Source organism: Bradyrhizobium sp. CCBAU 51745 (assembly GCF_028128715.1).
Lineage (GTDB): Bacteria > Pseudomonadota > Alphaproteobacteria > Rhizobiales > Xanthobacteraceae > Bradyrhizobium > Bradyrhizobium manausense.
On the sequence record NZ_LBJP01000069.1, the window covers coordinates 1 to 56,424 of the forward strand.

At 60.1% G+C, this 56,424-nt stretch carries 54 protein-coding genes and 6 pseudogenes (1 of these 60 only partly in view); 16 read left to right on the plus strand and 44 right to left on the minus strand.

Features of this window, described 5'->3' with window-relative positions; all coding sequences use genetic code 11:
• Positions 1-62: 62 nt before the first annotated feature.
• The 6 genes from tnpA to XH98_RS16720 form a co-directional block, all read right to left on the minus strand.
• Positions 63-464, minus strand: coding sequence for an IS66-like element accessory protein TnpA (tnpA, locus tag XH98_RS16695; protein WP_271599302.1), 402 nt, complete (start codon positions 462-464; stop codon positions 63-65).
• 164 nt (positions 465-628) lie between these two features.
• The gene (locus XH98_RS16700) at positions 629-1,876 is read right to left on the minus strand and encodes a type II toxin-antitoxin system HipA family toxin (protein ID WP_271619296.1); all 1,248 of its coding nucleotides are present in this window, start codon (positions 1,874-1,876) and stop codon (positions 629-631) included.
• The gene (locus XH98_RS16705) at positions 1,869-2,204 is read right to left on the minus strand and encodes a helix-turn-helix domain-containing protein (RefSeq protein ID WP_271597967.1); all 336 of its coding nucleotides are present in this window, start codon (positions 2,202-2,204) and stop codon (positions 1,869-1,871) included. Before XH98_RS16705 ends, XH98_RS16700 begins: the two co-directional genes overlap by 8 nt.
• 722 nt (positions 2,205-2,926) lie before the next feature.
• Positions 2,927-4,126, minus strand: coding sequence for a hypothetical protein (locus XH98_RS16710; protein ID WP_271619297.1), 1,200 nt, complete (start codon positions 4,124-4,126; stop codon positions 2,927-2,929).
• Between the two features lie 166 nt (positions 4,127-4,292).
• Positions 4,293-4,952: an HAD family hydrolase gene (locus XH98_RS16715; RefSeq protein WP_271597969.1), complete on the minus strand. Its 660-nt coding sequence runs from the start codon at positions 4,950-4,952 to the stop codon at positions 4,293-4,295.
• An 11-nt stretch (positions 4,953-4,963) separates the two neighbouring features.
• On the minus strand, positions 4,964-6,007 hold the full coding sequence (locus XH98_RS16720) for a hypothetical protein (protein ID WP_271619298.1): 1,044 nt from the start codon (positions 6,005-6,007) through the stop codon (positions 4,964-4,966).
• A gap of 456 nt (positions 6,008-6,463) precedes the next feature.
• Between XH98_RS16720 and XH98_RS16725 the strand changes: the two genes are divergently transcribed.
• Positions 6,464-6,844 (plus strand): hypothetical protein, encoded by a 381-nt coding sequence (locus XH98_RS16725; RefSeq protein ID WP_271619299.1) that lies wholly within the window; start codon positions 6,464-6,466, stop codon positions 6,842-6,844.
• A gap of 690 nt (positions 6,845-7,534) precedes the next feature.
• Here the strand turns inward: XH98_RS16725 and XH98_RS16730 are convergent.
• The 8 genes and pseudogenes from XH98_RS16730 to XH98_RS16765 all read right to left on the minus strand — a co-directional run bounded on the left by XH98_RS16730 (position 7,535) and on the right by XH98_RS16765 (position 13,120).
• Positions 7,535-8,080: a hypothetical protein gene (locus XH98_RS16730; protein WP_271619300.1), complete on the minus strand. Its 546-nt coding sequence runs from the start codon at positions 8,078-8,080 to the stop codon at positions 7,535-7,537.
• Between the two features lie 357 nt (positions 8,081-8,437).
• Positions 8,438-8,641: a hypothetical protein gene (locus tag XH98_RS16735; RefSeq protein ID WP_271619301.1), complete on the minus strand. Its 204-nt coding sequence runs from the start codon at positions 8,639-8,641 to the stop codon at positions 8,438-8,440.
• Between the two features lie 315 nt (positions 8,642-8,956).
• Positions 8,957-9,394 (minus strand): annotated as a pseudogene (locus tag XH98_RS16740) (type II 3-dehydroquinate dehydratase); the annotation flags it as partial.
• Positions 9,395-9,417: 23 nt separating this feature from the next.
• Complete coding sequence (locus XH98_RS16745) at positions 9,418-10,173, minus strand: amino acid ABC transporter ATP-binding protein (RefSeq protein WP_271619303.1); 756 nt, start codon at positions 10,171-10,173, stop codon at positions 9,418-9,420.
• A gap of 12 nt (positions 10,174-10,185) precedes the next feature.
• Positions 10,186-11,025, minus strand: coding sequence for a transporter substrate-binding domain-containing protein (locus tag XH98_RS16750; RefSeq protein ID WP_271597976.1), 840 nt, complete (start codon positions 11,023-11,025; stop codon positions 10,186-10,188).
• A 23-nt stretch (positions 11,026-11,048) separates the two neighbouring features.
• Complete coding sequence (locus XH98_RS16755; RefSeq protein WP_442868595.1) at positions 11,049-11,705, minus strand: amino acid ABC transporter permease; 657 nt, start codon at positions 11,703-11,705, stop codon at positions 11,049-11,051.
• A gap of 23 nt (positions 11,706-11,728) precedes the next feature.
• Positions 11,729-12,397, minus strand: a complete 669-nt coding sequence (locus tag XH98_RS16760; RefSeq protein WP_271619304.1) for an amino acid ABC transporter permease — start codon at positions 12,395-12,397, stop codon at positions 11,729-11,731.
• A 249-nt stretch (positions 12,398-12,646) separates the two neighbouring features.
• A complete protein-coding gene (locus XH98_RS16765) occupies positions 12,647-13,120 on the minus strand; it encodes a hypothetical protein (RefSeq protein ID WP_271619305.1) in 474 nt (157 codons plus the stop codon).
• A 119-nt stretch (positions 13,121-13,239) separates the two neighbouring features.
• Here XH98_RS16765 and XH98_RS16770 point away from each other — a divergent pair, with 119 nt between their 5' ends.
• Entirely contained in the window at positions 13,240-13,458 is a 219-nt protein-coding gene (locus XH98_RS16770; protein ID WP_271597979.1) for a helix-turn-helix domain-containing protein, read from the plus strand.
• A gap of 235 nt (positions 13,459-13,693) precedes the next feature.
• Here XH98_RS16770 and XH98_RS16775 read toward each other — a convergent pair whose 3' ends face one another.
• The 7 genes and pseudogenes from XH98_RS16775 to XH98_RS16805 all read right to left on the minus strand — a co-directional run bounded on the left by XH98_RS16775 (position 13,694) and on the right by XH98_RS16805 (position 19,746).
• Positions 13,694-13,858 (minus strand): hypothetical protein, encoded by a 165-nt coding sequence (locus XH98_RS16775; protein ID WP_271597980.1) that lies wholly within the window; start codon positions 13,856-13,858, stop codon positions 13,694-13,696.
• A 40-nt stretch (positions 13,859-13,898) separates the two neighbouring features.
• Positions 13,899-14,530: pseudogene (locus tag XH98_RS16780) on the minus strand (SDR family NAD(P)-dependent oxidoreductase).
• Positions 14,527-15,357: a sugar phosphate isomerase/epimerase family protein gene (locus XH98_RS16785; protein ID WP_271619306.1), complete on the minus strand. Its 831-nt coding sequence runs from the start codon at positions 15,355-15,357 to the stop codon at positions 14,527-14,529. The pseudogene XH98_RS16780 and the gene XH98_RS16785 overlap by 4 nt, the downstream one beginning before the upstream one ends.
• Before the next feature lie 10 nt (positions 15,358-15,367).
• Entirely contained in the window at positions 15,368-15,982 is a 615-nt protein-coding gene (locus XH98_RS16790; protein ID WP_271597982.1) for an NIPSNAP family protein, read from the minus strand.
• Between the two features lie 16 nt (positions 15,983-15,998).
• The gene (locus XH98_RS16795) at positions 15,999-17,726 is read right to left on the minus strand and encodes an FAD-dependent oxidoreductase (protein ID WP_271619307.1); all 1,728 of its coding nucleotides are present in this window, start codon (positions 17,724-17,726) and stop codon (positions 15,999-16,001) included.
• A 14-nt stretch (positions 17,727-17,740) separates the two neighbouring features.
• Positions 17,741-19,465: an FAD-dependent oxidoreductase gene (locus tag XH98_RS16800; RefSeq protein WP_271619308.1), complete on the minus strand. Its 1,725-nt coding sequence runs from the start codon at positions 19,463-19,465 to the stop codon at positions 17,741-17,743.
• A 5-nt stretch (positions 19,466-19,470) separates the two neighbouring features.
• Positions 19,471-19,746 (minus strand): hypothetical protein, encoded by a 276-nt coding sequence (locus XH98_RS16805; protein ID WP_271619309.1) that lies wholly within the window; start codon positions 19,744-19,746, stop codon positions 19,471-19,473.
• Between the two features lie 364 nt (positions 19,747-20,110).
• On the opposite strand from XH98_RS16805, the gene XH98_RS16810 reads away from it, so the two are divergent.
• Positions 20,111-20,962, plus strand: a complete 852-nt coding sequence (locus tag XH98_RS16810) for an IclR family transcriptional regulator (protein WP_271619310.1) — start codon at positions 20,111-20,113, stop codon at positions 20,960-20,962.
• Here XH98_RS16810 and XH98_RS16815 read toward each other — a convergent pair.
• Both XH98_RS16815 and XH98_RS16820 read right to left on the minus strand, forming a co-directional pair.
• Positions 20,911-21,624: an HAD family hydrolase gene (locus XH98_RS16815; protein ID WP_271619311.1), complete on the minus strand. Its 714-nt coding sequence runs from the start codon at positions 21,622-21,624 to the stop codon at positions 20,911-20,913. The two genes, XH98_RS16810 and XH98_RS16815, sit on opposite strands and share 52 nt — an antisense overlap.
• A gap of 36 nt (positions 21,625-21,660) precedes the next feature.
• Positions 21,661-22,566: a helix-turn-helix transcriptional regulator gene (locus XH98_RS16820; RefSeq protein WP_271619312.1), complete on the minus strand. Its 906-nt coding sequence runs from the start codon at positions 22,564-22,566 to the stop codon at positions 21,661-21,663.
• Positions 22,567-22,990: 424 nt separating this feature from the next.
• Here XH98_RS16820 and XH98_RS16825 point away from each other — a divergent pair, with 424 nt between their 5' ends.
• The 3 genes and pseudogenes from XH98_RS16825 to XH98_RS16835 all read left to right on the plus strand — a co-directional run.
• Complete coding sequence (locus XH98_RS16825; protein WP_271619313.1) at positions 22,991-23,992, plus strand: 4-hydroxyproline epimerase; 1,002 nt, start codon at positions 22,991-22,993, stop codon at positions 23,990-23,992.
• Between the two features lie 496 nt (positions 23,993-24,488).
• Complete coding sequence (locus XH98_RS16830; protein WP_271619314.1) at positions 24,489-25,376, plus strand: phosphotransferase enzyme family protein; 888 nt, start codon at positions 24,489-24,491, stop codon at positions 25,374-25,376.
• Between the two features lie 107 nt (positions 25,377-25,483).
• A pseudogene (locus tag XH98_RS16835) lies at positions 25,484-25,810 on the plus strand (helix-turn-helix domain-containing protein); the annotation flags it as partial.
• Between the two features lie 121 nt (positions 25,811-25,931).
• Here the strand turns inward: XH98_RS16835 and XH98_RS16840 are convergent.
• A complete protein-coding gene (locus XH98_RS16840) occupies positions 25,932-26,270 on the minus strand; it encodes a type II toxin-antitoxin system PemK/MazF family toxin (RefSeq protein WP_271598000.1) in 339 nt (112 codons plus the stop codon).
• The gene (locus tag XH98_RS16845) at positions 26,257-26,472 is read right to left on the minus strand and encodes an AbrB/MazE/SpoVT family DNA-binding domain-containing protein (RefSeq protein ID WP_271619316.1); all 216 of its coding nucleotides are present in this window, start codon (positions 26,470-26,472) and stop codon (positions 26,257-26,259) included. Before XH98_RS16845 ends, XH98_RS16840 begins: the two co-directional genes overlap by 14 nt.
• A 208-nt stretch (positions 26,473-26,680) precedes the next feature.
• Here XH98_RS16845 and XH98_RS16850 point away from each other — a divergent pair.
• The 3 genes and pseudogenes from XH98_RS16850 to XH98_RS16860 form a co-directional block, all read left to right on the plus strand.
• Positions 26,681-27,322: pseudogene (locus tag XH98_RS16850) on the plus strand (SOS response-associated peptidase); the annotation flags it as partial.
• A gap of 129 nt (positions 27,323-27,451) precedes the next feature.
• Positions 27,452-27,607, plus strand: a complete 156-nt coding sequence (locus tag XH98_RS16855) for a hypothetical protein (protein WP_271598030.1) — start codon at positions 27,452-27,454, stop codon at positions 27,605-27,607.
• A gap of 165 nt (positions 27,608-27,772) precedes the next feature.
• A complete protein-coding gene (locus XH98_RS16860; protein ID WP_271619317.1) occupies positions 27,773-29,152 on the plus strand; it encodes a nucleotidyltransferase family protein in 1,380 nt (459 codons plus the stop codon).
• Here the strand turns inward: XH98_RS16860 and XH98_RS41135 are convergent.
• Together XH98_RS41135 and XH98_RS16875 are read right to left on the minus strand one after the other, a co-directional pair.
• Positions 29,130-29,950: pseudogene (locus XH98_RS41135) on the minus strand (DUF3363 domain-containing protein). The gene XH98_RS16860 and the pseudogene XH98_RS41135 sit on opposite strands and share 23 nt — an antisense overlap.
• A 3-nt stretch (positions 29,951-29,953) precedes the next feature.
• A pseudogene (locus XH98_RS16875) lies at positions 29,954-30,148 on the minus strand (acyl-homoserine-lactone synthase); the annotation flags it as partial.
• Between the two features lie 345 nt (positions 30,149-30,493).
• Here XH98_RS16875 and XH98_RS16880 point away from each other — a divergent pair.
• A complete protein-coding gene (locus XH98_RS16880; protein ID WP_271598003.1) occupies positions 30,494-31,276 on the plus strand; it encodes an IclR family transcriptional regulator in 783 nt (260 codons plus the stop codon).
• Between the two features lie 612 nt (positions 31,277-31,888).
• Entirely contained in the window at positions 31,889-32,356 is a 468-nt protein-coding gene (locus tag XH98_RS16890; protein WP_271598004.1) for an FkbM family methyltransferase, read from the plus strand.
• A 207-nt stretch (positions 32,357-32,563) separates the two neighbouring features.
• Here XH98_RS16890 and XH98_RS16895 read toward each other — a convergent pair whose 3' ends face one another.
• The 6 genes from XH98_RS16895 to XH98_RS16920 all read right to left on the minus strand — a co-directional run bounded on the left by XH98_RS16895 (position 32,564) and on the right by XH98_RS16920 (position 37,712).
• Positions 32,564-32,824 (minus strand): hypothetical protein, encoded by a 261-nt coding sequence (locus XH98_RS16895; RefSeq protein WP_271619318.1) that lies wholly within the window; start codon positions 32,822-32,824, stop codon positions 32,564-32,566.
• Between the two features lie 279 nt (positions 32,825-33,103).
• Positions 33,104-33,265, minus strand: coding sequence for a hypothetical protein (locus XH98_RS16900; RefSeq protein ID WP_271619319.1), 162 nt, complete (start codon positions 33,263-33,265; stop codon positions 33,104-33,106).
• 496 nt (positions 33,266-33,761) lie between these two features.
• A complete protein-coding gene (locus tag XH98_RS16905; RefSeq protein WP_271598008.1) occupies positions 33,762-34,766 on the minus strand; it encodes a substrate-binding domain-containing protein in 1,005 nt (334 codons plus the stop codon).
• A 54-nt stretch (positions 34,767-34,820) separates the two neighbouring features.
• Positions 34,821-35,924, minus strand: a complete 1,104-nt coding sequence (locus XH98_RS16910) for an ABC transporter permease (protein ID WP_271619320.1) — start codon at positions 35,922-35,924, stop codon at positions 34,821-34,823.
• Entirely contained in the window at positions 35,914-36,693 is a 780-nt protein-coding gene (locus XH98_RS16915) for an ATP-binding cassette domain-containing protein (RefSeq protein ID WP_442868597.1), read from the minus strand. Before XH98_RS16915 ends, XH98_RS16910 begins: the two co-directional genes overlap by 11 nt.
• A 209-nt stretch (positions 36,694-36,902) precedes the next feature.
• Positions 36,903-37,712: an SDR family oxidoreductase gene (locus XH98_RS16920; protein ID WP_271598029.1), complete on the minus strand. Its 810-nt coding sequence runs from the start codon at positions 37,710-37,712 to the stop codon at positions 36,903-36,905.
• Positions 37,713-38,207: 495 nt separating this feature from the next.
• Between XH98_RS16920 and XH98_RS16925 the strand changes: the two genes are divergently transcribed.
• The gene (locus tag XH98_RS16925; RefSeq protein WP_271619321.1) at positions 38,208-39,074 is read left to right on the plus strand and encodes a MurR/RpiR family transcriptional regulator; all 867 of its coding nucleotides are present in this window, start codon (positions 38,208-38,210) and stop codon (positions 39,072-39,074) included.
• Positions 39,075-39,148: 74 nt separating this feature from the next.
• Here XH98_RS16925 and XH98_RS16930 read toward each other — a convergent pair whose 3' ends face one another.
• The 4 genes from XH98_RS16930 to iolD form a co-directional block, all read right to left on the minus strand.
• Positions 39,149-40,219, minus strand: a complete 1,071-nt coding sequence (locus XH98_RS16930) for a Gfo/Idh/MocA family protein (RefSeq protein ID WP_271619322.1) — start codon at positions 40,217-40,219, stop codon at positions 39,149-39,151.
• 44 nt (positions 40,220-40,263) lie between these two features.
• Positions 40,264-41,238: a Gfo/Idh/MocA family protein gene (locus XH98_RS16935; RefSeq protein ID WP_271598012.1), complete on the minus strand. Its 975-nt coding sequence runs from the start codon at positions 41,236-41,238 to the stop codon at positions 40,264-40,266.
• 97 nt (positions 41,239-41,335) lie between these two features.
• Entirely contained in the window at positions 41,336-42,235 is a 900-nt protein-coding gene (iolE, locus tag XH98_RS16940) for a myo-inosose-2 dehydratase (protein ID WP_271619323.1), read from the minus strand.
• A 6-nt stretch (positions 42,236-42,241) separates the two neighbouring features.
• Positions 42,242-44,113 carry a 3D-(3,5/4)-trihydroxycyclohexane-1,2-dione acylhydrolase (decyclizing) gene (gene iolD, locus XH98_RS16945; RefSeq protein ID WP_271619324.1) on the minus strand — a complete coding sequence of 624 codons (1,872 nt, stop codon included), beginning with the start codon at positions 44,111-44,113 and terminating at the stop codon, positions 42,242-42,244.
• A gap of 173 nt (positions 44,114-44,286) precedes the next feature.
• Between iolD and XH98_RS16950 the strand changes: the two genes are divergently transcribed.
• The 3 genes from XH98_RS16950 (at position 44,287) to XH98_RS16960 (ending at position 47,443) form a co-directional block, all read left to right on the plus strand.
• Positions 44,287-45,417 (plus strand): Gfo/Idh/MocA family protein, encoded by a 1,131-nt coding sequence (locus XH98_RS16950; protein ID WP_271619325.1) that lies wholly within the window; start codon positions 44,287-44,289, stop codon positions 45,415-45,417.
• Positions 45,418-46,020: 603 nt separating this feature from the next.
• Positions 46,021-46,329, plus strand: coding sequence for an ATP-dependent DNA ligase (locus tag XH98_RS16955; protein ID WP_333932163.1), 309 nt, complete (start codon positions 46,021-46,023; stop codon positions 46,327-46,329).
• Between the two features lie 79 nt (positions 46,330-46,408).
• Positions 46,409-47,443, plus strand: a complete 1,035-nt coding sequence (locus tag XH98_RS16960; protein WP_271598016.1) for an IS110 family transposase — start codon at positions 46,409-46,411, stop codon at positions 47,441-47,443.
• 15 nt (positions 47,444-47,458) lie between these two features.
• On the opposite strand, the gene XH98_RS16965 is transcribed toward XH98_RS16960, so the two are convergent.
• From XH98_RS16965 to XH98_RS16990, 6 genes are all read right to left on the minus strand, one after another.
• On the minus strand, positions 47,459-48,037 hold the full coding sequence (locus tag XH98_RS16965; RefSeq protein ID WP_271619326.1) for an SDR family NAD(P)-dependent oxidoreductase: 579 nt from the start codon (positions 48,035-48,037) through the stop codon (positions 47,459-47,461).
• Between the two features lie 206 nt (positions 48,038-48,243).
• The gene (locus tag XH98_RS16970; RefSeq protein WP_271619327.1) at positions 48,244-49,653 is read right to left on the minus strand and encodes an alpha/beta fold hydrolase; all 1,410 of its coding nucleotides are present in this window, start codon (positions 49,651-49,653) and stop codon (positions 48,244-48,246) included.
• 364 nt (positions 49,654-50,017) lie between these two features.
• The gene (locus XH98_RS16975; RefSeq protein ID WP_271619328.1) at positions 50,018-51,142 is read right to left on the minus strand and encodes an ABC transporter substrate-binding protein; all 1,125 of its coding nucleotides are present in this window, start codon (positions 51,140-51,142) and stop codon (positions 50,018-50,020) included.
• 843 nt (positions 51,143-51,985) lie between these two features.
• Positions 51,986-52,219: a DUF1127 domain-containing protein gene (locus XH98_RS16980; RefSeq protein ID WP_220004746.1), complete on the minus strand. Its 234-nt coding sequence runs from the start codon at positions 52,217-52,219 to the stop codon at positions 51,986-51,988.
• 144 nt (positions 52,220-52,363) lie between these two features.
• Positions 52,364-52,651 (minus strand): hypothetical protein, encoded by a 288-nt coding sequence (locus XH98_RS16985; RefSeq protein ID WP_271598022.1) that lies wholly within the window; start codon positions 52,649-52,651, stop codon positions 52,364-52,366.
• A 351-nt stretch (positions 52,652-53,002) separates the two neighbouring features.
• Positions 53,003-53,704, minus strand: coding sequence for a Crp/Fnr family transcriptional regulator (locus XH98_RS16990; RefSeq protein ID WP_271598023.1), 702 nt, complete (start codon positions 53,702-53,704; stop codon positions 53,003-53,005).
• A gap of 438 nt (positions 53,705-54,142) precedes the next feature.
• On the opposite strand from XH98_RS16990, the gene XH98_RS16995 reads away from it, so the two are divergent.
• Positions 54,143-55,462: an MFS transporter gene (locus XH98_RS16995; protein WP_271619329.1), complete on the plus strand. Its 1,320-nt coding sequence runs from the start codon at positions 54,143-54,145 to the stop codon at positions 55,460-55,462.
• Between the two features lie 387 nt (positions 55,463-55,849).
• Here XH98_RS16995 and XH98_RS17000 read toward each other — a convergent pair whose 3' ends face one another.
• Positions 55,850-56,424 carry the 3' portion of a hypothetical protein gene (locus XH98_RS17000; RefSeq protein WP_271598025.1) on the minus strand. It continues 1 nt past the right edge of the window, so 575 of the gene's 576 nt are visible here — the last part of the coding sequence; the start codon is cut by the window's right edge — 2 of its three bases fall inside, at positions 56,423-56,424; it ends in the stop codon at positions 55,850-55,852.

Genomic DNA, 56,424 nt, shown 5'->3' on the forward strand with positions numbered 1-56,424 from the left:
GCCCTTCCGCATGTCGGTATGGCCGGTCGCAAGCCATACCCGCACGCCGGCCGGCAACGGGATCATCGCGGCCGTCCATCAGTCAACGCCGCCACGACTGCGCTTAGCGTCGCCGCGTCAACCGCACCGGTGATCCGCATCCGAGCGCCGGCAGCGAACTCAATCTCGATCGCACCGCAACTTCCCGAGGGCGCCGTCAACGGTTGCCGGTCTGGCGCCATGGAGACTGCCGCAAAACGGACCTTATCGTCCTGCCGCTGCATCGGCTCGGGCCCGCAAGCGAGGACGCCGGTCCGCGCCTGCCGCCGCCAGGCCGTAACCAAATTGCGGTGAACGTCATGTCGTCGAGCAACTTCGACAACACTTGCCCCAGGAGCCAGACTCTCCTCCACGATCCGAAGCTTCTCGGCACTCGTCCACCGCCGTCGCCGCTCAGGACCGGACAGAACCGTAACCGTCGTCACGTTTGCTCATTTGCTTGCGAATTAATGCGCAAACCATCTCACGCCCGTACCCGATCCGGGAAGGCGGCCTCCACCGGAGGCGTACTCCGAGACTTCCAGGTCGACGGTAGGACCGGTGACGGGATTGGCGGCGGCTGGTTCAAAGGTGTGAAGGAAAGTCCTCGTCATAGCGCCAGCGCCCGTTTGAGATCGTCGTGCTCGAATGCGCTGGCCATGCGGTTGATCTCGGCCGAGCGGGCTCCGACCGCCTTGGCTGCATCGCGCCAGGTTGCGGTCACGGTCGCGACCTCTTTGATGATGGTGCGGGCCTGCGGTAGCGTGAGCGCGAAAAACTCCGACGCGGCCTCCAGCAGATCGACCGAGCACGTGCCCTCGTCGAGATCGATGTTCGTGGTCAGCACGCGCGCCTTGAGATCGGTCGGAACGGGATTGAGGTCGTATGCCGGCGAGAGGGACCAACCCGCCTTTCCGAACCACAGGAAGCCGTGATTACGCAGGTGATCGTCGACATTGGAGATGAGCACGTTGAAGACGACACGCCGATAAAGGGCGTGGGCGTCCGTTTTCCCTTGGGCGCCGTGCTCGGCAAGGGCGTCGACGATCTCCGGATAGCTGCCGCGCTCGCCATCCTTGGCGCCCATCATCGCCATCGCGGACAAGAACGGGATGCGGATGGCGCCCTCACGGTCGAAACGTCGCGACAGCATGACCGCCTTACCGGCGACGTCGATCAGTTCGTGGTCGGGAGTGGCGATACCGGCCTGGCCGGCCAGCCGCAACGCGATCTCTTCCCAGGTCTCCATGCTGTAGTCGTCGGTCTCCTTCGGGAATTTCGCGATGGAGAGGCGACCATGTTGGTCGATGACCGACGCCTTTGGACGTGCGCCGCCGAGGGAGGAACCGGGAGCAAAGATGAGTTGAAGGTCCTGATCTGTTTCTTCGTCTCGGAGGATGCGCTCGGTGATCTGGAGCAGCCGTCCAAGCTCGATCAGGGCTGGAACGCCAGCCCTGATCGGTGCCTGGAAAACCTCTTCGCCGACCCAGCGGAAGCGGAGTGCGCCAAGCCGGGTCTCGTCGGCGACGCCAAGCAGGTAGTCGCTTTCGGCCAGGGTGCGAACAGCCCGACCTTCGCGTTCGGCCAGACGCCGCTCTGCGCGCTGCATGAGCCGACGGCCCCAGGTGTCGGGCGCCGAGTCGCCTATAGAGCCGAAGGTCGCCAGTCCGGCTGGAGGAGCGAATGCGCCATGCGTCAGTGCAAGCGCTGGCTCCAGCGAAAAGCGGTCCGGGTCGTCAAGCCATGCACCGTCGTACTCAAAGAGGATGGTCTCCGCGCCTCGGACGCGGTTGCTCCTCGCCCATCCGATCGGGCGTGTGCGGCCGTCCAGATCAATATGCACCTCGAAGTCAGCCATCGCGGGACGATCCGGTTGGCCGCTTGAGATGGACGTGCTTCGGTAGGTCGGCGCTGGCCAATGCCTGCCCGACGCTGTCGTTGCTGATGTCGGCGACCTGGCTCAAGCCGTCTAGCAGACCGAGTGCCTGCAAGACGCCGGCATAGATGCCGATGCTGACGTTGGTGTCGCCAGCTTCGACCCTTTGCAATGTCGACCGGGACGTGAAGGCGCGCTCGGCAACGACCGCCATCGGCAGCCGTCGGCGTCGACGGGCGTCATGGATGTCCGCCCCAAGCTTGCGCAGCGCACGCCGCACCGAAGCAGGAGGGTTGTGTGGAGTGGGCATTTTGGCACCTTCGCACTACAAATTGGCCGAATATGTAGCACGAAGTTTACAATTTTTCTAGAGCCCTTGAGCAGGCGATCTCAGTAGGGAGCGGAGGTTCGATCTTACCGCTGTCGTGACGGCATCGACCGGGATCCTCCGGACGTCGGCGATCGCGGCGACCGTCAGCGGGCTCGGTCGGACGTCCGTCAAGCTGAGTGAAGGGGCCGTCTGTCTCGGTGAGTATCCGATCGATCAGGTGCCCTTCAAGGGAGGCCTCGGGAGCATGGCGGGGGTAAAGATGCACCAGCCGCCTTGCTCGGTGATGCGGTGCTTGGCGCCAATCGCCGAAAGAGTACGGGGAAGCGGAACAGTCAGCTTATAAGCGTCGATGAGGGCAGCGCAACCCGCCGGGGCGCCGCTTTGGGGAGCCCCCGATCGCGAAAAACGTTCACCCGGCCTGAAGCATGAATTTCCCTCACAAAGCGCTCACCTAGTTGAGTTTCAATCTTACCTTGTGAAAAATAATCCCTGGACGACGTTTTCGTGAAAAATGTTCACCGCCTACCAAGCGCCTGAAAAAGACGGCCGGGCTAACCTACAGAGCGCCTGTCTTGTTAACCTTGCCATAGCGGGGTGCACGCCTTTCGGCGTGCACCCCTAGTCCCGATCCCGTGCCCTGGTTGCATTTGCCGCTAACGCTACCTTCCTCTCGCAGTACGCGACGTTAACGAGCAATGCGCTCAGGCCACCTGCCGAGACTGCGCCCCACTGTCTCCAACGGTAAGGAAGTGATCACCGGACAGCGTCACGCCCGTCTTGACCGCATCCGTAGTGATATTCCCATTGAGCAGGATCATATCCGTGTAACTCTTCCGGCCTTTCCATATCTGGAGCAGTTGCTCGATAGCGTCGAACGACTTGCGGATGCGACTGTCCTCGATGTCAGCGCGGGCGAGGCCGAGCACATTCCAGTTGCGGATCGTTACGCGATTGCAAAACTCGACGAACTCCGGCTGCTCAAGCCCATGGTTGGCCAACTGCGAGCGCGACAAAGCGAGCAGTTTTGCATCGTCAGGGGCCATGCCTGGGAAGATCAGTCTGTTGAGCCGGATGACATGATCCGTCGACTGCTTCGCGAATTCGCCCGTCAGAAGAAGCTTTCCGAGGCTTAGTTTCATTTCAGTGAGCCGGCCGTTTCCGAGGCTCGCCGCACCGGCCACCTGGATCATCGACAAAGCGGGCCAGCACACCTCCTGATATTTCGGCGAAAGTTCGCGATAGGAAGCGAGAACAGCCTGCAGCGGCACGGCGCCATTGCCAACATGCTCGACAATGTCGTGATTGCGAATGCAGAACACGGTTGCCGCCCTTTCTTCAGGCGTCGCGCAAATTCTGTCGAGGATCGGCTGCACGAGAAACGCCGCATCGTACGAATCCAACCCATATCGGCGCCGATACAGCTTTCCGTAATCGTGAAACGATGCCGAAAGCATAACTAGCTTTCGCAAGCGCTCGTCCGCGGTCAATCTCTCTCGGATGCTATTCACATAGTCTTGAAGGTCGCACACGAAGGTTTCCGTGAAGAACATCGAGCGCGACAGAAGCCAGTTCCAGTCACCCGCGGCCAACCTGTCGATGCCGAGCATCATGAGCCTGTTATGATCGCCGTAGGACTGTCGGAGACCATTCGGATAACGGTTTCGGTGATTCTTCCTCGGTATGAGATTCATCAGGAACAGCAAGCTGTTGCCTTCGAGATTGCTGAAGGTCGTGGTCGCGGCGTAGCCTGGATCCGAAAGACGCGGTTCGAACTCGGCGAGGGTATCGAGATTTCCGGACTTGAGGATGAAGTTCGCAAGCCAAGGCGGGTTTTCGTTTTCAAACACCACGCCTGGTCCATTCAGCATAGAAGAAAGAGAGAAGATCTTGTCCATATGCATGGGTAGTCGCCTTTGGGGTTGAGCGGTGGGCAGAAGAGAGAGTGAGTACAAGAGTGCAGGGGTACAGACCGCCGTGCATCCGGGCGCTGGTTTCTTCATGGGCCGGGCTGGCCCTCCCACAACTTTGGCACAGCGCCGGAGACTGGCTGCATCGAATGGCGATCGGTCATTGCTGCGGACCGTCGTGGGACGTGTCGAGCAAACCGCGCCGTTCGAATTCGTGTTGAAGCGCCGCGGGCGAGATGCAGTGAATCGCATCAAACCCGAGCGCGGCGGCAGCGTCCACGTTCTCTTTGGTGTCGTCAACAAAGACAGAGGTGTTCGGTTCGACACCGTAACGCTCGCCGAGAATGTGGAAGAATCGGCGATCCGGCTTTCGGATTCCAACCTCTCCCGATATCAGCACGCCGGAAAACATGCCGAGGAACGGTAGTCGATCTCTCGAAAGTTCGAACGTGTCGGCCGACCAGTTGCTAAGGGCATAAAGCGGCACGTCCCGTTGATGCAGACGCCCGAGGAGCGAGACGGTTTCAGCAATCGGTCCGCGCAGCATGTCGCGCCATCGCGCGCGAAAGGCCTCAATGAGATGTCGGTGCTCTGGATACCGAGCGATGAGAATCTCGTTGCCCTCAACCCATGGACGACCCAAATCCTGCTCAAGTATCCAGTCTCTTGAGCAACATTCCCGCAAGAACCACTCACGTTCTTCGTGATCCGGAATGAGCTGCTGATACAGATATCGAGGATCCCAATCGACCAGCACCCCTCCGAGATCGAACACGATCGATCTGATCTTGGGCGATCCAATTCCGCTTGAGACAAGCATTTTGCTTCCCTTTAGTCTGATTCAAGAGCGGTTGAGCGCTTGCGAGATCGAGCCGTCGCGGCGTCGGGCGCCGCCTCCGCGAACGCAAAGCTGAACGAACCAAATGCGTCGGTGTTGGGGCGCCTAAGCAGATAGGCTCCTCGCCGGGATCCGACGATGACGAGTTCATCGGCACCCTCCCTAGCAACCCGCAGCGCGCGCCCTGTGTCGAGCAGACCGAAGGCGGCCTCGATCACCAGTTTGCGAAGAATCTCTTGGTCGCCGCAGCCGGCCGGGACGCGTTCGCCCGCGACGCCGATGAGCGTAAAACGAGGCGGCGAGAACCGCACACCATCGAGTATTTGGAGGAGAGGCTCGGTATCGTAGAAGGGCAGATGCGCCGATGCCTCGTTCAACCGAAGAACCGCGCCTCGCCGCAGAACACTGGGAAATCTTTCGCAAACAGCCTCACGTACGAGCAGAACCGGCTTTTCTTCCCCGCCGATAAGGGTCGTATGAAGGCCGCGCCGGTCCTTGAGATACACGCGTCTTTCAAAGGCATGTTTGCGGATCGTCTCTGCGATAAATGTCTCGACATCCTCATCCCGATCTCCTTCCAGCCGCACCTGAGCGAGGCGCACTTTGCACGCCGAAGCCGCGTAGCACTCGCGATTCCTGTCATGAAACGGCAGCAGCTCACGCAGATAGGTCGACGGGGACACGACGCCGGAAAAGAGCAGCGCTGGCGCCACTCCCGACGAATAGAAAGCAAGACACGTCGGGCTGACTCCGGAGCTCCGCTCGAAACAATAAGCCGCCGCAGCATAAATGCCGGTCTCGAATGCCCGCTTGTCCGCTCGCGACGATTTGAAGCTACTTAATTCATCAAACAGATCCACATCCAGGATGTCGCGATAACCGTCCAACAGCTCTGCGACTGCAGGAATATCTCGGCTTTCACTTATCAGCTGCGTTCGCGCGTGGGCATCGGCGGGGAAGTAGGCGCCTTCTTCACTAACAGTTAGACGCGTAAAATACAGACACGGCCGCCTCGCCACACCAACATCCGAAGGCATTCATCTGTCCTTACAACCACCGCACCGCTCGATACAACTTAAAATGGCATCGCGCAGATCGAGAGTCAAGCCGTCAAACTACAACCTTAAGTGAAGACCAAGAATGGAAGCACGGAGAATGTTGGATTTCTCATTCGATGCGACTGAGTGTCGCGCGCCCATCGAATGAAGCTCCAACCCTCCAGACTACGATAACATTGCGCGCGACTACGGAGACGACTCTCCCGGCGTAGAATCATTCTAGTCACGTGAACATAAAGAAGGCTCGCCACATAAGGTCTGCTGGGCTTTGTGGCAGGAGCGTTTGACGGAAGCCAAGATGTGGTCTGCGGACTTGGTCCATTCGAAGAGCTTCGGGTTGTTGTTGCACAGTTCGATAAAGGTATATGCCCGAATACCACATCAGAAGCGAAGGGCCCGCCGCTTTCCGGACCCGGCAAGATGCAGAATTGCAGGTTGAGCGACAGTTTTATGTCGAGCAACTATACCCTCTCCACCGAATTCGCGAGAAATTCCGACAATCGACAAATTGCGACAAGAAATTCCGACCTGAAGCTCACGCCCGTTGTTGGTAGTAGGCAGCGCATCCCGTCGCGCCTGCATCGCAAACTGGGGTACATGATGCAATCGAAAGACACCGAAACCCTCGCTGGCGCGCCGGTCGTTCCGCTGCGTCCCGAATCCCACTATCCCATCCGAAGCCTCTGGTGGCTCGGAAAAGAGCGATGCATTGCGGATTTAGGTGCCGCGGGTCCCGCACCCTGCCAGATGTTCTGCTCCGCAACGTCGACGAGTGCCGTCGGCCATGAGCAACGCCGCGGCGGCCCAGGGCAGTGATAGCGAATTGAACGACTTGGCGGCGATCCGGATCCGCGGCGACCGCAACGACGTCTTCCGGACCAGGCAAAGTTCGTAGGATCTGCATTTGCCATGGCTCGACGATCAGTGGGCATCTGGCTGTCGCAACCTTCGGCGCCGACAAGGCGTCAATCAGTGCGCCGAATGACAGAAGTAGATTTAGCTGTGGCGCAGACTGTACGCTGCCCCTCGCGGTCGAGCTTGAGGCTGGTCTCGTCCAGAATGGTATTGAACAACTCGTGGCGGGATTTCGGGAAGGCGAGTTCGTCGGGCTTTGGCTTCCGCCGTGCCAGCACGCGCTTAAAGGGACGCACGGCACCCGGCATGCTCTTGCAGAAGCCGACGCCGCGCTTGCCACGAACGTCGATTTCTAGGACCGTTTCCTTGCTGCAGTCATCGTCCCCGATAGCAACGTCGCGGAAGCGAATGCGCTTGGACCCTGAAGAGCACGTAATCGTGCAAATCCTCGTAGTCGTTCTTGTACTTCGAGTGTAAGATTTTGACCGCTGATTATGTTCATCGTGAGTTCTTCAGCCTCTTGTGGAGCCGGGATGTGGCACGGTGGTCGTAGGTCGGAGATATCCGTTCCCACCGCTTTGTCTGGCGGTGCCTTGGTGGTTCCATCAGGACTTCGTTTCCACATCCCACTCGTAGGAAGGTGCGCAATCGCTATCGAGAATCACCACCACGAGGCGGAATAGCGAGACCAATGGCCGCACAAATCGCGCGTTCAGTCGAGAGCAGCAGCAGCCGGTAGCCATCCTGCTCGTAAAGGGGGGACTGGCCAACTTCGTAACACTCACGCACGTACCTTAACGCCGCGGCCACTCCTTTGAGGCTTCCTGGCACGGTGCCGGCGAGCTGACGCGAGGCCTTCATCTCAGCCCGACCGAGTGCGCCTTCAGCCTCGCAGAGGCCACTTAACTTAGCCTCTAGCTCGGCCCGCCTGCCGCAGGGCGCTCGGCGCAGCTCGCGCTCGGCAGCATCCTGCTCGGCGAGCAGGCGCCCCAGTTCCTCAAAGACTCGGCGGTGGCCTTCGATGGCATCGAGGATTGGGTCGGGCGCGGTCGAAACACCGACGCTTTCAGCCCATGAGGGAGTGATGACCCCGGCCAGGATGGCGGCGCCGCCGGTGACGAACTGCCGGCGCCGAGCGGCCGGGCCGGCAGGAAACAGTAAACGACTCGTGGTATAGGCAGAATCAGCCTGAGACATGGTCAGCTCCATGTTGAGGGTTAGGCTCGTGCAGGTGTGTCCAGCACCTGTGCGGGCCGCTTGCCTGGCCTGTAGCGGCCAGTACTTTGAATCGAATCACGGCCGAGTCATTGCGTCAATGGATAAGCGCCGCTTTCAGCGCAGGCAGCACGCGTGGCAGATGCACCCGGAAATCTCTGGCTGGGATTTCAACCGAGCAAATGCGCGACTTCGCAGGAGGGTCGGGCGCGGGTCTCGGCTTTCTTCCGTCTCGGAGCGCGCCAGCGCCATTTCGGCGATTCGTAGTATACTCGCTCGCGTCGAACGGCCCTGCATGGCATCGTCGTCGACGTGATAGATCATCGCGCCAGAGCAAATTTAGATTGCAGCCGCCCATCGCGCTTGGAAGCGAGAGGTCGGTTCAAGTGCGGCGGATGGAAGCAGAGCAGGGACGGGAAGTATGCCGCTCGCCAATACAATCAAGGTGAGACCATCCCGTCGTCGAATGCCGCTCCTTATTTCGGCTTCGATCTCAATCGGTAAGCGGCCCAGTGCGTTGAAAAATGCGATTTCGATGGTCATGGCCCACTTCAGGACGATTTCAATTTACAACCTAAAGACGTATCGCTCTTTCCAGGCTGAAACAACAGCCTCCGACAACAGTCAAAGCCGCTAAAGAAGCCGGGGGCGGCCTCTTGGCCCATCGCGGCGTGCTCCGTCCGGCGCGTCATGTCGCAATGAGGAGTAAACGGACGCCGCTCTGACCGGGCCAAACCGTCGCTATTAACCCATAGCAGACTTCGCCGCGCTCAATCCTTGCTCATTTCATTGAGCAGAGACAATGTCTTCTGAAGAGGTTTTCTCCAGTGAGCGCAATACGTCGGGCGGCCGCCGATCAGCCTGGGCCAAGAATCGACCCATGGCATCGATGGCGAGCTCGTATCCGTTCGCGCCAAAGCCAATCAGTATACCGGTCACGGCGCGTGATATCAGGGAGTTGTGGTAGATGTTCTCACGCGTATGAACGTTTGAGATATGAAGCTCGATCTTTGGACCGTCGAACATCTTCAGCGCGTCCAGCAGCGCGACCGAGGTGAAGGTATAGCCGGCCGGATTGACGATGATACCCGCGGCCTCTTGGCGCGCCTGATGTATGGTCTCAACCAGTTCGCCTTCGAAATTGGTCTGACGGAAGTCGATCTCGTAGCCAAGCGGTTTGGCGCGGGCGATGCAGCGCTCGCAAATTTCGGCGAGCGTGGTTCGCCCGTAGATTTCGGGTTCGCGCTGGCCAAGGAGGTTGAGATTGGGTCCGTTCAGAACGAAGATTTTCTTCATATTTTCCCTCACTCGGGCGACTTCTAATGGACGAGAAGCTGGCCCAGAAAGGCCTGCGTCCGCTTGTGTGTGGGTGCCGAAAAGAACTGTTCGGGAGATGCCTCTTCGACGATTTCACCGTCGGCCATGAAGACCACTCGGTCGGCCACCGCCCGTGCGAAGCCCATCTCGTGGGTGACGCAGACCATGGTCATGCCGCCCGAGGCAAGGCTGACCATGGTGTCGAGCACCTCCTTGACCATTTCCGGGTCGAGCGCCGAAGTCGGCTCGTCGAACAGCATGATTTTTGGGTTCATGCACAGCGCGCGGGCGATCGCCACGCGCTGCTGCTGGCCGCCGGACAACTGCGCCGGGTACTTCTGCGCGTGGTCGCCGATTTTGACGCGAGCGAGCAGGCGTTTCGCTGTTGCCCGCGCCTCATCCCGGGATAGGCCCCGGACCTTCATCGGTGCAAGCATGCAGTTTTCGAGTACGGTCATGTGCGGAAAGAGATTGAATTGCTGGAACACCATGCCGACTTCCATCCGCACCGCGTCGACGTTCTTGCGTCCGGCCGTTAGATCGATGCCATCGACGATGATCGTGCCGCTCTGAACGGTCTCCAACTGGTTGATGCAACGCACGAGGGTCGACTTTCCGGAACCGGACGGTCCGCACAGCACGATGCGCTCGCCGTTTCCAACTGTGAAGTTGATGTTCTTCAGCGCGTGAAATCCGCCAAAGTACTTGTTGACGCCATCCATCGCGATGGCGGTTTGGGAATCGACGGTGGGCGGCATGGAGCGTCTTGCTTATTGCACGGTAAAGGGAACGCCCTCGATCCTGGTCGGGAAATCGGGCAGCGGCTGGTCGATCCACTTCTTGTTGATCGCAGCCAGTTCACCGCTAGCCCGGATTTCGTCGATCAGGGTGTTTAGCCTGACGTTCAGATCCCTCTGGCCGGGTTTGGTCGCAATACCCATCCACTGCTCGTTGAAAACCAGCTTCTGCTCGAACTCATTGTTGGGGAATATCTTGTTGATGTTGATCATGTAGGTGGTGTTTGCTCCGATGGCCTGTACCTGCCCCGTAATTAGGGCCTGGATGACGGCCGAGTCATCGTCGAAGCGGCGAATGTCGGCGGACTTGGGCAGGCCGCTGGTAATGGCAATATCCTGCGCCCCGCCGCGCACGACACCGATGCGAAGAGCGGCTGCGTCTTGGAGCTTGTCGATCGTCTGGCCCTTCTTGGCGAGCAGAATGATCTTCATGCCGGCATAAGGCTCGGTGAACTGCACCACCTTGGCGCGCTCCGGATACATGCCCATGGTCGCAAGCAGCATATCGACCTTACCGGTCATGACCTGCGCGATACGCGCGGCGACGGTCGTGCCGACGAACTCCGCCTTGACGCCCATCTTCTTGGCGAGCAGCTCGCCGACGTCCACATCATAGCCCGCAGGATTACCCGACGCATCTAGGAAGCCCCACGGCGGTAACTCCGACAGCACACCGATCCTGACTACGCCACGCTGCTTGATTTCCGCGATCGTCTGAGCGACTGTCCGCTGTGGGGACAGGGCCTCCAAGCCGAGCGCGACGAGCGCTACCCCACAAACAATCGCGCGACGACAAAAATATTTCGATATCACGTTTCCTCCTTGGTTCATTTGGCTTATTGGCTTCTCGCTGGCGAGAGGCGACGTTCCATCGCCTGTCCCAGCCGCGACAGCGGCCAGCAGACGAAAAAATAGATCAGGCCGACAATCGCATAAATCAGCAGCGGCCGGTACGTGATGTTGGAGAGCAGCGTTCCGGTCCGGGACAGCTCGGTGAAGCCGATGATCGCCGCCAGTGACGTGCCCTTGATAAGCTGAACCAGAAAGCCAATGGTCGCCGGCAGCGAAATCTTAAGCGCTTGCGGCAGGATGACGTAGCGCATCCGGAACCAGTAATGAATGCCGAGAGCCTTTGCGGCTTCGGTCTGGCCGCGGGGGATGGATTCGACCGATCCACGCCAGATCTCGCCAAGAACGGCGCTCGCGTGAAGCATGAATGCAATCGACACCGCGATCCACGGATTCACCGAGATGTTGAGCAGCCCGATGCCGTAGTAAACGATGAACAATTGCAGTAGCAGCGGGGTGCCGCGGAATACCTCGATGAAGGCGGCGGCGAACCGCTCCAGCGCCCTCAAACCGCACGTTCGGCATAGCGCCACGGCGAGTCCACCGAACCCTCCAAACAGGAAAGCGACTGTCGACAAGGCCAGCGTCCACAGGGTACCTACCAGCAACAGATGAAACTGTGCGGGCCCAAGTGAGGTGATCATGGCTGATCTCGCGTACGCGCCTCTTACCGTGTCGGATATGCAAAACTGATGCGCCCGATCAGCGTAAACAACTTCGAGAGCGCAAAGGACATCACCAGGTAGAGCACGGCGATCGTGAAGTAGATTTCGAAGCTGCGGAAGGTCACCGCCTCGAGCTCCGCACCTACGTGCGTCAGCTCGGCAGCTGTGATGGACGAGGCGATACTCGATGTCAGCATCAGAAAGATGAACTGGCTCGTCATCGCCGGATACACGATGCGCAGCGCCGGCTTGAGAACCACGTAACGGAAGATCTGCGTCCGCCTGAGACCGAGCGCGAGCCCAGCCTCGATCTGACCGCGCGATACCGCCTCCACCCCGGCGCGCAGGATCTCAATTGTATAGGCGGCGCCGTTCAGGCTGAGCGCGATGATCGCCGCGACATTTGGATCGAGCCGCACGCCGATGCTGGGCAGCCCGAAGTAGAGAAAGAAGATTTGCACGAGAAACGGCGTGTTGCGCACGATCTCGACGAATGTCCCGATGAGCCAAGTGCTGATGATTTCCCGCATCTGCAGCACCAGCACGGCGGCGACGGCGATCGCGAGCGTAACTGGCATCGCGAGCAACGACAGTTGCAGCGTCAGCAGGCAGCCCTTCAGCAGCTCGCGCCAATGCGCGGCAATAGCCGTAAAATCAAAGACGTATGTCACGCCGTCCTCCGGTAATCCGCCTATTCGATCGTGGATCTGTTCGCCGAAGAAACCGGCTCATAGGATATCGCCGGTGTGCTCGCGTAAACGCCAGCCTTCTGGTTCGTCTAATCGCAATCGAGTAGGGTGCTCCAAACTCTTGATCTGGCGGGCCGCATTCTTCCTCGCTTCGAAGCTTGTGAGAAACGAGACAATGGATACGACAACACATGTCGCGGAGGCTCGCTGGTGACCCGCAGCTCCGGTTCGCTATCGCAGCCGCCATACCGGCAAGCCGCCGAGTTGCTGTCTGTTCAACGCTCGATCCTGAGTCGGTCTATTCGTCAGTTTGAGAGGATCGGCGTCACCGCATTCGATGCGCAAAGGAGCGTTTGCGATACTGCAGACTGTTTCGATTAGCAGACGTACCGCTCGTCCTTCCCAAGCGATTTGATCGATCGGGGCTTCCCAGTACTCCGATACAAGATATGCCAAGTGGCGGGCCTTGACGCCCAAGCCTGCTATCGTTTGCGCCGGGGTCTCCATGATCGCTCTTTCGATAGGATCGAGGCAGGCTAGCAGTGCTTCGTCCTCCATCGTGCAATAGCCGTCGGAAAGCTCAAGATCCCCAGCTTTGCGTTCGAGTTCTGCTGCCAGGGCGAGGAATCGCCTCTCAAGAACCAAAAGAGCTACGTCTGACGACGTATCGCCATTCGGGTAAATGCTCCCAAGATGCTCGCCCATCAAAATGAACCCCAATTCACGAAAACCGTCTGAAATAGACGATTATCGTTTAAAATCGCGGGTGTCAACGCTTTTCGTGGCTGTTAGACGCAAAACGTGTCTCATGAAATGGCGGATGGATGACTCCCGATCAATCTCGGGCAGCCCGTGGACTGCTCGACTGGTCTCAGGCCGAATTGGCTGCTCGGTCCAATTTGAGCGAGAGCACTATTCGTGACTTCGAAAAAGGCCGCAGGATCCCTTCAATAAATAACTTGGCGGCGGTCAGACGTGCTTTGGAGGCCGCAGGGGTTGAATTCATCGACGGCGACCACCCCGGAGTCCGATTGACGCGCTAACGACAAATGCGGCGAGTGGCTGACAACGATCGCCCGATGCAGGCGATGTTCACTAGCTGCGACCTATCTCCCGCTTCAAGAAGCACAAGTTCATCTCCGCGTTCTATGCAGGTTCGAGAGCGCATAGTTCGGACTTGTTAAATCCGAGTCCGTCACCGCTAGGCGCGCGCTTGTCTGTCGATCTCCTGGTCCTACCTTGAAGTCCCACTCTGAAGCGAGGCAATTCGCAATGTCGTCAATGGTCGAGCGGCGTGCTATCGCCCTTCTTCAGTCGCTGTGTCAGTGATGGTGTTGCACTTGGCTTCACCAGCTTCGCTTTTCCAAGCAGTTCGTCCAGCGCGGCGGGATTCAAAGCTCCCAGAACGATATGTCCAAGAGAAGAGGCCTGAGAACCTTGCACGGCGAAGATCGCTCAAAGTGAGGAGGAAGGCGTTGGCTGATCAATACGTTGCCCGCCCACCGGAAAGATAAAACACCGCTCCGGTCGAAAATGAGCATTCATCGGAGGCGAGCCAGGCGACCAGCGCAGCGACTTCCTGACCAGATCGGTGGCGATCATGGCAGGTGCGATGGCGTTGACGCGAAATTCGGTAGCGGCTAGCTCCTTGCCGAGAGATTTCGTCAGCGCGATCACGCCGGCCTTTGCCGCGGCATCGCCGGCCATGCTGGCATTGCCTTCCTTGCCGGCTATCGAAGCCAGGTTGACGACGCGGCCACCGTTTTGCCGTCGCATCGGCGTGATGGCGGCCTTGCAGCAGGGGAAGGTGCTGGTCAGGTTCACGTCAAGAACACGCCGCCGATCGGCGAGGCTGTACCGCTCGATATCGACCGTGGGTCCAGTGATTCCGGGCATTGAAATGTCGATGCTGCCGTGTCGCGCAAGGAGGCGCGCCAACGTCTCGTCGACGGCGGTCTCGTCGGTGAGATCGATCCGTTCATCGGCGTCATCCGCGACATCTCAGACGAGCACTTTGGCGCCGCCGGCTGCAATCCGTTCGCGAACCGCCCGGCCGATGCCGCCGCAGCCGCCAGAAATGACGGTGACGCGACCTGTGAAATCCAGACCACTCATGCGCTCGCCTTTCCCTCCGCCGCGCGCGCGACGATTCTGCGTGCAGCGACGAGTGCCCGTCGTCCCCACTCCTCTGCGCCGAGCTTGGGGAGCCATTCGTGGTTCGGAATCTCGATGCTGAACGGGAGGTCGCCCGGTAGCGCTCGCAGGATTCCGGGAAGATCGATGCCGCCATCGCCTGGGAGGAGCCGCGCGCACCGCGCGGTGTGGATCAATTCATCATCGCTGGCCGGAATGCCTGCGGGCGCATCGCAGAGCTGGGCATAGCTTAGCAATTGCCGCGGCAAGTTCGCGATGTCATCGAGCGTTGTCGTGGAGCGCGCGGCATGCAATGCGTCGACCAGCACACGGCCGTTCGGCTCGCCGGCGTTCGTTACGATTCGCAGCGCTGCCCGTGCGTTCTTGACGGCGGTCCACGGCATGAACTCGAGATCGGCGGTGAGGCCGTAAGGCGCCGCAGTCCGACAGAATGCCGCGAACGACTCCGTCAGGCGTGCCTCGTCGGGATCGTCGCCGGCGACAAGGATCGCGCTCGCCTTCAATCTGCCCGCTGTTTCGACGAACCGGGCGAAGCGATCAGGTGTGAAATCCGCGTTCAGCCGCGCGATTTCAACGTCGAACACCGTCACGCCGGTGTCGTCGATGCGGCGAAGGACTTCGCGCAGCATGGCGCCATCAGTCGCCAGCGGCGAGAAATCGCCACCAGGGGCGGCGGGAGCGATACGAACCCCGATCGCCTGGTAGCTGAGCTTTGCGGCGAGCACCAGCGCGTCGGGTGGGGCCATCGGTGCCGAGGTCAGATAGGCGAGCGAATAGATATGCGGCATGTCCGTCGCCTCAGGCCAGCGGAGAGATTGCGGTCGGCAGCGCAATGATCGAGCGCATGTTGCCGGTCAGCCAGTCTGGGCCGCCCTTCGGCGGCCAGATGCCCTTGGCAACTGACTCGGCGCGCAGCGTGGTGCGTGCATCCAAGCTCGCGAACGGCCAGATATGGGTAAAGCGCGGGGGCCCGTCGAGCGCATACATAACGATCGAGAGCGGCGACAGCTTGCCGCGCTCGGGCATGGCCGCGTCCCAAGCCGCGATCGTCGGTGGAACACCGCCGTGCCTAAGTCGATAGGTGCGGATCTCGTAAACGCTGCCGTACTTGCCCGGCATGACCGGCGGCAGGAACGGAAAAGGCGCATAGGTATCGAAGCTCATCTCGGTGATGGCCTCGCCGGCCCCGAAGGGATTTGTGGTACGAAGCGTGCGCTCGCGCTCGGCGCGCCATGCTTCGTGATCCCTGAACGAGCGCAGCACTAGGAGCTGGTTGAGCTCACCGATCTCGCTGGCCCAGCAGCCGAGCAGCGTGCCGTTGGCGTCCGATGCGCCGACGTAGTCGCCAATGCCGGCCACGGCTTTGGCCGCGTGGCCGAGTTTCACCGTCAGTGTTGCGATCTCATAAAGCATGTTCTTCTCCTTGCGGTCAGGCGGCGGCCGACCGGTTGTTCGCGAGTGGAATTCCACCGACATGATGGGCTGCGACGTAGCCGAAGGTCATCGCCGGTCCCAGCGTGATGCCGCCTGACGGGTAGCGGCCGGCCATAATGCTGGCCATGTCGTTGCCGACGGCGTAGAGACCTTCGATCGGCTTCGCCTGCCCATCGAGCACCCGGGCGTGTTCGTCGGTGTTGAGGCCTGCGAATGTTCCGAGGCTGCCGGCCACGATCTTGACCGCATAGAACGGGCCGGATGTGATCGGTGCGACGCACGGGTTCGGCAGATGCGCTGCGTCGCCCTGCACGCGATTGTAGGGCGTGTCGCCGCGCCCGAAGGCAGGGTCTTCGCCACGCGATGCGAAGTGATTGTAGCGCTCGATCGTCGCTGCGAGCCCGTCGGCGGAAATCCCGCAGGCCTGCGCAAGCGCCGCAATGCTCGCGCCTTGTTTCAGGTAGCCGTTGCGTATCCAGGGCGAGACCGGGAAGGGCGGGGGACGCACGCGGCCAAGACCGTAACGCTTGAGGAATTTTGCATCGCAGATCGCCCAGGCCTCGGCCGGCAGGGCTTTCGGCGTGGCAGCAAACAGCGCCTTCATCACGTCGTGATAGGAGTCCGCCTCGTTGGCAAAGCGTGTCCCGTCGCTGCGCACCATGATCAGCCCGGGCTTGGCGCGCTCGATCAGATGCGGGAAGTGACCGAACGAGCCGTCGCGATGCGGGACCAGCGACACGGGCGCCCAGGCCCCTGCATCGGAGAGGTCGGTCCGCAGCAGCCCGCCCATAGCTTCGCCGAGGCGGATGCCATCGCCGGTATTGCTCGGCGGCGCTGCCGACCAGTGCTCGTTGCCGCTCGGGGCATGGGCGAACAGCGCAGCCTTCCGTTGCGTGTCATGCGGAAAGCCGCCGCAGGCGAGCACGACACCGCGGCGGGCCCGAATCTCGAGCGCTGCGCCGTCACGCTCGGCGCGGGTGCCCACGACGCGAGCCCCCTCCCGCAGCAGCGATTGCGCCGGCGTCGCCGGCATGATGCGGACGCCGAGGCTATCTGCAGATTTCAGCAGTCGGGCGACCAGGGCATTGCCGTTGACGAGATGCATGCCGCGACCGAAGCGCAGCAAGTCGAGCATGTGCTTCGCAAGCCGGCGGGCGACGTGGAAGAACGACGTCGGAGACGAACGTGCGTTGAGGAAGTGCCTGAGATCGGCACCTGAGGCGATGCCCATTCCGAACGGGGCCACTTCATCCAGAGGCGGCTTGAGATCGCGGATGCGCGGGCCGAGCTCGCGACCGTCGATCGGCGCGGCACAGACCGAGCGGCCGCCGATCACTGCGCCCGGGCTCTTTCCGTGAAAATCCGGAATCTGATTGCCGTCGATGAAGGAGAGATGCGTCTCGCGCTGGAAGAACTCGACCATGCGCGGGCCCTGCTCGAGGAACATCTCGACCCGGCTTGCGTCGTAGCCGTCGGCGAGCTCGTGCCGCAGATAAAGTCTCGGCTGCTCCGGAGGCTCGACGATGCCAGCGGCTTTCGCCAGCGGATTGTGCGGAATCCACATCCAGCCGCCGGACCAGGCGGTGGTCCCGCCAAGCTGCGCCTCTTTTTCGATCACGATGACGTCGAGACCGAGCGCCGCGCCTGTGACCGCCGTCGCCAGGCCGCCAGCGCCCGAGCCGATGACGAGCAGATCGCAGTCGAGTTTGTGATCACCTGTCATACCAGAACTCCGGTTCACGCCGCGCACCGCGCCTGCGCCGCTCCGATTGCGTGCCGCACCCCGCGGTAAGCAAACGTGATGGCCGGGCCGATGGTGATGCCGGGTCCAGGATAGGTGCCGCCCATGATGGAATTAGCCTCGTTGCCGCAGGCATAGAGCCCCACGATCGCGCTGCCGTCGGCGCGCGTGACCTGCGCCCACTCGTTGATGACGAGACCGGTGGCCGCGCCGATGTCGCCGGGATACAGCCGCACGGCGTAGTAGGGCGCGGTCGAAATCGGGCCGAGCGTGGGGTTGGGCCCGACCGAGGCATCGCCATTGACGCGGTGATAGGGCGTGGTGCCGCGTCCGAAATCGGGATCGACGCCGCTTGCGGCATAGCGGTTCATTGCCGCGATCGTGCTTTCCAGGCTGCTTGCCGGTATGCCAATCCTGGTCGCGAGCTCGGGGACGCTCGCGCCCTGTGTCAGGTAGCCGTCGGCAAGATAGGGCACCAGGTTGCGCGTGCCCATCCGCACCATGCCGAGACCGTATTTCGAGAGCCCGACCGCGTCGGTGATGATGAAGCACGGGATGCACGGTACCTGCTTGTTGTGCCCGAACATTGCTCGCCCGAACAGGTGATAGGACACGGATTCATTGACGAAGCGTCGTCCCGTTTGATCGACGCAGACCGTCCCCGGCTTGCTGCGATCCATGACGAAATGCGGGAAGCTCGCCGTAGTGCCGTCGGCACGCTTGCGGATCGACACAGGCGCCCAGAAGGCGCTGTCGAGGTTGCCTTCGCCGAGCCGGGCGCCGAGCCGCAATGCGATGTCCTGCATGGCGCCGGTATGTCCCGGCGCCGATGGGCTGTACGTTTCGGCCTCGGGCAATAGCTCGGCGCGGCGTTGCGGATGCCGGTTGAACCCGCCGGCCGCGAGCACCACGCCGTTCGTGGCCGCGACGCGGCGGGTCATGGCACCCGACTTGAGGATTGCGCCGTTGACGGCGCCGTTCTCGGTGGCGAGATCCTGCACCTCTGTCCGAATCAGGATCTCGACGCCGCGCGCATGCAGCGACGCCAGAAAACGCCCGATCAGTGCATTGCCCATGACCAGGCGCGAGCCGCGCCGGCCCCTGAGCCAATCGCCGGCATAGTGCGCGAGGATCTTGAACGCGTGCGCAGCGGAGCGCGCCGATGTCTTGATCGCGAGCAGGTGGCCGATGTCGGTGCGATCGACCATCATGCCGCCGAAAATCGTGAACTCCGGAATCGGCGGGCGGATCTTGTCGAGATCGGGTCCGAGGCTGCGGCCGTCGAACGGCACCGGTTCGAGCGCGCGCCCGCGCATCGTCGCGCCCTCGAACTGCTGCTCGTAGTCGGGATGCGTCGCGTAGGGGCGGAACTTGATCATGCTGTTGGCTTCGAGCACCGCAATTGCTTCCGGTGCGCTGTCGAGAAACGCCTCGCGCATCGAGGGCGCTGAATGATTGCCCACGACGCCGTTGAGGAACGTGCGGACCTTCTCCTTGCTGTCGTCGGGATTGACGCTCCTGGAATGGTGCGAGTTCGGCACCCAAGTCGTTGCTGCGGAGAGGGCGGTGGTGCCGCCGACATAGTCGGTGCGTTCAATCAGCAGGACTTTTCGACCCTCGATCGCGGCGAACAGAGCCGCGGCCATGCCGGCTGCACCGGAGCCGATCACGACCAGGTCGTATCGCGCGCCCTCGGAAATCTCGTCGATGGTCCTGAACATGGCAGTTAGCTCGAGCCATCGATGGCGCCAGGCTCGGCCGATTTCGCCATCTCGATCGAATCGAGCAGGCTCTTCAGGCCGAACCAGCCCATCCAGGCTTTATCGGCGGCCGGCCTGTTGTATTTCTTCTCGTAGGCGGCGACCATCGCCTGCTCCTCGCGGGAGTTGTTCGGATTCTTGTACCACCGGGTGATGCTATGTCGCCCGTCGGCGGCTTCCGGGCCGAGGCCCGACAGGTCGGTGCGGCCAACCGAAATCTCGAGGGGAATCTTGTCCTTCATGCCGAGTTAGCTCCACTGCTTGGGGAAGGCGGTGAGATCGCTCGCGGCGATGCCGCCCATCACGACATCTTGGGCATGCCGTATCACGACTGGAATTCGATTCCAACATGAACTTCCAGGAATTGGAATTCAATTCCACTTGCAATCGTGGCATGTTGAGCCCGCCCAGGGAGCAACGTTAGTTCACGAGGATGCAGAAATGAGGTGGCGGTGATCGGAGCCGGCGCAATCGGACGGTCTGATTGGCACGGCGCCCGACGGTATGCTGACTCTGCGGGCCACGATGGCGTCACAAGGCCGCTGAAACCGGTCAGAAAGTGGGACTTGATCAGGAGATGCAGTTGTGAATCAGGAAACTGCCTTGATGTTGAAGAAATCGGATCCCGCCGAGGCGCCGAGCGGCCTGTTGGAGCGGACGCTCGGGGTTCTCGAGCTGCTCGCGACCAATGCCCACGGGATGCAGCTGTTCGAGATCGCCGATTCGCTGCACATCCCACGCAGCGCCACGCATCGGGTGCTGACGAGCCTGATCGAGCATGGCTACGTCAAGCAGGAGCGCGAGCAGGGCGCCTATCAGCTCACCGCCAAGATCGCTTCGCTCGCCTTCACGTTCCTCGCCGGCAGCGGCATCACCGATTTTGCCCAGCCCCTGTTGGACCGCCTCGCGCGAGAGAGCGGCGAACTCGTGCGTCTCGCCATGATCGACGGCCGCGAGCTCGTGTGGGTCGCCAAGGCGCAGGGCTCGCCTGCCGGCCTGCGCTATGATCCGGATATGGGCCAGGTCGGGCGGCTGTCCTGCTCGGCGAGCGGTCACGCCTGGCTGTCATGCCTGTCGGATGAAGAGGCGCGCGCGCTGGTGGAGAAGCAGGGCTATGGGCTGCGCAAGGACTATGGTCCGCGAGCGCCAGAGAGCTGGCCGGCGCTGCTGAAACTCCTTCGCCAGACGCGCAAGCGCGGCGTCAGCATCTGCGTGCAGACCTATACGCCCTGGATGAGCGCGACCGCTGCTCCCATCCGTCATCCCAAGACCAAGGAGGTGACGGGCGCCTTGGTGATCGCCGGTCCCCACATCCGCCTGACCGAGGAGCGCATGCTCGAGCTTGCGCCGTCGCTGTTGCAGACGGCGCAAGAGCTGTCGATGGCGACGCTGGCTTCGCCCGGACTCTATGGCCAGGTCGCGCGGCGGGGCGAAAGCTTCTTCGGTCCCGGGTCCTGATTGGTAAGCTCCAGCAAATCAGAAAGCCGGTCGATTACGAAACCAGGAGTGGGTGGCAGGGCCGGCGGCCACTCCTGTCCGCACCGGAACCATGCCGTTGCCATTCCAGCTGCGTCGGCTCCCAGAATGTCGGCCACAGGGTTGTCGCCCACGAAGAGGCAATTGGCGAGCTCGACTCCCAACCTGCCTGCGGCAAGACGGAACAGGGCTGCATCCGGTTTCCTGAACCCTTCAGTCTGCGACACGAGTACTGCGTCCACTAGACTATCGAGGCCGAGCGCTTCCACATGCCGGGCTTGGAACTCGGTCTCTCCGTTGGTCACGACACCCAGTCGCAATCCCTTTGCGCGGAGTAACATCAGGGTGCTCGCCATGCCGTCACAAGGGCGAGCGAAGCGCGAGCAGCGCGTTCGGTAATCGGACAGCAGCGTTTCAGCGAGCGATGCATCACCGTGAAATTCTGCCAGCAGCGAGCGATAAACGACTGCCTTGGGAACGCGCCCGCGAGCGTCGAACTCGAGGAAGCGATCACGCCATGTCTCGAACGAGCCAGAGCCAAGACCTGCTGCGAAGCGCGAGTGCTGATCGCCCAAAAACGCCACAAGAGACGTGGTGCGATCGAGCAGCGTCTCGTCAAGATCGAACAAAACAGCAGAGATCATCAGCTATCATAGCACCATGCCGAGGGTGCGGCACCGTCAGCTCTTTCGAATGAGTCGCCAGCGCCCGGGTGTCGTCCCGATCTTCGCCGAGAATGCCCTCGTGAAATGACTTTGGTCGGAGAAGCCGCATTTGATTGCGATCTCGGTGAGCGGCAATGCTGACCCCAAGAGCAGGAGCTTGCTTTCCTCGATGCGCTGATCCATCAGCCAACGATGGGGCGGGGTGCCCGTACTGATCTTGAAAGCGCGGGCAAAATGGGCTGCCGACAAACCGCATTCGCTCGCGATACGTGAGAGAGAAACCTCACCATCGAGATGGGTACGGATCACGTCCTTCGCGATCCGAAGCTGCCAGGGTGTCAGGCCGCTGCGTTGCAAGCGATCGACGGGCAGGATGGTCGTGTATTTGCGAAGGAAATGGGTATTGAGCGCCATCGCAACATAGCCAACGAACAGTTCGTTTGCCTCATGCGGCCTCTCCAGCGCCGGCAATAGACACTTGCCGAGATGCGCCACGACCGGATCGCGAATGCTCAAACCGGCTGCGATGTCGAACTGAATGCGGCTGGCATCGAACTCGCTGGCAAGCCCATTCAAGGTGCTGTGCGGCAGGTACAAATAGAGGAAATCGAATGGATCCTGGAAGCGGACGATCGTCTCGCATCGCAGATCGTAGATGCTGATCTCATCCTTCATAGCACCTTTGCGCGCGTAGCGCCCATCGACCCACGCCTCTGCTCGCTGATGTCGCAGCCGCAGACAAAGCGCGAACGCCTCGTCGGGCGGTGATGGCAGGGTCGGATCGCTAGCCCGCCCGAAATGGGCCATTCGTACAGCGGCGAACGTTCCCTTCTGCAGCGATTTGACGAGTCCCCAGCGGGGCTGCTGGATCATCGGAAAAAGTGTGGCGAGCCGCTCGCCATAGAGGCCGAAATCGTTCATGCTCTGCGTTTAACGAGCCGCCGGCGACTATCCGGTCATTGCCGTCGGCAGGTAACTCCCTTTGCCCCGCGTCATTGCGGGATTTATTGTTGAAACTCTGGGTTGTTGTCTCTTAGAATTACTCTTAGGTGCGACGCTTTGTCGGTCACTTTCTCGCGAACGTGACAAGATGGCGCAGAAAGCGCGTTGAGTTCAATTTGCCTCGTCGACGCAATTTCTTTCGAGGCTTGAATTGATCAATCGTGGTTCAACACATACAACCACTCTCTGTCGAAAGCTCCTAGGATTGCGCCGCCTCTATTCGCTTGGCGTGCTCTGGAGCATCGGTAGTCGGCCGACAGCTGCCCGGTTTGTCGCCGGCCGCGTGCCAGGGGCGAATGCCCGCCAGCGACCTCTCTCCTTTCTCGCTTCGGAGACTCTGACCATGGCCACCCACACATTTTCCTGCATCGATGGTCACACCTGCGGAAATCCGGTGCGTCTCGTCTCCGGCGGGGGGCCGCATCTGGAGGGCGCGAACATGCTTGAAAAGCGCGCCCACTTCCTGCGCGACTATGATTGGATCCGCACCGGCCTGATGTTCGAGCCGCGCGGACACGACATGATGTCGGGCTCCATCCTCTATCCACCGACACGTTCGGATTGCGATGTGGCCGTGTTGTTCATCGAAACATCCGGCTGCCTGCCGATGTGCGGCCACGGCACCATTGGAACCGTCACGATGGGCATTGAGAATGGCCTGATAAGGCCGCGCAAACCCGAAAAATTGTCGATCGACGCGCCGGCTGGCAGGGTCGATATCACCTACCGCCAAGAAGGCCGTTTCGTGGAGGAGGTGCGTCTCAGTAATGTCCCGGGCTTTCTCTACGAGGAGGGGCTGACGGCCGAGGTCGATGGTATCGGCGAAATTGTCGTGGACGTCGCCTATGGTGGAAATTTCTACGCCATCGTCGAACCGCAAAGGTATTTTCGCGACATCGCCGACCATACCGCCGACCAACTGGTGGCGTGGTCGCGGCGTCTACGCGCCGCGCTCAATGAGAAGTATGAGTTCGTCCATCCCGAGCATCCGGAGATCAAAGGTCTCAGCCATATTCAGTGGACGGGAAAGCCGACGAAACTGGAGGCGCATGGGCGCAACGCCGTCTTTTACGGCGAGAAGGCGATCGATCGCTCACCGTGCGGTACCGGCACCTCAGCGCGCATGGCGCAGCTCGCCGCCAAAGGCAGGCTACAGGTTGGCGACGAATTTGTACATGAATCGATCATCGGCTCGCTGTTCAAAGGACGAGTCGAGGCCGCCGCCAGGGTCGCCAACCGGGACGCGATCGTGCCCTCAATTGCCGGCTGGGCCCGCATGACCGGCATCAATACGATCTTCATCGACGATCGCGATCCCTACGCCCACGGCTTCGTCGTGAAATGAAAGTCCGAAGCCACGATCCGCTTCCAACCCTCCACGAGCTCGCCCTGAAAGTCGCTGGACGTCTCCGAACTGAAATCGACATGCATTGGCGCGGGTTACAGCTTTGAGGCCGTCGAGTTCGAACACCCTCGAACCCGAGTAACGCTGCGACGCCATGCTGGAACAATCGGCCATGGCGGCAGAACTCAAACCAAATTGCCTTCGGCAAACCCGTAGCGGTTCGATCCGGTGAATGCGTTGATGCCTAGCCCCAGCAAAACCCTGGGACTTCCTGACAAGGAGACCCTGAAGGACGCCTCTGACCGATCGCTTTGGCAAAGCGCCGACGTCGTGATCCAAACATTGTCGACCTCAAGGCTGATCGATATGGGCATCCTCAGGGCGGATGCCATTCGTACGGAGAGGGTCGGAGATCTAGCGGACATTAGAAATCCATACTCTCCGATTCTATCAATTCTCTATGCGACCGAAAAATTCCTAAGAGGGCACTTCTAACATGTCACCCTTTGCCGTACTCGCGGCCCGGTTGTTCGGTGTCGCACCTGGCACCGTCCGAATGATCACGGACGGCGTCAACAAAACTCTTCGCGTCGTCAGCGATCATGATGACGCCTTCGTTCGCTTCTCGCCGACCTCCTTGCACAGCCGCAAGGCCCTTATAAACGAAGCCGCTTTGATCGCGACCTTGCGTGAGCAGGACATACCATGCTGTGAGCTGGTAGCTATCGACGGGTGTTCTGTCCATGGCCCACACATTGTCAATGGCCTCGAATACAATGTTTTGCTGACCCACACGATTGCTGGATCTGTGCTCGCCTCGACAGCACATGACGCGCGCGCTTTCGGACATTCGCTGGCCCGGCTGCATCGCACACCAATCAAAGGGCCGACGCGCATGCTGGCCATCAACGGTGAGGGTGAAATTGACCCGATGATTCGCCCCGTGTTTGAAGAACTTACCGGCTTGGTCCAGCAGCTATCCGACACGCCTTCCGCTTCGGACGGTATCTGCCACGGCGATGCCTGGCTTGGCAATGCGATCAACCGCGACGGGACGGCGGTACTCTTTGACTTCGAATTTTTTGGTCATGGGCAACTAGCCTACGACATAGCGACATTTATTTGGGCCCTGAGGGCGGAGGGCAATGAGGCGGAAGCGCTCATCTATGCAAGCTTCCTCGAGGGATACCGAGGCGAATATGACTTCCCTTTGAGTGAACACGATCTGCGAGTGAATTTGCTCCGCAAAGAAATAAACAACATTAGATTTCTATGTCAGAACATCACCATGTCGCACGAGGTCAAGGTTGCCACTGCCAAGTTTGCCCGAGATACCCTCGACTTTGCCTTGGGAAGTCGCCTGTCCAGGTTTGCATGGACATGAGCACTGAACGACTTACGGCCGCGCTCATTAGGCAGGCGCAACGTTCCGACACGAATGACAGGAAGCCGACGAGGCTTGCACTTGCACCCTCGCCGCCGTACAGGGGAGAAAATACGATGACGATGCCAGCCTACGCTGAAGAGCTGGGAGGGTACTGGCCTGCCTTCGGTCGCGGCGATGCGGTAACGCTCGTCCCTGTACATCAGATGTTGACTACGCAGCAAGCTGCCGACATCCTGAATGTGTCGCGTCCGTTTTTGGTCTCACTGCTCGAGAAGAACGAAATTCAGCACGTGACGGTGGGGCGTCATCGCAGAATTAGGGCAGAGGACCTATTCGCATATAAGCGCGCGCGTGATGAGAAGCGAGCCAACGCGCTTGCGAATCTCGCCGAGCGGGACGCGGAGCGATGCTCGCAAACCGGACGACAGTAAATTAGCTGGACAGTCCTTTCGGCAGCTGCGACTCTGACACGGCTCAGCTTCGGATATTCCATAATGAAGGTTATGCGAATCGCTCGTGTAGACGCTCATTAGAAAGCTCACCATCCTCCCATCAGCTACCCAGAATGCTGCGCATCTCTGATAAAACTTCGATCATCAAACGAGGCTTGATGCGACCGAGCCGTTCCGCGTGGCGCGCCTCTATCGTCGCGATCTTACAAGGTCGAATGATGGAGGGAGCAGGCAGACCGGCCTCTTCGTAGCGACTGATTGCAAGATCCCCGGGCCATGTTCTGTTTTCAGCACTCGTGATCATCACCACCCAAATAAGGTTTCCATTTTCCCCGATGCCTCCTGTGGATACAACGAGTGCCGGGCGATGCTGACGAGTTGATCGATCAGTGTACGGGAAAGGAACCCTAACGACGTCACCCTGCTTAAAGACTGCCATAGGCTTTCCGATCTGCCTCGCTGTCCCATTCGCTGAAGGTGACGAAGGGATCATCGACCAGAGCAGGTTCAGCCTTTGTCAGCACGACCTTATCACCAGTGATCGTATAAGCGATCTCATCACCTTCCTTCAGATGCAGAGCGGTTCGGACTGCCTGGGGGATCGTGGTTTGAGCTTTGGTAGTCAGTTTACTCGTAATCATGCGCAACTCCAGTCAAGGACTTTCCTTACTGTAAGGAATTTCCTTTCAATTTCAAGCCGTGGAAGCTCTTGCTTGGCAATATCTCTAACGGCGCACTAGGCCGGCGCCGCCCGCGATCCCTTTCTAAACTAAGGCGGGCCGCCGCCCCGCCGCGACGTTGCTGCAGCTCGCTCACCACCCCCACATCGTCAGGTCTCGGATGGAGAGGAGCGTGCCGGGCATCTTTCCCGACTATCCTGCCCCCATTGTCCGCAATGCAGCCGACGGACGCGAGATCGCAATGGCGCGATGGGGAATGCCTTCGTCGTCCAAGGCCTTGATGGACGCCACCAAGAAGCGCGCGGAGAAACTCGAAGCCAAGGGCAAGACGGTAGACTTCAAGGAGTTGCTTCGGATGGAGCCGGACAGCGGCACCACGAACATCCGCAACACAAGCAGCAGCCACCGGAAGCGTTGGCTCTGGCCTGACAATCGCTGCCTCGTGCCCCTTACATCGTTTTCCGAGTACGACACGATCGACGGCAAGAAGGTCCCGGTGTGGTTCGCATTTGATGAATCTCGTCCCCTCGCCGCCTTCGCCGGCATCTGGACGAACTGGACGAGCGTTCGCAAGGCGAAGGAAGGCGAGGTCAACATCGACGTCTTCGGGTTCCTGACCTGCGAACCCAATGCCGAGGTGAAGCGCGTCCATCCGAAGGCCATGCCGGTGATCCTCACCACGACCGAGGAGTACGATGTGTGGATGCGGGCGCCGTGGGATGAAGCCGAAGCGATGCAACGACCGCTGCCCGATGGGGCGTTGAAGATCGTGGCGACTGGCGAGAAGGGAGACCCCGCGCCGCAAGCATAACGTTCTGCACAGACCGCGCGGAACAGGTGGACAAGCCGCCGCCCTGCCGATTGCGAATCCCTGCCCCGTGCTAACCGCCCGGAACGAGCATGGGGTCGTAAGGATTCGTCCCCCGCAGGAGCCAACGCGATGCTGATGACGAAGGAACGGCGGCCCGCAATCCGGACGCTGCGGGGCTGGGCCATGTCCGTGCTCCTTGAGGCCGGTGCGATCCACGAATGCGAGGAGCATGGCTGGGCAAAGGACCGGGCCGTAGTCCGCAATACCGTGAGCGAGATAAAATAGTTGGTCATCTGCTCAATCTGCTCGCGGATCTCCCCACACGAAACAATGTAACGGAGGGTTGATCGGCGTTATACTCATTTCGCGAAACGCGTATAACGTACTGGACCCCGGGTTCCACTCCGTTCATACTCAATCCGCGGACTGAGTATAATCCGAAAAACAACCATGCCGGCCCCCTCCCTGGTTGCCCAGACGACCTACGTCGAGCTCCTGGAGCGCGCCGCGAACGCCGCCTTCCAGAACGCCTACGCAGACAACGGCTCATTCACGGCCAAGAACATCAATGGCCGCAAGTATTGGTACTTCCAGACCGGCACCGGCGCCGATCGGTCCCAGCGCTATGTCGGGCCCGAGACGCCAGAGCTTCTGGAGCGCATTGCCCGCCACAAGGAGGTTCGCGAAGACGAGCGTGAACGCCGGGCGCTTGTCTCTACGCTGGTCCGCTCATTCAGCTTCCCTCGTCCCATTCCAGAGATCGGCGACGTCATCGCAGCGCTCGCCAAGGTAGGGGTGTTTCGCCTTCGCGGCGTGCTCGTCGGGACGATCGCCTACCAAACCTATACCGCGATGCTCGGCGTTCGCCTCTCAGCCGGCTCGCTGCAGGCCGGCGACATGGACATCGCGCAGTTCAAGAACGTCTCGGTGGCGGTTGAGAATTCCACGCCGCTTGTTCTGGACGTTCTGAAGGAAGTCGACAGATCCTTTCGTGCCGTCCCTCACGTATCTGATGGCCGGCGTGTGACGAGCTATGCCGCCAAGGGCGGCTTGCGCGTCGACTTTCTCACGCCCCACGAGGGCAAGGAGACCGCCCGTCCCCAAAAGCTGCCCGCCCTGAACACAGACGCGCAGCCGCTGCGCTTCCTTGACTTCCTGATCCGCGAACCCGAGCCCGCGGTCATCCTGCATGGCGCCGGAATCTATGTGCACGTGCCGGCGCGGGCGCGCTACGCCGTCCACAAGCTCATCATCTCCCGCAGGCGCCCGGAGGGGCTTGCCAAACGCGACAAGGACCTGCAGCAGTCCGAGGCCCTGCTCGCGGCTCTGGCAGAAAAGCGACCTCATGAGCTGAAATCGGCCTGGGAGGAGGCTCATGGTCGCGATCCCAAATGGCGCCAATTGATGTTCGAAGGGCTTGCTCTCCTTGCGGCCTCGGTTCGCGACGCAGTGCTCAAGACCATTGCCGCGCCTCGCTCGATCATTCCGGACATGGATCTTTCCTTCGACAATCCTCCTGCTCGCTATGACTTCAGCCGCGATGTCGTGACGTTCCAGGGCCAAGCGCCCGGCGGCGCGGTCAACTGCGCAGTCAGCCGCGAGGCACTGGACGACCAGTCGGCGCCGACGGCCTCGGGCAGGACGGCCGCCTGCAAGCGTTCCTCAAGAACAGGTCGAGGATCGAGGAGATCGCTCGCGCCAAGTACCTCTCAGCGCCGGTGGACGAGCCCGGCGGCGTTTTGGTCAAGACATCCGACGTCGATAGCTTTTCAGCCCGACGAGCGCCCAAACGGAAGTAAGTTCTTCGTCATCGTCCAATCCCGCGCTTGATGCCGATCGACCAGCATATGCCCTCCCCGCCGACCTGACCGGTGACCAGTTGCCCGCGTGCTCGCTCCAGCACCGGCCGCCAGGGCACGAGCACGAACTCGTGGGGTCGCTCGATCAGGGCGAACCGCCCGCTGTTCAGCGTCAGCATAAGCCGCTAGGCGCCGTCGATCTTGTCGCCAGACTTGACATCGACATGTTCAAGGCCGGTGCGCGCGGAGATCTTAGCGACAGTCCGTGCCAACTCGCGCGCTTCGAGCGTCTCGAGCATTTTCCGTGCAAAACGCACCTGGCCCCCTTCCTCTCGCGCCAACCCCTGCCCGATCAGCCGTTGCCGCCTCGTTCGTAGCGCGGTCTCGACGTCCGCGCCGAAGCCCGTCGACGCGAGCTCCTCGGATTCCTTCCCAACAAGCTTGCGACAAGCCAGGTTGCGCCCAGCGCCTGCGGCGGGTCTTCGAACCTTTGCCATGACAGTACCGTGACCCGCACCGGATTGCCCGATCGCTGGAACTGCTCGTATCGAAGCGCCCGATCCAGATAGTCCTTCCCAACACTCCAACTGCCGTCGGCGAGACGGCCGACCATGCCTTCGCGCCGCATCGCCTCCAGTTGCCGCAAGTGGGATCCGACAAATTCGCCCGACGCTTGGGGATCGAATTCCCGATGCAGCCGATCGCTGTAACTGCCGCCATGGCGGGCGGCGACCTCTGCGATCGTCAGGTCGATCGCCAGCGGTTCAGAGTAACCAGATGTCGTGGCCCTGCCGGATCTGCCACCATAGGACGAGACATCGCCGACCAGAGATCAGTCCGCCTTGCGTTCCGAAGTGGACGAAATCAGAACCGGTCCATCGACCTCGGCCTGCCGGTACATGGCCGAGAGCACTTGATCTGAATCGCGAAGAAATCCTGCAAGCGCCATGGTCGACCCTAGCGCCTGCGCCTCACAGAGCCGCTCCAACGGCCAACCGGCACGCCTCAGGATGCGCTCCATACGGGCGTCAGTGAAGGTCGAGCGTCAAAAACGATCACGCTGCCGCGCGCACCTCCGGCCGCCTCAGGCAGCGAGCTCAAGGCAAATGAAACCTGTCCGGCCTTGAACTGACACCAGTTGTTGCGATCCCGAATGCCACCGGAAGCCCCAGCGCTCTTTCATAGAAGCGCTGCATGAGATCCATGTCACTAGCTAGCGACCGTGTAGCCCGCTCCGGATAGCACCGAGAGACACCCCCGTCCCTCCCTTCCACCTTCAATGCTATCGAAGATATTGTTTACTGTTGTAAAATGCAGCCGCGTGCGTTTGTGTCAATCCGGATTTTCAATCCCGGACCGCTGAAAGAAGCAGATGCAGGAAAAGAAGCCCCGCCGAGGCATTCAGTCGGTTGAAGTTGCCTTTCGTATCCTCAACGCTCTGCAAAAGAGCCAGCAGGCGATGGCTCTCAAGGATATCGCGCCGCTGGCGGAACTGACGACCAGCGCTGCGAACAATTATCTAGTGAGCCTGGTGAGGATCGGACTCGCTGCCGCTGATGAGAAACCCGGCTTCTATCGACTGGGGCCTGCGGCACTTTCCCTTGGTGTCAGCGCGATACAGCAGATCGACGGCTTTGAAGTCGTCCGCCGGGAGGTGACCATTCTGCGCGACACAACGCGGCGAAGCGCTGCCGTCACCACATGGACCGACGACGGTCCGATCAGTCTGTTCAAGCAGGATGGAGACCAGCGAGGCGCCTTCGAATTTCGTACCGGGCTGATCCCGATGCTGACGACTGCTGCAGGAAAGATCTATGCGGCCCGAATGCCATTGAACTTGACGGCGCCCCTAATCGAACAACAATGGGGTGCAGCCTTCGGCGGCAAACCCGATGTCTGCAAGTTCAGGGAAGACGCAAGCCGGGAACTCAAGCGCAAAGGCTTTACGGCCATCGTCCGCTCCGATCTCGCCGGCTATGTCTCTCTTGCGGCACCCGTACTGGACTGGAACGGCGATCTCCGGTTCACGTTAAGCTTGGCCGGCACACGGGCGTCCATGCAGACCGAGTCGACAAGTGCGCAGGTGAAATCGTTGCTCGCCAGCGCGTCCCGCGCCACTCGTGCTCTTGGCGGTAAGGTCGAGAACGGCGACTAGCCCATCACCTCCCTCCTAGAATCATCGTTGGCGGAAGACGTCCGCTAGCACCCGCGAGAAATCGTCTAGAGAACTTTGCCCCCGAAGCGACCACCAGACCAGCATCTCTTGGAGGGACAAAAAGGCCCGCCGTCAGGACCGCTACGAAGCGAGGAACGCGTCGATGCGCTTGCAGGCCTCACGATCGCCCGCGACGTCGGCGGCATAGAGGCCGGCTGCGGCCTTGTACATTAGCGCTTCCGGAAACTCCGCGCCACGGCTGGCTCAAGGCCAGTTCCGCCTTCAACGCCGACCCCGCTCCCTCGCGTTCGGCTGCAAGCACCATCGCGGTCGCCACCAACCCCTTGGTAATTCCAGCGTAGGATAGTTTCAAAGCCGAGGCCGCGCCGATTGGACCGTCGACGATACGGACGTCGAGACCATATTCGGCCAGTCCCTTGAGGTCGGACGCCGCATCGCCCGAAAAATACGATTCGGCGCCAGACAAGGCCGGCGGCCAGAGCGACTGTCATGGGTTGCTGGTCACGGAGATCAAGCCCTTTCGAGCATCCCCTTGCGCTGTTGCCGAATGCCAGCAACAGCCTAGCGAGGGGACTCAGGACGATCGTGTGAATGGCGATGAATCTGGCTCAGCAGCGAGACACCCTGGTTCCCGAGCAAAGCCTGGGCAATCGGAACACCGATCAGCGAAAAGTACGAATAGATCACGCCCATCCCGAACAAGACGCATTCGGCCAGACTCAAGCCGAGCGCAAGACGCCCGTGCCGTCGCCAGCCGCCTGCGCGCCTTCCGCGAGCGATAGAAAGAGAAGCGCCGGAATTGCGAAGACCGATAACCCTGAGCATGGCGTCGAGCGCATGGCCTGCCAACTCGCCGCCCTCGACAGCATGCACATGCCGGATCTGCGCTTCATCAAGTGCGACGTTGAGGGGCACGAATTGAATGTCTTCTCGGGAACCGAGCAGACCATAACAAAGAGCCGACCCGTGATCCAGTTTGAAGCCGTTCCGGCCGAAGCTTCCGACCTTTTTTGGTTACTTCGAAAATCTGCGTTATTCCGAGGTGATGTTTCTCGGTGACCGATACTAGCCCTATGTCGATCCCGATGACGTCAAGCATTGCAAGTTCGGGTCAGGTGGCCACAGAGATTTCCTCTTTTTACCGCCCGAGGCTATCGGCTCCACAATACCTACTAAGATGGCTCAGCATTTCCCTAGATGATCCTCAAGAGAATGTGCTGCGGGACAGGTACGACAGAATAGTCGTTGCTATCATCCTCGCGCTCCTCATCGGTCGTCAGGATCACCCGGCGCTCCTTTGGGATGGACGGTAGAAGCTGCCGCTCGCCCTAGATCATGCACTCGTTGGCCGCGCAAGCTGCGAACGTAATAGCCCTGTCTTTGAACGGCTGACTTGATCTCGTCGCTGACTTTGAGAACTCTTTTTCTGCTCTTGCGCCACTTATTCTGACAGCAAACCGAGGGTATCGCACAGCCAGTGCTTAGAACGAGAAAGTCGCGCCTCTCATTTCGATAAACATCAAACACTTTTCGCCCCCGCTGATCGTATTGAAGAAAGCACGAAATATGTTTCAGTCATTCTGATGCCCAGCTTACTACCTCGAGCGGCTGTGCGGGTTGCAAATGTGCAACGCTCCGCGACTTCTGCTTCACCGCGCACGCATTGAAACGAAGCGAAGCTATTGCATTCAACTTCGTTGAAGGCAGCGCGCAGGTACCTTGGTAAATACCGCCGAAGCGCGAAACACATTCTTTCTCTTAGGCTTCCGGTTGTGGCGCGAGGGGATATGCGAAACGCCGAACCTTTCAGGTGTTATGCAGATTGAAGGAGCGCCGTGGAGTATTGTGCGGCGCAGCTCCAGCGCGATGGCCAGAGCCGACCGCCGCGCCCAGCAGGTAGGCCGGCTTGTTCCGGAACTCGGCGGCGCCTTCGGCAGTGACGAGCGCGGCCGCGCCGTCATTCTCCATGCAGCAATCATAGAGATGAAAGGGTTCAACGATCCATCGTGAAGCGTCGTACCTGTCGGGATCCAGAGGCTTGCCACGAATGTCACGGCGGATTGATCCCGCCCATGATGGTAGGAGGCGAGCGCAATCGCACGCAGCGCCTCCTGGCGCACGCCGTACTCGTGCATGAAACGGCGAACGCGCATGGCAAAGCGCTGCGGCGACGCCAGTACACCATAAGGCATCAGATAGGCCTTCTCGCCCGACACGGCGTCTGATACTGCTGGTCTGACCGAAACGACCAATTAGCCTTGGGCCAATGACCGGAACACCACGACGCAATCGGCGAGGCCAGCGACGATGGCGGCCTACCAAGGTCGGCAAGGATAGTCCGCTTTGCAAGCCGCCCCTTCACTAGATAGTGGTCGGGTAGATCGGAGATGCGAGCGGCTACGTTCGCTTTCATCGCCGATGAGGTCAGCGGGCCAGCTCCCTAGCCCGCTGCCGTCCATCGAAACTACTTTGCGATGCAGGTATCGACGTTCTTGGAAGTGCAAACGTCAAGACCCGTATAGGTCGGATCTTTAGGCGGAGCCTTGCCTTCCTTGACGTCCTTCAAAGCGAACATGGTTTTGTAGCCCATCTCGAACGGACGTTGCCCGACTTGGCCGAGCGACAGCCCCTCCTTCATCTGATCGATCTGAACCGGCAGCGTATCGGCAACCACCAACGCCAAGTCCTTCTTGCCGATCTTGTCCTTGAAGGGCGCAACCGCAGCGCGATTAGCGTCCGGCACGAATTGCGGGAAGCCGCCCGTCGGCGTGAACGCGTCCAGGCTCGGGTTCTTTGCCATAATGTCCTGGAATTGCTGCACCGACAGAGGGAAATCGTCGTTGGTGTAGAGCGGGCAGCCCTCGATCTCCTTCCAGCCATTCTGCCCGGTCAGCCGCTCCCCAGGCGATTGGGCGGATTCCTTGCCTGAAAGCGTGTCACGGATACCCTTCATGCGCTCGTTGTGGTTGGCTGCAGCTGCGCCGCCGGACTGGATACAGATCGTGCCCCCCTTCGGCTTGATGGTCTGCACGATCTTGGCGATGTTGACGCCGATCTCGTAGTTGTGGGTGCCAATATAGGCAAGGCGCAGATCCTTGTTCTCGGGGAGAACGTCGGAGTCCCAGGTCAACACGGGAATGCCGGCGCCCTTGGCGGCCTGCAGCGCAACGGCCATCGCCGCCGCGTTGGCCGGTGCCACGGCAATGCCGTCCACCTTCTTGGCCACAAGGTCCTGCACGATCTGCACCTGCTCCTCGCCGCCGCCATGCTCTCCGGGGCCGATATACATGCACTGGAACGCGCCCTTGGACTCGGCTTCCGCCTTCTTGCAGCCGTCCCGCGCCTGATCGAAGAACGGATTGTTCATGTTCTTGGGAACGAGCGCAAAGGTGAACTTCTGCTGCGCGCTGGCCTGTCCTCCCAAGAACGCTGAAAACGCCACGGCGGCCATCAATAGATGCTTATGCACGTTCTCCTCCCTTTTTGTTGACTCCAAGTCTCCGACCTTATTGCCATCGGATTTCTAGCTACGCTTCCAAACAATCCACTCGCGGAACGCAGCAAGAAGCGACGTCCCGCTCGTCTGCATGCCGAGCAGCACGGCAATGACGATGAACATGCCAACGAACGCGCCTTGCCAGTTCGAATCGATGCCGGCCATCAGAAGCGCGTTGCGAATGACCTCGAGGAACGCCGAACCGATCACGGCACCGAAGGCGGTCCCATAGCCGCCCATCAGATTGGCGCCGCCGATGACCGTGCCGGCGATCACACGAAGCTCGTAGCCGGTGCCCATCGCGTTGATGGCCGAGCCGCTGTAGCCGAGGAGCAGCAGTGAAGCAATGGAAGCCGTGAATGACGAAAACAGGTAAGCTTGAAACTTGATCCAGTCGACCGACACGCCGGTCAGGCGCGCAGCGTTTTCGTTGGAGCCGAGCGCATAGAGGTGGCGCGCCCAGGCTGTGAATATGAAGACGGCGCCAAGAATGAAGGCAAGGATCAGCATCACCCAAAAATGGGATGAGAGTTCGGGAATCCAGCGTGGAGCCCAGCCAGCTGGCGCATGGAGCGGCCACTTAGCCTGGCCGATTGCCCTGACGATCGGCGCGTCCGGACCAAACTGGTAGAGCATCTGGTTGCCGGACAGCACCACGGCCAGGGAGCGCGCGATCGACAGCATGCCGAGTGTCACGACGAAGGACGGCATGCCAACATAGGCAACGAAGAAGCCGTTGAAGGCTCCACACGTCAGTCCCGCGAGGAGTCCGGCTGCGAAGGCGGCATACCAGGAATGATGCCAGGTCAGCAGCAACCCGGTGACAATGGCAACGAGCCCCATCACCGAGCCGACAGACAGATCGATGCCCCCCGTGATGATGACAACAGTCATGCCAAGGCTCATGATCGCAAGCGGAGCAAAGTTGCGCGTAATGTTCGTGACGTTGTCGGTTGTGCCGAAGCTCGGCTCCAGCCAGGTCATGAAGATCACCAGAGCCAAGAGTGCGGCTGCGACCCAGATTGCCTGATTGGCCACCAGGCGCTGGAAGGTGGTCTGCTCGCGAATGCTGACGACATCACTGATTGCGGCGTGTGTTTCTTCTATCACTTTGGCAGAACTAGGCTTCACGGATCGCCCCCGTAATCAGGCCGGTGATCTGCTCCGGCGAGGTCGTCGCGGTTTCCTTGTCGGCCACCTTTGAGCCACGCCGGAGCACAATGATACGGTCGCAGACGGAAAACACGTCAGGCATGCGATGGCTGATCAGCATCACCGATACTCCGCGAGACTTCAGCCGGCGGATAAGTTCGAGCACCTCGGCGACCTGTCGTACAGAAATGGCGGCTGTCGGCTCGTCCATCAGGACGAGCTTGGCATTAGACAGCCGGGCCCGGGCAATCGCAACGGCCTGACGCTGCCCCCCCGACATCTTCTTCACGAGGTCCCGGGGACGCGTTTCCGATTTGAGCTCCGCGAAGAGCTCGCCGGCGCGCCCGATCATCGACTGCTTGTCGAGGATGCGGAACGGCCCGAAACCCTTCTTGATTTCGCGTCCGAGGAAGACGTTCTCCGCGGCCGTGAGGTTGTCGGCGAGCGCGAGCTCCTGATATACAACTTCGATGCCCTCGGCCCGAGCCTCGATCGGCCTGTGGAAATGGCATTCCTTGCCATCGACGACGATGGCACCCTCGGTCGGCGGGAAGTTTCCGGCAATCAGCTTCACCATGGTCGACTTGCCGGCGCCGTTGTCGCCCATCAGCCCGACCACTTCCCCCGCATCAACCGAAAAGCTGACATCGGACAGCGCCCGAATAGCACCAAAGCTCTTCGAGATGCTTCGCACATCGAGCAAAGCCACGCGTTCCCTCCATGCGGTGGCGGCTCTATCCGGCCGCATCGTCTTTTTGCAACCAATATTGCATACCCTGCAATCCTGCAACACCTATTTCACATGCTGGCGAGGGCGCTTGCATGGACGCTCATGGCGGCTTGGCCGGAATGCTGGACATCGCAAGTGTAGGAAGACCACGTCCAGCTTGCCTGGCGCGATCCCGTCCATGCCGTCGCCCGCTTGCCGCAGAGAAAAGCCATTGGCCTCGAATCGTCTCAGAGCGGCGCTTCCGGATGCGGTGACGCATCATAGGCGCCCCAAATGCTTTGATCGAAGTTGATCGTGGCCCCCGTCATCATTCCAGACTCATCGCAGGACAGGAACGCAACGGCGCGCGCCACCTCGGTGGGATCGAGCAATCGGCCGAAAGGCTGCCGCGCGGCCGCTTCTTCGAGCCAACTCGCGGACCGGCCATGGTAGACCTCCTGCGTGTTGAGCTCGCCTTCTGAGGCCATCCAACCAATGTTGAGACCGTTCACACGGATGCGGTTGCGCAGCAGCGCATGGGCAGTATTTCGCGTCAGCGTGTCGAGCGCGCCTTTCGATGCGCAATAGGCCGCAATGAAGGACTGGCCACCCATCGCCGACATTGAAGAGACATTGACGATCGTGCCCTGCACTTTGTCGCGGCGCATCAGCTTGATCGCGTCCTGCATCAGAAAGAACGGGGCACGCACGTTGACGGCGAAGATCTTGTCAAATAATTCTGGGCTTGTATCGATGATGGTGCCGCGGCTCGTATCGCCCGCAGCATTCACCAAGGCGTCGACGCGCCCGAAGGCCCTGTCCGCCTCAGCAACGACTCTGGCGCAATCCTCGGTCTTCGTCAGGTCAGCGCGCACAAATACCACGGCAGCGCCCGTGGCTGTGGCGATTGCATCGGCCTTTGCTCGCCCCTTCGCCTCATCACGACCGCACGTGACGATGCCCTGCGCGCCGCGCTCGGCGAACAGTTTGGCGATGGCGGCACCGAGCCCCTGGGTTCCCCCCGTGACAATCGCGATCTTTCCATGCATCGAAGTCATTTGGGTTCTCCAAGAGTCGGAGCGCTGCTCGGCGTGTCGCTGCTGCTCGACGCCAAAGGGACCCTCAAGGTGCACGCGATATTGCGAACTCCGACCTTCTTCCGGTCCTGCCGGACTCGACCTGCCTCCGCGAGCATGAGCGCGCGGTATCCGTCGTCGAATGTCGCTTGGGACGGCGCAGCGTCGCGAACGCCCGCAATGAACGCCGACGAATGTTCGATTTGCTTGCAAGAGATATTGCGGATATGCATAAGTGTCAATAAATGTTCGCCGGCGCTATCGATGATGTGCTCCGCCGCCAGGGATGGTGATGCGAGGGCGCGCGAGTCTCTTTGGTCCTTGACCCGTCCGGTCAACGGCCAGGCTGTGCAGCTGGATACTCGACCAAATGCCGACGCCCTGGCGCTCGCTGAATTTTTGGAGAGGACAACGTTCCGAACGAGAATGAAGTTGTCAGCATCCGCACACTATGAACCAGTGACGAGAGCACATTAAATGCAGGGCGTGAAGACACCGGAAGACTATGAGGAATTGATCCGTGTCATCCACGATCGCCATGATGACATGAGCAAGTCTTATCAAAAGATTGCCGTTTATCTGACCCAGAACCCGAATGATGTCGCGGTCCTGTCGGTAAACGCAATCGCCGATCGCTGCGGCATCCACGCCTCAAGCTTCGTGCGCTTTGCCCAGTCACTTGGCTATGAAGGTTTCAAGGAGCTGCAGGCCTTATTTCAACGGCGCCTGTCAACCGCCGCCCCGGGTTTCGAGGCCCGCATCAAAGCTCTGGACATCGAGTTGGGTGCCCGCGCCGATCGCAGCGAAGTTGGTTTCCTGCGCGACTTGGTGGTTCGGGACATTGCCTCCCTTCAGGACATGCTCGCGGACATTTCGCCGAAAGCTCTCGCGGACGCGGTCACCCTCCTTGAAAAGGCCGATTCCGTTTTTCTGATCGGGCAATTGCGTTCGGCACCCGTCGTCGAATTCCTTCGTTACATATTGACCATGCTGGGAAAGCGCTGCGTTTTGCTCGACGCAGGGGGCGGACTCGCGACACACATCGGGCGCACGATCCGCAAGAAGGACGTGCTCTTGGCGGTATCGTTCCGGTTCTACGCCAACGAGGTCGTCAATGTCGTGGACGAAGCCGGGCGCAATGGGATTCCCATCATCGCGATATCGGACAGCACACTGTCTCCACTGGCAAAGAGTGCCCGCGTTCTGTTCGCCGTCCCAGAGCATGAATACACGTTTTCGCGTTCCCTTGCCGCTCCGATGTGCCTTGCCCAGGCCTTGACGGTGGCGCTGGCAGCAAGACTACAGAAGGACATCAACCCGCGGATCCCAACAGTTACTAGTTAATAAACAACTCTTGCGGTGGCTCGTCACGTTCTCGACTTTCGTCATCCGGCAAGGCCCGAACGGCACGCAGCGCCTCACAAAACAAGTCGCCGATCGGTTACTGGGACCATTCGCACCATGTCGGGCGTTGGATGGCGGCCACGTGGAGGAGATGCAATGGATTGTGGCTGTCCGGTCAGGGCCGCTTTTTCAATTGCGACCAGCGCACGCAAGTCCGCCAGGCCCTCCTCGCCATCAGCCTCCGGCGGCGTTCCATGCTCGATGCAATCTGAAAAGTATTCCGCCTGCGCACCAAAGTGGTCGGTCTGCGGAAAGGTGATTTCTCGGACATCGCCGTCGCGGCGCAAGCGCAGTTTTGTTGCAGTCTCGAACCTGAAGCCGGGGTCGAGTTCGAGATCGCCCGACGTTCCGACGACCCGATAAGTGTCTACAGCAGTGGCCCCGAAGCTGGCGACGAATTGCGCCAGACCGCCGGAAGGAAAACGCAGTAAGGCTGCGACCGATGCTTCCACTTCGCGAAAGCGCGGGTCATCGATCGGTCGGTTGACCATGGCCATTGCCTCGATCGGCTCCTCGGCGAAGAGGTGACGAGCCGCATTGACGCAGTAGACGCCGACGTCCTGGAGCGGGCCACCCCAACTCGCAGCTTTAAGTCTGTGGTTGCCTGCCGCTGCCTGGAAGCTGAAAATCGATTGCAAGAAAAGCGGTTGGCCGATCGCGCCGCTGCGAACGTGCTCGAGAACCGCGACGGTTCCGGGTTCGTTGTGGAGCCTGTACGCCGTCATCAGAAATACGCCGGCTTCACGCGCGGCGGCGATCATGGCGAGAGCATCCTTTTCGCTTGTGGCCAGCGGCTTCTCGACCAAAACGTGCTTGCCGGCTCGAGCTGCGCGAATTGCGTAGTCTGCATGCAAGTCGTTGGGCAGAGCAATATACACTGCATCGATCTCAGAGCTTCTTAGAAGCGCATCGTATCCGTCATAGTCGGCGATCCGGCCGACACCATAGAAATCCGCCAAACGGGCGGCCTTGTCCCGATCGCCCGTCACGATCGCGGCGACCTTTGAGTTTGCGGACTGCGCAACCCCTGGCAGAAAGGCTTGCTGCGAAATCCAGCCCGCGCCGACAACTGCATACTTGATCATCGTTCCCTCTCCCGGGTCCAGCGGGTAACGGCGTTCGCTCGCTATCAATCATACAACGGAGGACGCGGTCCATATTTCAGGGTTGCCACACCCCCTCCGGCGAGTGCCTCAGCGACTTGCTCCGCAATGGCCGAGGCGACATAGCCATCCCATGCGCTCGCTCCGACTGAGGCACCGGTTTTCACTGCGCTGACCCAATCGGCCATCTGCCTGCGGTATGCCTCTTCGAACCTAGGCACCCAATTGTCCGGATACGAAAGACCACCAGCTCGGTCCCTGTTCAGCAACGTCAGCGATGCCGGAGCCAGCGATATCGTGCCTTGCCGACCTACCAACTCGACATGGACGTGATAGCCGTAGCTGGCGTTTACGAAAACCTCAGTCGAAACAATCTCGTCCTTGTCGGTTTTCATCATGATCATGAGGGGTTCGCCGCCCGGCCCCGCTTCTACGCGCGCAGAAACCATCTCCGATCCCAGGAGCCAACGGCTGACGTCGATCTCGTGGACGAACGAATTCGTGATGGCCATCGGGCCGTTGAACCAATCCGGCGCGCGAGCATTGCGGTGCACGTTGTGCAATAGCACGGCCCTACCCAAGTGACCGGCGTCTTTGACGCGCTTGATCTCCCGATAGCCAGGGTCAAACCGGCGCATGTATCCGACCTGAATGAGCCTACGTCCCAAACCGACTTCTGCCTGCACCACGTCCCGGGCATCAGCTGCTGAAGACGCCAACGGCTTTTCGCAGAGAACCGGCTTGCCCGCCGCGATGCATGCGCGTGTTAGCGACGCGTGTGTCGAATCGGGAGATGCAATCACGATCGCGTCGATCTGATCCGACGCGATTAACGATTGAGGATTCGAAAAGACGGTTGCTCCAGAGGCAACTGCCTGCGCCCGAGCCACGTCCGCGTCAAAAATCCCCGCAAGATGAGCACCAGGGGTCTCTTGTCGGAGTATCCGAGCATGCTCGGCGCCCATCACACCTGTTCCGATGACTCCTATCCCGATGCTCATTTCGCCTCCACACCCCGTCTCGTGCCAATATTGTCCCGCCAATCCAGGGCAAGACCGGAGCGGTTCCTGGAATTCGGCGACACCCGATCGGTGCGGTTCATGGCACGACCTCATAACCGGCCGACGCCATCAAGCGGATCAGTTCCGCATGCCCTTTCCTGGCCATTTCCAACGGCGGGCTGATCCTGGGGTCCTGCTCCGCTTCGACGACGAACCACCCCTCGTAGCCATAGGACGCGAGGCGGGCGATGATCGCGGCAAAATCGAGCGAGCCATCGCCTGGCACGGTGAACGCACCTTTCACCACCGCGTCGAGGAAACTCTCCCGCTTCCGGTCGAGTTTCTCAATGACGCCGCTGCGGACGTCTTTGGTATGCACATGACTGATGCGGGAATGATGCTTGTCGATCACACGCAAGACGTTGCCGCCGGCAAAAGCCATGTGGCCTGCATCGAACAGCAGCGGTAACGCCTCTCCCGAATTCGCCATGAGCAGGTCGAGTTCAGCTTCGGTCTCGATCGCTGCAGCCATGTGGTGATGGTAGGCGATCGGCATTCCCTGCCCCGCGCACCACTCGGCGAAAGCCGTCATCTTGCGTCCATAGGCCTTCATCTCCTCGTCCGAGAGCCTCGGTTTGGTAGCGAGCGGCGCGGAGCGATTGCCCTGAATCGAACGCGCAGTTTCGCCGTAGACGATGCAGGGCGCCTTCGCCGCAATGAAGAAGTCCATCTGGGCGCGAATGCGGTCCTTTTCTCGCTCGATGTCGCCGTCAAGCAGAAGGCCGGAGAACCAGCCGCCGCACACGGAAATCTCAAACCGGGCGAGTATCGGCCCGAGTTCCGTCATGTTCATTGGGAAACGCCGACCGGTTTCCATTCCCGTGAAACCGGCGACACTGGCCTGACGCAAGCACTCCTCCAGACTCACGTCATCGGATAGCTCCGCAAGATCGTCGTTCCACCAGGCAATGGGGGCAATTCCAAGTTTCGCTTTCATGGCTCATCACACTCCGATGCGCTGCTTCGCGCGGATAGCTTCTTGTTGCTTGCGCGCACTTCGAACCGCCTCGCGCGAGGACACTTCGGGGACGCCGACGTCCCAGTCGGCGTCGCCAGGAACCCACGAATACGCATCCGAGGCGATCGTAAGCACCGTGGTGCGATCGTTGCCTTTGGCCCATTCGAGCGCTGCAACAAGGTCGGCAAGGCTCTCGCAACGCCGTGCAGCCGCGCCCATCGACTCGGCGTGCTTGGCAAAATCAACGTGAGGAGGATTGTCGCGATTCTGAACTCGACAATCGGTCAACAGATTGTTGAAGCCTGGCACGCCCTTGAATTGTTGCAGCCGGTTGATCACTGCGAACCCGCCATTGTCACAGACCACAACAATCATCTTGTGGCCGCTCAGAACCGTCGAGTAGATGTCCGAGTTCATCATCAAGTAGGTGCCGTCGCCGACCATCACGATGGGCGTGCCGCCGAGCCCGCCTGGCCCGGAATTGGCCATTGCATGGCCCCAACCGGCGGCGATCTCGTAGCCCATGCAAGAGAAGCCGAACTCGAGATCAAATGTATTCGGCGCCTTGACGCGCCAGCCCTTTGTCACTTCTCCCGGGAGACCGCCGGCAGCCGAAATCAAGGTATCTCTCTCGCCGGCGGACGCGTTCACCGCCTGGACTATCTGCGCGTAGGTCGGTACCGGAGCATTGCTGGCGGCCTGCAATGACTCGAGCAGTGCGTCCCATTCTCTGAAGAGCATCTGGGCACGCGTCATGTGGGCGGGGTCGACTCGCCACGCGCCGAGCTCCGCGTCCAGCTCTGCAACCGTCTCCCGCGCATCCCCTACCACCGCTAGCGCACGATGCTTCACCGCATCGAACCTGGCCGCGTTGATCGAGATGAAGCGCGCGTCCGGGCTGAAAGCGGTCCACGAACCCGTCGTGAAATCCTGAAGACGCGTTCCGATCGCAAGGATCACGTCGGCTTCGGCTGCTAGCGTGTTCGCTGAGGTTGAGCCGATAATTCCGATCGGGCCCGCATGGGCCGGGTGATAGTGGGTCACGGCGCCCTTGCCGGCGATCGTCTCCAAAATGGGAATTCCACGCTTGACCGCGAAATCCGCGACGACCTCTCCCGCCAGCGAGTAACGTACGCCGCCGCCGGAGATGAGGATCGGCTTCTTCGCGGCCTTGAGCAGCGCGGCTGCCTCCGCGAGTTTCTGACGGTCGGGACGCGCCCGCGGAATGGTCCAGGTTCGAGACTCGAAGAAGGCCTCGGGGTAGTCGAATGCCACCTCCTGTGTGTCCTGGGGCAGAGCGAGAAAGGCCGGGCCACAGTCAGCCGGATCGAGCATCGCGGCCACCGCCTGCGGAAGCGAAGAAATGATCTGCGCGGGATGGGTGATCCGATCCCAGTAGCGCGTAACCGCCTTGAAAGCGTCGTTCACCGTAACGGTCGGGTCGCCAAAATGCTCAACCTGCTGAAGAACCGGATCCGGCAGCCGGTTGGTGAACGTATCGCCAGCTATGAGAAGAAGCGGCAAGCGATTTGCGTGAGCTGTTCCCGCTGCCGTCACCATGTTCAGCGCGCCGGGGCCAATGGACGAAGTCGCGACCATGATTTGCCGCCGAAGCTTGCCCTTGGCAAAACCGACGGCTGCCAACGCCATCGACTGCTCGTTCTGCCCGCGCCATGTGGGCAGACGATCCTGCACAGCCTCCAGCGCGTCGGACAGGCAGGTTACGTTCCCATGACCAAAAATACCGAACACGCCGGCGAACAGGGGCACGCGAACACCTTCGATCTCGATGAACTGCTGAGTCAGCCATCGCACCACGGCCTGGGCCATGGTGAGTCGGATTGTGGCGCTGGTCATGTGATGTCCTCCCTCGACACTTTGGGAGAAACATAACCTCTTGCATTAAATATTGACAATAATATTTTTTGGCAACAACTATTGCTGATGACGGGCAACGTCAACGACATCCGCCCTGGACTTTTTCGCTAGTCGCCTCAACTCCGACCTCATCGTGATCAGGGATTTGCAACATGACCAAACCGAAGCTCCGCATCGGTCTCATCGGTAGTGGCTTCATGGGCAAAGCGCACGCTTTCGCTTACTCCATAGCCGCGCGCGTGTTCGATCTGCCTTTCGAACTGGAACTGCATACGATCGCGGACATCAGCGACGAGGCGGCAGCGAAAGCAGCCTCAGCCCTGGGCTTCGCGCGCGCGACCTCGGACTGGCGCTCGCTCGTGGTGGACCCAGCCATCGACGTTGTGAACATCACCACGCCCAACGCGCTCCACAAGGAAATGGCCTTGGCTGCGATTGCCGGTGGCAAACATGTCTATTGCGAGAAGCCACTGGCTCCGCTTGCGACAGACTCCCGCGAAATGGCCGAGGCCGCTGAAGCGGCCAGTGTAAAGACACAAGTCGGTTTCAATTACCTTTGTAACCCGATGCTGCAACTCGCGCGCGACATGATCGCCGCCGGAGAACTCGGCGAATTACGCGGCTACCGCGGGGTCCACGCCGAAGATTACATGGCAGACAGCGCTGGGCCCTTCACCTTCCGGCATGATCCGGCTGGTGGCGGCGCGCTGGCCGACATTGGCAGCCACGCGTTGGCAACGGTCGAGTTCTTAGTAGGTCCGGCCGCCGGACCGATCACCGGAGTCATGGGAGATTGCGTGACGATGATCAAGGAACGTCCCGACGGCAAAGGCGGGCGCACGCGCGTCGAAGTCGACGATGTCGGGCGAGCCTTCCTCCGTTTCGCGAACGGTGCCTCCGGCTCGATCGAGGGGAATTGGATTGCGACCGGGCGGAAGATGCAACACGATTTCGAAGTCTATGGAACCAGAGGCGCCCTCGCCTTCAGCCAGGAACGATTCAACGAGTTGCATTTCTTCTCGACCGATGACCGCCGCGGCCGTCAGGGATTCCGCCGGATCGAGGCGAGCCCGGACCATCGGCCATACGGCTTGTTCTGCGTTGCACCGGGCCATCAGCTTGGCTTCAACGACCTGAAAGCGATCGAAGCTGCAGGGTACCTTGACGCTATCGCCGGACGTCAGCCGGAGCCATTCAACTTCCGCGCTGGCCTGCGCATCCAAACGCTCGTTGAGACGATTCACGCCTCGAGTCGCGCCGGCACGTGGAAGAACGTTCCTTGAGTGAGCCTTTAAGCGTCTTCTCGACGTCCTGGTCAACGAACGACTCCATCGAGTCATAACCAGACGCCGGCGACCACTTGCACCACCCGCGTCGAGGGCGGCAGATCGGGCTGCTAAGAGGTGATGTTCAGGAAAATAAGCAGCCGCGGGCGCGCCGGCAGGAAACAACTTGAAACCCACTGCTCGGTCAAGAACTCATAGCTATTCTTTCGAGGCGCAAGAAAAATGGAGTTGAATCAAGGTGGTTGACAAGACACCCCTTCCGCCATCGGTGTTTGCAACGGTCGCCTCAGCAATATCTCAACCGTAGTTTTCCGCCAGTGAGCGTGGCTTGCGACCTGCTACCTTCCTTCAAAACGGCCCTGGCCGCAACGAAGCGAGAGCGCAAGCCGTAGCCAGTCGCCGCAGCGGTGCATTGTTGAGACCGTCGAGCTCTGCCACTCTGCGGGTGCGTCCGGATCACGAGCCCCGCAAAGACGCGCTCCCAGGCATCGAATGCGAGGCCCCCGGTACCGGGCACGGCGAGAAGCCTCCTGCGCCTCTGGACACGGCGCCGATCTGATTCACCACCCGTGAGCCCTTCACGCAGTCGATTTTTAGCGAGTGCGCCTGCTCTCCCGCAACGGCACCGACTGGACGAAGCGCTACGCCCGGATTGCTGAAGCGTCCCTCGAGAACCTGCAGAAGCGCTTTGTGATCGATGGGGAGGCCGTCATCCTTGGGGTAGACGGCATCGGCGACTTCAACGCGCTGCACAGCCGGCCGCACGACCATAAAGAGCAGCTTTACGCTTTTGATATCCTCGTCATGGGCACCGATGATCTCCGGTCCTTGCCCCTCCATATGCGGAAGATAAACCTGCAGCAGCTACTAGATGCGGTAATGGGCCCGGCTCCGAGCAAGGGGTCATGATGGTGGCTGTCGCCCGATAGATGATGAAACGGGGTCGCGACTTGAGTCGGCCCCAAGCATCTGGAGACGGAGGACAGCCGTGGGGAATTATGCCGGAATCGACGTGTCATTGGAACTGTCGAGCGTGTGTGTTGTGGACGCCCAGGGTAAGATCCTGAAGGAAGCGAAGGTCGCAAGCGAACCCGACGCCTTAGTTGAGTTTTTTGAGACGCTCAGCTTTGCAGTGAAGCGGATCGGGCTGGAGGCTGGGCCGCTGTCGCAATGGCTGCATGCAGGCCTGAAAGGTGCGGGATTTGAAACAGTTCTGCTGGAAACGCGGCACGTGAAGGCCGCATTATCTGCAATGACGGTCAAGACGGATCGCAAGGATGCCCGCGGGATCGCCCAGTTGATCCGGATGGGATGGTTTCGGCAGGTACACGCAAAGTCGGTTGATGCGCAAGAGATCCGGGCACTCCTGATCGCACGCAAACAGCTTCTCGGGCGGCTGATCGATGTAGAATTAAGTATCCGAGGGATTTTGCGCGGCTTCGGTCTGAAGGTTGGCCCGGTGACGCGAAAGAATTTCGAAGCGCGGATTCGAGAGTTGGTTGCGGGACAAGCGACATTGGAGCGCATTGCTGGTGCGATGCTTTCGGCACGATCGGCCCTGAAGGCAGAATACGGAAGACTACACAAGGCTGTGCTGGCAATTGTCCGTGATGATGCAGTCTGTCGCCGGCTGATGACAGTACCGGGTGTTGGCCCCCTGGTGGCTGTTACCTACAAATCGGCGATTGATGATCCTCATCGCATCGTAAAATCGAAGGCAGCAGGCGCGCTGTTCGGGCTCACGCCAAAGAAATATCAATCGGGAGAAAAGGACGTCACGGGCGGAATCACGCTGGCCGGCGATGAGACGGTGCGGACGGCCTTGTATGAAGCCGCCAACGTTCTGCTATCGCGCATCACGCGGTTCTCAAAACTCAAACGCTGGGGGATGGACGTCGCCAAGCGGAGAGGCTCGAAGCGCGCAAAGGTCGCCTTGGCACGCAAGCTCGCAGTGATCCTGCATCGGATCTGGGTCGATGGCACGACTTACCGATGGGCCGAAGCGGGCTCAATCGCAGCATAGAAGACGTGGAGGAGATCAAGGACAAGCCTGGACATCGACTCCGGAGCCTTCCAGCTCGCCTGCCAGCGCCTGAGTAAAGGCCAAAATAAAGGCCTTTGCGCCAGCGTAGGTCGCGCGTGATGGCAGCGGGTCTGGCGGCAGCACAGCGCTGATGGCAAGCAGGGACGCCACATTAATGATCGCACCTTTGCGTCGTCGAACCATCCCCGGGAGAGCCGCTCGCGAAAGCCGCGCAACCGCTCGCACATGAATGTCGACTAGATCGTCAATGACCTCAGGATCAATTGACACAAACGGCCGATAACCCGCAAAGCCTGCATTGTTGATCAGCAAGCTGAGCGCTTCGTCGCCACCGGCCAGCGTCTCGACTCTAGCCAAATCCTGCTTGTCTGTCAGATCGGCGCAAACGACCTCGGCAGCTATGCCGTTTCCTCTCTTCAGTTTCTCCGCCAGATCAACAAGTCGGTCGCGCCGACGCGCCACCAGAATGAGATCATAGCCTTCACGTGCCAGTCGTTCCACGTACACCATCCCTATTCCGGACGATGCGCCAGTAATAAGAGCCCGGCGACCACTTGAAACGGCATCGCTCATTGCAACCTCCCTGCGTGGGGTGATGATATGTGACCGCTTTGTCCGCCCGGAGGTCAACTGGCTCTTGGCAGCCGCATGCCCTCGGTCGGGTCATCTTGCGGAAGCAGACGTCGGCGCGCTCCCGGCTGAGGTCAGCCGGGGGCCAAGGGCGACATTCCGTTGCCGCCAATGAGCATCAAGCAGCACGCGCGCGGCCGCACGAAGTGCTAGAGTAGAAAATTGCGCACTTCCTCCTGGAAAATTGGTGCGCCGGGATCCTGCGATAGCAACATATGATTTTGGCCAGGCAGCGAGACGAACCTTGCGCCCGGAATTTCCGCGGCCATATCTCGGCCCAAAGAGATTGGAACCCTGCGGTCGTCTCGAACATGCATCACGAGCGTAGGGGCCTTAATTTGCTTGAGGAGGTGTCGGACGTCGAAATTCGCTACAGTTTCGAGGTAACGTACCGCACACTCCGCCGAGGCGCTGAGACGCTGAAGCTCATTGAAGGCGTCGACCTGTTCTTTGGTGGCGCTTGGTAACATCGAGGATGTAAAGAGCTGCCGGAAGGTCGGCTCATCCGCGCCCCAACCCAGCTTCATCAGTGTTTTCATTGCCGCGAACCGCTCCCGATCGGCGGCCGAAAGATTTGGATTGTTATTGGCGCCGACCGCAAACCCACCATAGAGGATCAGGTGCGTTACGCGCTCCGGATGCCGGACCGCAAACGCAATCGAAACGGCGCAGCCCTGCGAAAACCCGAGAAGCGGAAACTTGTCGAGCCCGGCCGCGTCGGCCACGCTTTCCATGTCCCTGACCCATGCGTCAAGCGAGAGCTCGCCGACGTCCCAGTCCGAGAGGCCGTTGCCGCGAGCATCGTAACGGACGAGCGTGAATGAAGATGCAAGCCCGAGCAGAAAATCACGGTAGAGCGGAAGATCCCAGTCATACTCGAGGTGGCCAAGCCAATGCGCCGATCGCAATAAGCCTGGTCCACTTCCAACCTTCGCGTAGGCCAACCGCACTCCATCCGTGGCCCTGCAATAGCGGATGGTCTGTTTGAGATTTGCTGCCGATAGGACACGCGCTGCGGGCGAGCCGTCCTTGCCCAGATCGATGGCATAGACTTCGATCGGTCGCGCGATGTTCTTGAGGTTCTGCCGGCCCAGCTCGCGAAAGGGGAGCTTTAGCTTACCATCGATCTGATCAAGGACCTGCCGGGAAATGCAGATGCCGCCCCGCACCGCCATGCCTTCCAACCGCGCGGCGACATTGACGCCGTCTCCAAAGATATCGCCCTCATCTTCAATGATGTCTCCGACGTTAATCCCTACGCGGAATTCAATACGTCGATCGGGAGGAATACTCGCGTTCCTGTTGACCATCCCGCGCTGAACTTCGACAGCACACTTCACTGCTTCAACGGCGCTCGAAAACTCCACGAGCATTCCGTCACCAGTCGTTTTAATAAGACGCCCGCGGTGGGACTTGAGCTTGTGATCGACCAGCTCCCGGCGGTGCGCTTTCAATCCGGCAAGAGTGCCTTCCTCGTCATCGCCCATAAGCCGTGAATAGCCGGCTACGTCAGCTGCCAGGATTGCTGCCAGCCGGCGCTCGACGCGCGCGTGAACCACGAAAGTGTCCTCCGTCACCTAGCCCAAGCAAATCATATGCAATGGAATGGCGCCAGTAAAAACCCGTCGTTAGCCGCGGCCTGACGTATCCGCTTCAAGGGTAATGGCGTCGAGCATGATGTCCTGTTTCTCATGCCAACCGACGCAGCGAAGACTGAGCTTCTGGGCATAGGCCAAAAACAGAGCTCCAGAACTCCATTTTCAGGTTAGTCTCTCGTCCGAAGTCACAAACCACCGGCAATCCTGCCGTCAGGCCCTGCTGGAGGGGTGATCAATGGCACAATCATTGCTCAGCCGCACCGCATCGGTGACATCTTCGCATTAGGGCCATAGCCGGACTCATGCGCTGCAGCAAACAGCCTCTCTATTCGATCACCTCGTCGGCACGGGCGAGCAGCGAGGTCGGAACGGCGATCCCCAGCGCCTTGGCGGTCTTGAGATTGATCACTAGCTCGAATTTGGTCGGCTGCTCGACGGGCAGGTCAGACGGTTTCGTTCCCTTGAGAATCTTACCTACGTAAATCGCGGCGCGCCGATTCAAATCGGGAAGACTTGTTCCGTAGGACATGAGGCCGCCAGCCTCGACAAAGTTCCTGCTGAAGAAGACCGCTGGCAGTCGATGCTCTGCCGCAAGGTCAGCGAGGCGTCGTCGCTCAAGTGAGAACAGAGGTGTTGGCCATACGACCAAAGCACCCGCGCCCGTCTTGGACATATCCGAGAAGACCCCGTCGAAGTCCTCCCACCCCCGCGCCTCAAAAACCTGAAGCTTCACGCCGAGCGCCCGCGCCGAGACATCGGCCATTTTCAGTCTGGGCTCTCTGACGCGGTCAGGCATGGTATCTGGTTTGAATAGAAGGGCGACCTGACTGGCCCCCGGCACGGCTTCCTTAATCAACTCCAGGAACTTGCCGATAAGGTCGGGAAGAGCGATAGAAAACCCGGTGACGTTACCGCCAGGCCGCGCCAGGCTGGCGACGAGGCCCTCTTCTACCGGATCGCCAACAGCAGTGAAGACGATAGGGATCGTCGCCGTCGCCCGCTTGGCGGCTTTGGCGGCGAGTGTGCCTCCAGTGGTCAAGATGACATGGACCTTGAGCATAACTAGCTCAGCCGCGAGCGCGGGGAACCGTTTGGGGTTACCCTCCGCCCAGCGGTAATCGATCGTCACGTTCTGGCCCTCGGCGTAACCGGCTTCGCTTAGTCCCTGACGGAATGCGGCCAGAGGCACCTCCGAGTCGGACGAGCCAATACCGAGATAGCCGATCACTGGCATAGCTGGCTGTTGCGCGCGTACACAGAGCGGCCTCGCAATCGTTGCACCCCCAAGCAACACGACAAACTCCCGCCGCCTCATGGCTTCGTCCTCGCGCTGAAGGGCGCACCTTAGCACGTCGCGGATCGATTTCGCTGTGCTTCGCATCGCACCAAATCGGTTCGCCGATGAATCGGCGAGCCGCGACTTCGCCGAAGGGCCAACAGGCGACATCATTCGATCACCTCGTCGGAGTGGAGCATCGGCAGGATTTCCATCTCCAGCGCCTTGGCGGTCCTGAGATTTATGGCAAGATTGAGCAACAAAAAGCTCGCCCAAGAACAAACGGAGGGAAGAGCCATGAAGGCGGGCCAAGCACTGCTTGTTGAGGATACCTTTCAACTCGACGACACCTTCACCCTGACGCCGACCCCCGGCCATTCACCGGGGCGCTGGCTGGGTGTGGATGCCAACTGCGGCCCTCGTTAAGGGTATGCGCACTTTCGATACGGTCGAGAGGAGCGGCTCGGTTCTTGGTAATAAACATGCGAAAATCGCTTCGTCGTAACACTTGACAGAAAAAACCCGCCTCCGAGTCAATGGAAAGAACGGAGGGATATGCGTTAATGAAACTTCGCCCGGCTGACTTTTGAAATGCGTCCGGAGGCGGGGCCGAATGGCTCAAGTATTCCAATACCAAATGACGTTCGGCGGTCCGTAAGCCCGACCGCCCGTCCACATCAGACCTAGGAGGAATGATGTGCTGAAAACATAGCATACGACCGTCCTCGCCGGGGAGACGAAATGCAGATTCACAACTGTCGTATTCCGGGACTGGTTTTGGTCGTTAGGGCAATCGCCAGCGCTCGTCGGACTGAGGCCAAGCGATCCCAAGCTGGGCGAAGGCACGACGCTGCGGTCGTAACACTTCGAGCGATCATGCCGGCCGGTTGCCGCTTGGGCTCCTCGAGCCAATAGCTTTCATACCAAGAGCGATCGACTTGAAAGAAACGCATCGCGAGGTCGTGGTCTCCGGGAGAGCGATGCGAACGACGAGTTGGCATGGCACTCGCCTTGCGTTTATCGGACGCCTCGGGGGTCGCTACCTCGGTTCGAGGCGACATAGTCGATCTCGCCACGCGAAGTACCGATGTCCATCAGTTCCCTGTCACTTAGATCGGACAGAGCGGCGCGTAGCCTCTCGCGTTCGCGCCCTTCTTGAAACGCTTCCCAATATCTTTCCAAAAAGCTGACGACGCGCGGTCCAGGGGCCAGCCGTCTGTCCCACCCTAATGCTCTATAGGTCGTGCTCATTGCGCAATCTCCGGAGTCCCAACTCGGCCGGCAGACACATCATTGCCGCCGCCTTGTTTGCGGGTGCAGTCCTAAAGATAGGTTGTGATGGCAACGGAGCAGATGACCACCGAAGCCACTACAGCAGCACGCGTCGCCGTCGCCTTATCGCTCTGACAAGCCGACTGTGGTCAGCTTCACGGCCGTTGCCTTCGCCGTCACGCTGGGCCGTGGCGTCAGAACGGCGATCTGATGCGGAGACGCCGGCATCCCGCCGTACATCAGCGTTGGGGTCGCCGACTGTTCCTTAACATCTTGCGCTCCCATAACTGCGACCTGATGTCGCGTGATCGGAAAGCCTTTCAATTCAAAGCTTGGAAGCTCTACGGCCCCTGCCTGGGAGCCGACTACCATAATTGCCGCAACAGCGGCCACCAAGAAGACTTTCTTCATGGCAATCCTCCTCCTCAAATCAAACAGAAAATCGCACCACAATTCCAAATGACATAAATCAATTCGCCGGCGCGTATGTGAGCCGGTACCTCCACCGGTCCAGGTTAGGGGCCCATTTTAAGTCCAAGTGTGACTGAGGTTACCAGTGCAAAGTACTATGCGTCGACTTGCTCCGTTCGTTACTCTTGCCTTCCGGTAAGCCGATTGAGACATGATGGTCGTCGCCGCGGTGAGGCGAGGCTACGCCCGGGAACCGCACCGGGCGTTGAGTTTTGCCAATGTATGAAAAAAATTCTGGGCGGTGGGATCGGACCATCGTATGCCACATCGCACGAGGAAGCCGGGAGTGGGCTACTCGCCCTTGATGTCGCGCACAAGCTTCTCTAGACGGCTGATGTCGGTGACCCGCAGGTTACGTCCCTCGCGACGCAACAGACCGATCGAAGTGAGACGGCTTACCTCCCGAGAAACTGCTTCTCTATGAGTGCTGACACGGTTGGCGATGTCGGAAAGCGATGGGGCCGGCGACAACAACGGTTGCGCTCCGTCTCTATCAGCCTCAGCCGCAAGACGGAGCAATTCCGCCTGAATTCGGTTTTGCACAACAAGCGTGCTGAACTCGAACACGCGTTGCGACAATCTTCTCAGTTCAGCCGCGATGTGGCGCAGCGTTGCCATTGCGACGCTTGGCTCTTTGAGCAGCAGATTTTCAAACTGACTAGAGGTTAGGGTCGCGACGGTGGCTGCCTCCAGTGCCTCGATCGATGCTGATCGTGGACTCCCGTCGATGGCAGAAATCTCACCAAAAATGTCGCCCGTCCTTAGGTCCCTAAGGATGATGGCTTTCCCACGTGCCGAGTGGATGATTGCGCGGACCCTGCCGGAGACAAGAAAGAATACATTGTTCGAAGGATCGCGATACCCGAGTATTTCTTCGCCGCGCTTGTAGGTATGCCATCTGGACGACTTGGCGAGCTCCTCCAAAGATACCTGCGATAAGCCAGCCAGAATCTGAACGCGCTTTAGAAACTCCAACTGCTGACCCGGGTGCATGGGGCTCTCTGCCTCGGACGGGACTCAATTCACCGACGGGAATCTGGACCCCAACCGTCCCGCGTTGCGAGCACTGCTTCCAAAAGCAGAACAATCGAGGCAACACTCCGGCTCTTCTTGCCGACAAATCGTCATATTACGCCGTGGCTATCGCAACTGCGAGACGATAGCACTGACCAAAGCCAAATAACACCGACCAGAGCAACGTCCGAATGCGGCCAGGGCCCATGAGGCTCTGGTTGAGAAAATGTCTTTCCCGTCGCCCCGCACCGAATCCTCCGAGTCGTGCCGGTTTGAGATCTGAGCATGTGCAGCACAGTGCGAGCGCTGAAGTCGGTCCCTACTCAATTCGTCGGCGAGAGCAGGTGGTAGCCACGTGCATTGGCGCGCCGCCAATGTTATCGTCGGCCGGGCGATGCCTGCACGGGAGGATCGTCAATGACCGCGGCCACCGCCGCACCGGTATCCGATCTCGAGCAACGCATTCAGCTGCGCCGGGCGGTCATCGCCAGCACGGTCGGCACGACAATCGAATATTACGATTTCATGCTGTACGGCCAGATGGCCGCGATCATCTTCGCGAAACTGTATTTTCCGTTATCCGAGCCGCTCACCGGGACGCTACAGGCGTTCGCTACTTTCGCGGTCGGCTTTGTTGCCCGCCCGATCGGCGCGGCGATCTTCGGCCATTACGGCGATCGCGTCGGCCGCAAGGCGGCGCTGATCGCGACCCTATTGCTAACTGGCGCGTCGACGTTCCTAGTCGGCTGCGTCCCGACCTATGAGCAGATCGGCGTCTGGGGCGCGGTCTTGCTGATTGTCCTGCGGTTTATTCAGGGCATCGGCGTCGGCGGTGAATGGGGCGGCTCGGTGCTGTTGTCGATGGAGTGGGCGCGCTCCAACCGGAATCACGGACTCATCGCAGCCTGGCCGCAATTCGGCGGGCCGGCCGGGTTCTTCCTGGCGACGCTGGCGATCCTGGCGTTCAGCCACATATCGGGAGAAGAATTCCTGAACTGGGGTTGGCGCGTCCCGTTTTGGCTGAGCATTGTCATGTTCGCTATCGGCTTGTGGATCCGTCTCGGCATCCTCGAGACGCCGATCTTCCAAAGGGTGATCGCCGAGGAGCGGGTGGCGCGCGCGCCCGTCGTCGAGGTTTTCAAACGGCAGTCGAGAGAGATAGTCCTCATCGCCCTCGTGCGCATGGGCGAGATGGCGCCGATCTTCGTCTACATCGCCTTCATTTTCCCCTACGGCACACAGGTCCTTCACCTGTCGCGCGACTTCATTCTGATCGTGCTGCTGATTGGATCGTTCATATCGTTCTTTACGATCCCGTTAGCCGGGTATCTGTCTGATCGGCTCGGGCGCAAGCGGGTCTATGTGTTCGGTGCAGCCGCTACCGGGCTTTTCGCGTTTCCCTATTTCGCGATGCTCAATAGCGCCAAGCCCGGACTGGTGATCCTGGCGACCATCGTCGCAATCTTTTTCCACGATTTGATGTGGGGGCCTCTAGCGGCGCTGGCTGCCGAAGTGTTCACGCCGCGCCTGCGCTACAGCGGTTCCTCGATCGGCTTTCAACTAGCCGCAGTGGTCGCGGGCGGGCCGGCGCCGATGATCGCGACGGCGCTTTTGGCCGCCACCGGCTCGGGCTATGTCATCGCGCTCTACATCTTCGGCTGCGCGATCGTCAGCATTGTCAGCACAGCGCTCCTGCCGGACGTCAAGGATTGTGATTTCGCGCGCGATCACTTTTGACCCGATAGGTGGGTCCCAGCGGAGACCTGGATTCATCGTGATCCACCAAAGAAGCGGTTGAGTCATGGTCCCTATTCCGAAGGGCGGACCCGCCCTGGGTCGCAGCTTCCTCGGTTATTATTGCGCCGACACCAGCACGACGAGTAGGTAACGCCCAACAAGCCCAGCGATTTCAAGCTGCGCGCCGGCTTACCCACCGGGCCGCATATCCCTGTGTTGTGCATCACAAGAAACTCGACGCATCGACGTCGCAGATGGGTCAACAGCGCTGATTTGACCAGCGCTGGGGCGCTTCCGCTTTACCCCCGATCCCGGACATCTCGCTGCAACGCCCTAATGGAAGCGATGGGCCAATTCCAGACGAAAAAAACCTATCGCTCATCACCTTCAAACGGTGGCCGCCTCGTCCTTTTTTGTCGGCGCAAGGAAGCGTTTGACCGGTCGAAGGGCGTCAATGGCCGGAATACTTTCGCAGGCTTGGACGTTTGAGCACCAAGGATATGGTAAAGCCGCGAGCCATTGCATGATCGGCTCTAGCGTTTGGGCGGGAAGCACACACATAGCTTCGATGTCGATGGCGAGCTTTTTCACACGCCTATGATCGTCGGAGCCGAAATGCCAATTATAGTGTCCGCATCCTACACGAACAGCGCCCCCCTGCTTTGCCGACATCCCGACCAGCCAATCGCAACGGAAGTGCGGCAGGTAATCTGAACTTGGACGCGACAGGCAAAACGTCCGCACATTCTCGTACTGGTCGCCGAAGTTTGTGACCAGAACCTTGGTAATTTCCTCCAATCCCTTTGCCGAGCCAGGAAACGAGATGGCGTCAGTCTTTACGACCATTTCGAGTTCGCAGTCTTCCGCGAAAGCGTCCTTCATCAATTGCGGACGGTTGCTATCTTTCGCCAAGATGTACGTGCTAATCGCCTCGGCAGCATCGATGGCCGTGGATCGGTTCA

What these genes read in the sequence shown, in the direction of transcription:
- XH98_RS16700 (WP_271619296.1), bottom strand. Translation starts at nt 1,876, where the DNA reads ATGGCTGACTTCGAGGTGCATATTGATCTGGACGGCCGCACACGCCCG.
- XH98_RS16705 (WP_271597967.1), bottom strand. Translation starts at nt 2,204, where the DNA reads ATGCCCACTCCACACAACCCTCCTGCTTCGGTGCGGCGTGCGCTGCGC.
- XH98_RS16710 (WP_271619297.1), bottom strand. Translation starts at nt 4,126, where the DNA reads ATGCATATGGACAAGATCTTCTCTCTTTCTTCTATGCTGAATGGACCA.
- XH98_RS16715 (WP_271597969.1), bottom strand. Translation starts at nt 4,952, where the DNA reads ATGCTTGTCTCAAGCGGAATTGGATCGCCCAAGATCAGATCGATCGTG.
- XH98_RS16720 (WP_271619298.1), bottom strand. Translation starts at nt 6,007, where the DNA reads ATGCCTTCGGATGTTGGTGTGGCGAGGCGGCCGTGTCTGTATTTTACG.
- XH98_RS16730 (WP_271619300.1), bottom strand. Translation starts at nt 8,080, where the DNA reads ATGTCTCAGGCTGATTCTGCCTATACCACGAGTCGTTTACTGTTTCCT.
- XH98_RS16735 (WP_271619301.1), bottom strand. Translation starts at nt 8,641, where the DNA reads ATGACCATCGAAATCGCATTTTTCAACGCACTGGGCCGCTTACCGATT.
- XH98_RS16745 (WP_271619303.1), bottom strand. Translation starts at nt 10,173, where the DNA reads ATGCCGCCCACCGTCGATTCCCAAACCGCCATCGCGATGGATGGCGTC.
- XH98_RS16755 (WP_442868595.1), bottom strand. Translation starts at nt 11,705, where the DNA reads ATGATCACCTCACTTGGGCCCGCACAGTTTCATCTGTTGCTGGTAGGT.
- XH98_RS16765 (WP_271619305.1), bottom strand. Translation starts at nt 13,120, where the DNA reads ATGGGCGAGCATCTTGGGAGCATTTACCCGAATGGCGATACGTCGTCA.
- XH98_RS16770 (WP_271597979.1), top strand. Translation starts at nt 13,240, where the DNA reads ATGACTCCCGATCAATCTCGGGCAGCCCGTGGACTGCTCGACTGGTCT.
- XH98_RS16785 (WP_271619306.1), bottom strand. Translation starts at nt 15,357, where the DNA reads ATGCCGCATATCTATTCGCTCGCCTATCTGACCTCGGCACCGATGGCC.
- XH98_RS16790 (WP_271597982.1), bottom strand. Translation starts at nt 15,982, where the DNA reads ATGCTTTATGAGATCGCAACACTGACGGTGAAACTCGGCCACGCGGCC.
- XH98_RS16795 (WP_271619307.1), bottom strand. Translation starts at nt 17,726, where the DNA reads ATGACAGGTGATCACAAACTCGACTGCGATCTGCTCGTCATCGGCTCG.
- XH98_RS16800 (WP_271619308.1), bottom strand. Translation starts at nt 19,465, where the DNA reads ATGTTCAGGACCATCGACGAGATTTCCGAGGGCGCGCGATACGACCTG.
- XH98_RS16805 (WP_271619309.1), bottom strand. Translation starts at nt 19,746, where the DNA reads ATGAAGGACAAGATTCCCCTCGAGATTTCGGTTGGCCGCACCGACCTG.
- XH98_RS16810 (WP_271619310.1), top strand. Translation starts at nt 20,111, where the DNA reads ATGTTGAAGAAATCGGATCCCGCCGAGGCGCCGAGCGGCCTGTTGGAG.
- XH98_RS16815 (WP_271619311.1), bottom strand. Translation starts at nt 21,624, where the DNA reads ATGATCTCTGCTGTTTTGTTCGATCTTGACGAGACGCTGCTCGATCGC.
- XH98_RS16820 (WP_271619312.1), bottom strand. Translation starts at nt 22,566, where the DNA reads ATGAACGATTTCGGCCTCTATGGCGAGCGGCTCGCCACACTTTTTCCG.
- XH98_RS16825 (WP_271619313.1), top strand. Translation starts at nt 22,991, where the DNA reads ATGGCCACCCACACATTTTCCTGCATCGATGGTCACACCTGCGGAAAT.
- XH98_RS16830 (WP_271619314.1), top strand. Translation starts at nt 24,489, where the DNA reads ATGTCACCCTTTGCCGTACTCGCGGCCCGGTTGTTCGGTGTCGCACCT.
- XH98_RS16840 (WP_271598000.1), bottom strand. Translation starts at nt 26,270, where the DNA reads ATGGCAGTCTTTAAGCAGGGTGACGTCGTTAGGGTTCCTTTCCCGTAC.
- XH98_RS16845 (WP_271619316.1), bottom strand. Translation starts at nt 26,472, where the DNA reads ATGATTACGAGTAAACTGACTACCAAAGCTCAAACCACGATCCCCCAG.
- XH98_RS16855 (WP_271598030.1), top strand. Translation starts at nt 27,452, where the DNA reads ATGCTGATGACGAAGGAACGGCGGCCCGCAATCCGGACGCTGCGGGGC.
- XH98_RS16860 (WP_271619317.1), top strand. Translation starts at nt 27,773, where the DNA reads ATGCCGGCCCCCTCCCTGGTTGCCCAGACGACCTACGTCGAGCTCCTG.
- XH98_RS16880 (WP_271598003.1), top strand. Translation starts at nt 30,494, where the DNA reads ATGCAGGAAAAGAAGCCCCGCCGAGGCATTCAGTCGGTTGAAGTTGCC.
- XH98_RS16890 (WP_271598004.1), top strand. Translation starts at nt 31,889, where the DNA reads ATGGCGATGAATCTGGCTCAGCAGCGAGACACCCTGGTTCCCGAGCAA.
- XH98_RS16900 (WP_271619319.1), bottom strand. Translation starts at nt 33,265, where the DNA reads ATGGAGAATGACGGCGCGGCCGCGCTCGTCACTGCCGAAGGCGCCGCC.
- XH98_RS16915 (WP_442868597.1), bottom strand. Translation starts at nt 36,693, where the DNA reads ATGCGGCCGGATAGAGCCGCCACCGCATGGAGGGAACGCGTGGCTTTG.
- XH98_RS16920 (WP_271598029.1), bottom strand. Translation starts at nt 37,712, where the DNA reads ATGACTTCGATGCATGGAAAGATCGCGATTGTCACGGGGGGAACCCAG.
- XH98_RS16925 (WP_271619321.1), top strand. Translation starts at nt 38,208, where the DNA reads ATGCAGGGCGTGAAGACACCGGAAGACTATGAGGAATTGATCCGTGTC.
- XH98_RS16930 (WP_271619322.1), bottom strand. Translation starts at nt 40,219, where the DNA reads ATGATCAAGTATGCAGTTGTCGGCGCGGGCTGGATTTCGCAGCAAGCC.
- XH98_RS16935 (WP_271598012.1), bottom strand. Translation starts at nt 41,238, where the DNA reads ATGAGCATCGGGATAGGAGTCATCGGAACAGGTGTGATGGGCGCCGAG.
- iolE (WP_271619323.1), bottom strand. Translation starts at nt 42,235, where the DNA reads ATGAAAGCGAAACTTGGAATTGCCCCCATTGCCTGGTGGAACGACGAT.
- iolD (WP_271619324.1), bottom strand. Translation starts at nt 44,113, where the DNA reads ATGACCAGCGCCACAATCCGACTCACCATGGCCCAGGCCGTGGTGCGA.
- XH98_RS16950 (WP_271619325.1), top strand. Translation starts at nt 44,287, where the DNA reads ATGACCAAACCGAAGCTCCGCATCGGTCTCATCGGTAGTGGCTTCATG.
- XH98_RS16965 (WP_271619326.1), bottom strand. Translation starts at nt 48,037, where the DNA reads ATGAGCGATGCCGTTTCAAGTGGTCGCCGGGCTCTTATTACTGGCGCA.
- XH98_RS16975 (WP_271619328.1), bottom strand. Translation starts at nt 51,142, where the DNA reads ATGATGTCGCCTGTTGGCCCTTCGGCGAAGTCGCGGCTCGCCGATTCA.
- XH98_RS16980 (WP_220004746.1), bottom strand. Translation starts at nt 52,219, where the DNA reads ATGAGCACGACCTATAGAGCATTAGGGTGGGACAGACGGCTGGCCCCT.
- XH98_RS16985 (WP_271598022.1), bottom strand. Translation starts at nt 52,651, where the DNA reads ATGAAGAAAGTCTTCTTGGTGGCCGCTGTTGCGGCAATTATGGTAGTC.
- XH98_RS16990 (WP_271598023.1), bottom strand. Translation starts at nt 53,704, where the DNA reads ATGCACCCGGGTCAGCAGTTGGAGTTTCTAAAGCGCGTTCAGATTCTG.
- XH98_RS16995 (WP_271619329.1), top strand. Translation starts at nt 54,143, where the DNA reads ATGACCGCGGCCACCGCCGCACCGGTATCCGATCTCGAGCAACGCATT.